Raw genomic sequence first — 57671 nt, forward strand, 5'->3', positions numbered from 1 at the left:
GCGCTGCCCCTCGCCCAGCACATAGGCCACCGGTACCTGCATGTCGCCCGAGGCCGAGATGTCGGAATAGGTCATCGCGTTGCCGTACTGGCTCGCCGGTACACGCGTCGAACCCAGCCAGGAGGGCGCCTTGCGGCCGCCGTTGGCGAGTTGTTCGCCGAGCCCCAGCACATCGGTCGCGCCCTCGCCCGACATCGTCAGCGTGAGCCCGCTCGCCTGCCAGTCGCCCACGCAAAGCCTGGTCAGCACGCGCGTTTCGGGCTGCCTGGCTGAAACGCGCCAACAGCCCTGGTCGAGTTCGACAACAAGCTCGGTCGTGGTGAGGCGCTTGGCGTCCGGATCCCAGGTATAGCTGGCCGGCCCGCTGAAACTGCGCGGCGCCACCATCGGAGACATGAAGGGCGTGCCCGGCTCAATCTGTGCGCTGTAGGCAACATGCAGCATGTCGTCACGCAGCAGCGTCAGCATCACCTGGCGGCCGTTCTGGCTCAGACGAAGCTGAGGCGTCGCCGACGGGAAGTAGCTCGCTTCCGCTGGCGCCGGCGGCGTCGGCGCAGCAGCGCTTGCCCCGCCACCACCGCAGCCTGCAAGCAATACGCAGCACGCGCTGGTGAGCGCCGCCCAGCGGCGCGCTTGAATGGTCTTACCGTGCATCAGCACTAGCCCTCACTTCGATCAGTTACAGCTTTCGGTCGCGCCGTCGCGCACCAGATCCGCCAACATCAGCATCGGCGTGACAAAACACTTCACCGTGCCGGCGCTGTCCCGCTTCGCGCGCATCATCCACTCCGCCATGAAGCGGTCGTCGCCAATCGGCAGAAAGCTCATTGGCAGACGGCCGTCGGAGAACCCAAGCATCAGTCGGTCACCGGCCATGCTCATCGTCACCGTCAGGTTGTTCGCAGCACGATAGGTGCCGACGTAGTCCGCCGCATTGATCGGCGTCGTCTCCTCGCTGGCGTCCGGGCGCGATTGCGCGATCATCCAGCCAATCGGCTCCGCTTGCAGCGCTTCCACTTGCGTATCGCCGTGCCCCTTGTTGGTCTCGTGATAGTCGGGCGTGCCGCCCGCTGCGCGCAGGATCGCGACCGGATTGCGCGCCCAGGCGATCGGCACGTTCGCGTCAGGAACGCCTGCATACACGCGCATTGGCGTTGCAACGATGCGTGCAAAGCTACCGCCCCAGTCCGCTTCGGTCGTGATCGGCAAGTGACGATCGTAGGAGTCCGTATCGTTCGACAGCCCCCCCACCACGGGCATCACTGCCGCAAAGCGCTTGGGGTAAGCGAGCACCATGCTCCATGAACCGAAACCGCCCAGACTGCCGCCGGTGATACTGACGCGGGTCTTGTCCACCGCGAAGCGCTGCTCCACGTCGCGGATCACCCTGTCGATGAAAGCCGGATCGTGCCAATCCACCTTGTGCCCGTGGGTGTTCACATCCTGCTGGGGTTGCACGACGATCGCGGGCAAACCTTTGTGGTTGTCCTTCATGTAACCCATGATGCCCTGCTGACTCAGGCTGCTGAGCACGAGGCCAGAAAACGGCTGCGAGCCGTGCAGATAGATGATCAGCGGCCATTTCGCCGGGGCGTCATCGCCATAGCCTTTGGGCAGATAGAGCAGGTAGTTCGATGCGCCGTCGACCGGGGTGGCCAGCTTCTCCTGCGTCACGGTGATCGTATCGCCCGCAATCGGCGGGGTAACGGTACCGGCGCCATCTCCGCCGCCACCACATGCAGCGAGCAACAACAGCGCCAGCAGGCTGGCCGAACGCAACACTCTCAAACGCATGGTTTCTCCTGTTCGCAAATGGCGGTGCCGGGCCGGCCGCTCACGCGGCGCGTGTGAGGCACCGCGGCGGGGCGAGATCCGGACGTAATCCGAGTCGCCTTCGGTGCTTTGATCCGGAGGCGAGGTTCATTTGCGCAGGCGTTTGAGGCCACGCCAACCGGCGGCGCGGGCGCGGCGGACGAGCCACCACGCACAGGACCTGCAGCACATCGAGGCACCGCGTAGCCTGTCTGGCCCGTAGTCTAGTCTCAGGGCGACGGCGCTGTCGGCAGCGATGACGAACGAATCGCGGACTTTTGACACGGCGCAGACCAGCGCTCGCCACTTTCACCTGCGGCCCACCCCCGCTACCCTTGCGAACTTACCCACCGCATTGCCGGGTGAACGGCAGATCTAGGGCGCCATGCGTATCGCGTTTGTGTCAGACATCCACGGCAACCTGCCCGCACTGGAGGCGGTCGTCGCCGACATCCATCGGCGCGGCGCAGACATGATCGTGAATCTTGGGGACAGCCTGTCCGGCCCCTTGCTGCCGCGCGAAACCGCGCACTATCTGATCGCCGCCGGCTGGCCCACGCTCGCCGGCAACCACGAGCGCCAATTGCTGACCGAGGCGCCGGCGCACCAAGGCGCGTCCGACGCCCACGCATACGCCCGACTCGGCGAAGCCGAGTTCGCGTGGATGCGCAGCCAGCCCGGCAGCCTGCAACTGCAGCCAGAGGTGTTCGTCTGCCACGGCACACCAGCGAGCGACCTGGAATACTTCTTCGAGACGCTCACGCCCGCTGGCGCGCGCATCGCCACCGCCGAAGAGATCCACGCACGACTTGGCGCGCAGCGCTCACCCCTGGTCGCCTGCGGGCATTCGCACATGCCGCGCATTCTCCGGATCGGCCGGCAGTGGCTGCTCAACCCCGGCAGCGTCGGGTTGCAGGCGTTTCGCGGCGAATACCCACACCCGCACAAGATCGAGACCGGCTCGCCCGATGCCCGCTATGCCATTGCCGCACTAAGGGACGGCGCATGGCATCTGTCGCTGCACGCCGTGCCCTACGACTTTGAACCGATGGCGCGGCTCGCCGAAGCCAATGGCCGGCCCGAATGGGCATACGCGCTACGCACCGGCTACGTCAGCTGACTGAATGGCCGCCGAACAGAGCCACCGCCACATGACACCAACACACATCACGCACTACCACCTCGCGGATCGCCGCCCCTTCCTGAACCTGTCGGACCTGGCGGACGATGCGCTGCAGCAGGTATTGGATGAACTCAACGCACGACGCAGCGCCGATGCGGGCTACCAGCGCTTCTTCGGACGGCGGTACATGCAGCTACGTCGGCTCACCGAGGCGCGGATGCACGAGTTGTTTGTCGCCGCCGGCGGGCGGCCTGAACGGCAGTCACCGCACTACTTCGTACTCGGATCCAGCGAGTGGTTTCGCAGACTCGCGGCAGATACCCGCGCCATCTCGCTCGCGCTCAACGCGTTGCCAGCCGATCAACTCAGCTTCACCTATCCGGACAGCTTCACCGCGATGGGCTTCGGGCCGCAATTCGGGCTACCACACGTGGCACGCCCCTACCACGGCCAGGTGTTCCGGCTCGAAGCGCTGGAGGAAGTCGTGGCGCAATATGGATTGCCGGCCGACGAGCCGGATGCGGGCCACGCTGACTACCACCTGAAACCCTTCGAGAAGTACATCGAAGTTCAACTGTGGTCGGACGCACCGATTGCGTCCCTGCTCCAACAGGTCGATACGTTAGCCCGCGTTCAAGTCTGACGTGGCCGCTGCGCGAGCAAACGATCCAGCGCCGCACCGAACGCCCGCGTATCTGCCGCCGAGAAGCCTGAAGGCCCACCGGTTTCCACGCCCGAATCGCGCAGCCCTTGCATGAAGTCGCGCATCGACAGGCGCTCGCGGATGTTCTCCTTCGTCAATCGTTCGCCGCGCGGATCCAGCACCAGGCCGCCCCGCTCGATCACCTGCGAGGCAAGCGGGATGTCTGCGGTGATCACGAGATCGCCGGGCGACACGCGCTGCGCGATCTCGTCATCCGCCACGTCGAAGCCCTTGGGCACCTGCAGTGACCGGATGTGCGGCGATGGCGGCACGCTGATCATCTGGTTGGCGATCAACGTTACCGGTATCGCAGTGCGGGTAGCGGCGCGGAACAGGATGTCGCGGATCACGCGCGGGCAGGCGTCGGCATCGACCCAGATCTGCATGGAAGAGAACTCGCGTTGTCGGGCACAGCAGAATACGCCTTCACTCTGCGCTTGGCGTTGCCGGAATCATTTGCGCCGGCACGCACCGTGCAACGGCCAACGAAGTCCGATTTGCGTGTATCAGCACTTCGCTGCGGCAAGCAATCATTCCTCGCGCCGCCATGAAAGTCGTCGACTCCTGGCACCAGGCTCGCCATCGTGTACCGCGAACGATGTCATCCGCAGCCTTCCCCCAAGTGACGATTTTTGACAGTTGCTGTGGCATGCACGTGGAAAAGTGCGCGGGGTGCCGCGGCACCGGACGACTATGCTGTGGGCCATCCCCCAAACGCATGCAGCCCCACAAGACATGGTATCCGACGCAGTCCCGTCCTTTGCCGACACCACCACCCTGCAATTCCGTATCGACGAAATCGAGCGTGCCTTCGAAGACACATGGAGCAATGCGGTGACCTTCAGCTCGCTGCGCTCAACCCCCGCCAAGCAGCGGCTCAATGGCTGGTGGCTCGACCACCTGCCGGGCCAGGAATCCACCACCGGCATCATCGGCGCGATCGTGCGCACTGCCGCCGGCCGGACCAGCACGGTTGTCGATATCGACGCCGAATCCCGCCGCATCCGCACCCGCAGCGGATCGGTCTACGAACTGGGCATCCCTGAGACCACTTTCGCCCGCAACAACACACGGCTGCTGCGCGAACTCGGACTCATTTGAGACCTGTCGCTGAACAAGGCGCCTGCCGCGTCGGGCGGCGCACCAACAACCCGGCACCTTAGGCCCAACGAGCACGCGAACTTCCGCAACCCACTGGCGGCCCGTACACTGCGGTTACACCCGCAAATTCACGAGTCCGCCACATGCCCGTCGCCATCAATCATCTCGGCCAACCCGTGGGGGACGAAGTCCCCGGCTGGGCACCCCCATCACAACCGGGCAGCGTAACCCTGCAGGGCCGTTTCTGCCGCGTCGAACCACTTGAGCCCGAACGACATGCTGCGCAGCTGTTCGCGGCCGATGCGCTGGATGCGGATGGCCGTAGCTGGACCTACCTGCCGTACGGGCCGTTCGCAACCCTCACCGAATACCGCGCCTGGCTCGAATCCGTCGCCGCCGGCACCGACCCCTGCTTCTACGCGATCATTGATCTGACGACCGAATGCGCCGTCGGCGTCTGCAGCTACCTGCGCATTGACCCCGCGGCAGGCTCGATCGAGGTGGGCCATCTGCACTTCTCGCCCCTGCTGCAAGGCAAGCCCGCAGCCACTGAGGCGATGTTCCTGATGATGCAGCATGCCTTCACGTTGGGTTACCGACGCTATGAGTGGAAGTGCAACGCGCTCAACGAACCCTCGCGCCGCGCGGCACAGCGGCTCGGTTTCTCGTACGAAGGCTGTTTCCGCCAGGCGCGCATCGATCGCGGCAGGAACCGCGACACCACCTGGTATTCGGTGATCGATGGCGAATGGCCTGCACTGAAAGCCGTGTTCGAGCAATGGCTCGCACCTGCAAACTTCGATGAACATGGGCGCCAGCACCTTGCCTTATCGTTGCTCACCAAACCATTGCTGGCAGCCGTGGGCTGAGTAGCCAACGGACTTGTGCGCATCGCCCACCTGATCGCGCCTTGCGGACCCACGCCATCCGTATCCCGCTCGTGTCGGCGCGGGTGTGCCTGGTCGCGCGTTGGCGATCCAGGCCGCGCATCCGACCGCGGTTTTGTCATCGACCGTTACGCGTGGCGGTGTGCGGTGCTGAAAGACCATCCACGCATCAGTGTCAAAGCCATCAATGAGGCCATCTCACGCCTGGTCAAGTCGAAGGAGATCCAGCAGATCATCGCTGCGAGCAACCGGCAGCCCAAGTAAAGGCGTGATTCGCACCGTCTTCCATCCGGCATTCACCTGTGTGAACCTGAATCCAAGCGTGTCTGCTAAATCGGACACCACACTCCATCGCTCAAGCGTTCTGTCACGAGCTTTCCGTCTCGAATCGCAAAGCGCCCCACGGCGATCTGGGCTCGGATCGCAGGGGCAACTGCCTTCAGTAGCGTTTGCTGCATCGCCACTTTGTCGGGCAGCGCGAGCTGCAGCGTCTGCCTGAGGTACTCGGCGACCCGGATCAGGTAGGGGTCCTGCAAGACGTTGAGATGGGCTGCGCAGGTTTCGGCAAGCGCCGTGTGATCCGGGAGCACAAGGCGCAGGAAGACCCAATGCAGGCACAGCGCGAATCCACTGCCTTTGGACGCATCGACAAGCGTCGCATAGTCCCGCGCCCAGTGCACCGGCGCTTCGGGGTGAGCCGCCATTTCCTGCGGCACCACGAACAGGTGCTCCAATGCGTTTTCGAGCAGGTAGATCGCCTGAATGTCGGTATTGCTTGCCGATGCCACCGGAAAGAATTTCGGTACCGATTCGATGACGTTTCTTTTCAGATGAATCAGTTCATGGGAAATGATTCGCGGGCTCAAATCCGCCCGCGACACACGCAGTGTGATCGATTGCTGGCGGTGGTCGATATCCAGAACAGCAGAGGCGGTCGCGAAAGAAGGGTTGCGCCGTGCAAACGCTGTGTCGATCTCCTGCACACGCACCGCGATGCCGGTTTTCGCGCGAATGTGTTCGGGGACCGCACGCAGGGCGGGTGGAATTGCGTCTAGAAATGCGGGGGCAAAGAAGTCCTGCATGGCAGAGGGCGGGCAGACCGGCGGAGAAGAGGGGCGGCATTGCACGAGCCCGATCGCGGTGCAATTCACTTACAGTGGCATCGCCACGAACGACAGCGAGTATACCCGCACCGTGTCCGGGGCCCGCGCAACCGATCAGGACCAGACGAGCGCCATGGCTGCCGCCGGATATCGGCCCAATCTGCGCAAGCGGGGCAGCCTGCATGCCGTGTTTGATGGTCGCAACATGCTCACCCGCTATTCCTCGCCGATTGAGCGCCACCGCCTCGCGATTGTCGGCGATCGTTTGGCGCGCGACGATGTCGAGCGGTTTGACCTTGAAAGCGCCCCGCAAGAGACACACAACCTGGGGTTGGACCGCGCCAAGCATGCTTCGGTGCCTGAATCGATGCGCGAAAACTCCAACAGCAGATCTTGCGCGAGATTGACATCGATGACGGGTGTGAGATGCCGGATTTCGAAGGCATCAATTGGCAGATCGATCGCCTCGACGCTTGACATCAAAGCAACGCAGCATCCACTCGGAAGCCCCGCCACATAGCGCAGTGACGGGAACACGACTGCGCCCTTCAATCAAGCAACTAGCGTCTTCACTGGATAGACACGCAGAAGTCCGCTGCCGCCAGCGCCCACGACCGTACACTTCAAACCCGATGGCCAGACTACCCTCACGCCTTTGACGCACGGAATGGCACCCGCTGACGCCCGCCTTTCTCTTGCCATCACCTGGAACGGCCCCACCGCGACAGAGAGCCTTTATCAGCACTACCCTGCGCCATTGATTCAGGGGGCGCAGGATCATTTGACACGTCCCACCTCCCTCCGTATCGCTTCTTGGCGGCAGACGAGATTTGATCCGGAGCAATTGCGGCAAAAATGCGCTGACCACTAGCGTCCTGCGGCAGGAATTAACACCGAGCCGCTCGGCACAACGGGTACATTTCCCGCATCTACGACCTAGGACGCCGCTGCGGCTTACCCTCTTCCCTGGCCGCTCCCATGCGAGAGCCCGGCCGCCCCCCCTGGAGCAAGCAAAGTGACCACCATCGACGGCACGCCCGGCGCAGACCTCCTCACAGGAGGCAGCACCGCCGACTCTCTCAACGGCGGATCTGGCAACGATACCCTGGTTGGGCTTGCCGGCAACGACACATTGCGCGGCGGCGATGACAACGACTCCCTGCTGGGCGGCGACGGCAACGACTGGTTGTTTGGCGATGCCGGCTCGGACACCCTGGACGGCGGCGCCGGAGAAGATGTGGCGTTCTTCCTGTGGGGCACCAACGGCGCGCAGGTCAATCTTGCGACCGGCATGGTCGCCGACGACGGCTTCGGCAACGCCGAAACCATCCGTAACGTGGAAGCCGTCCAAGGCACCCAGTTCGCAGACCAGATCACGCTGGGCAACCTCGGCACCTATGCCTTCGGCCGAGCCGGAGACGACACCATCATCGGGGGGGACGGCACCAACCTGCTGGTCGGCGGCAGCGGCGCAGACAGCCTCGTCGGTGGCGCGGGGGTCGATCGGGCGAGCTATGACGACGATGGCTACGACGCCCAAGGGGGGATCACCCAGGGCATCCAGGCGGATCTTGCTGCCGGCCTGGTCACCGACGGATGGGGCAACGTGGACACGCTCTCCGGTATCGAAGCGATCACCGGCTCCTCGCTGGACGACCAGATTGCGGGCGACGCGGCGAACAACATCCTCGACGGCGGCGACGGCGCGGACACGCTGACGGGCAACGCCGGTAATGACACGCTCAACGGCGGCAACGGCAGCGATGTTCTGGATGGCGGGGATGGAAACGATTCGCTGACCGGCGGCGATGGCGATTTCAACCAGCTGTCCGGCGGCAACGGCAACGACACGCTCATTGGCGGCTCCGGCGATGATGACCTGACCGGCGGCGCCGGCAACGATTACATCGACGGCGGCAGCGGCAGCAACTGGGTCGACTACTCCGGATTCTCGAAGGGCATCGTGCTGAACCTGTCGCTCACCACGGCGCAGTACCTCGGCGACGCAGGCACAGACACGATCCTGCGCGTCGATCACGCGCGAGGCACCTCCGGCAACGACCGCATCATCGGCAACGCCCATGCCAACTGGTTCTCGGGCGCCGGTGGCAATGACACGCTGGAAGGCGGCGACACCATCAAGGGCAACGATGGCGTCGGCTACGCCGAAGCGGTTGCCGCAGTGCGGATCGATCTCGCCACCGGCACTGCGACCTCCGGCAGCGAAACGGACAAGCTCATCGACATCGACGGCGCCAATGGCAGTGCTTTCGACGACCAGATACTGGGCAATGCGAACAACAACTGGCTGTCCGGAGGCGTGCGCCAGATCCAGAGACCGAATGGCTATGTGCAGATCCTTCTGGAGCACACCGGCAACGACACCATCGATGGTCGTGGCGGCGATGACCAGATCGCAGGTTTTGACGGTGATGACTCGCTGATCGGCGGCACCGGCAATGACACCCTGTGGGGTGGCGCAGGAAACGACACGCTGGTCGGTGACGCCGGGAACGACCTCATGGTCGGCGACGAAGACTGGACGGTGGACACCGATCCGGCCCACGGCTGGAACTACGCGTGGAACAGTGGCTTCGACCTTGCCGACTATTCGCGCACGACGGGCGGCGTGACGGTTCGGCTTGGTAGCGGCAGCGCATCCGGCGCCGAGATCGGCAACGACACGCTGTGGAGCATCGAAGCGGTATTGGGAGGCAGCGGCAACGACTTGCTCACGGCTGGCGTCGGGAGCGCGTCACTCGCAGGTGGCGGAGGCAACGACAGCGTCTACGGTGACGCCGGCAATGACACCCTCTCCGGAGGCGACGGCAACGACTGGCTCAACGGCGGAAGCGGGTCCAACCTCATCGATGGCGGAGCGGGGGACGACGTCGTCTTCTACCTGTACGGCAACCAGGGCGCCGACATCAACCTCGACACCGGCGTGGTCTCAAACGACGGCTTCGGCACCAGCGACACGCTGACGGGTATCGAGAATGCGCATGGCACCCAGTTCGGCGACACGGTCACGCTGGGCAGTACCGGCGGCTATGTCTTTGGCCGCGGCGGCAATGACACCCTGATCGGCAGCGCGGGCGACAACGGCTTCTTCGGCGGCAGCGGTGCAGACCTGATCACCGGCAACGGCGGCAACGACCGGGCCAGCTACGACGATGACGGCTACGACGCTGCCGGCCTGATCCGGCAGGGCATCATCGCCAATCTTTCCACCGGTCTCGTGATCGACGGCTGGGGTGACATCGACACGCTCGCCGGTATCGAGAACCTCACGGCTTCAGCGCTGGCGGACAGCATCGCCGGAGACGGCGCCGCCAACGACCTGGTGGGCGGGCGCGGTGCAGACACGATCGACGGCCAGGGTGGCGCGGACACGCTGGAAGGTGGCGATGGCGATGATCTCTACCTTGTTGGTGCTGACCCGGTCACGCTGATCGAGACTGCAGCCGGCGGCATCGATCGCGTCGAATCGAGCGGCATCCGCTTCACGCTGCAGGACAACATCGAACAGCTCCGCTACACGGGCAACGGCCTCGCCCATGCTGCAGCCGGCAGCACGCTCGCCGGCTGGGAAGGCTTTGATGCTGGCGCACCTTCGGTGCTGGCAGAGTTCGTCGGCATCGGCAATGGACTGGCCAACCTGCTCACGGGCGGTGACGGCAACGACGTGCTCGACGGAGGCGCCGGCAACGACACGCTCGCCGGGGGTCTGGGCGACGACTATTACTTTATCGACTCGCTCGCAGACGTCGTGCAGGAGGCATCCGGGGCGGCCGGCGGCAACGACACCATCTTCACCCGCCTCGGCAGCTACTCGCTGGCCGGCGCGCCGGACGTCGAGAACCTGCAACTCGCCTATGGCGCGTCGACGGCATTCCGCGGTACGGGAAACGATCGCGACAACTACGTCAGCGGCCGGTACGGCAATGACACGCTGGACGGCGGCGCCGGTAACGACACGCTGTTCGGCGGTGCGGGTGGCGCGGACTCGCTCCGTGGCGGCCTTGGAGACGACACACTGGCGCCAGGCGCCTACCGGGCCAGCGATCTCCTCGCTCACAACCAGGACGTGCTCGATGGCGGGCAAGGCAGCGACACCGCCATCCTCTACGGCCAGCAGAGCGACTACACGATCACCGGTTTCGTCGGCGCGGACCTTGTGCTGTCCTACAAGGGGCAGGCCAGCGTCAAACTCGGCGGCATCGAGTTCGTGCGCTTCGACGCCGACGGCGATCCGGCGGATGACACCAGCCCGACCGGCGATGCGCTGGCGCTGGCGTCACTGTTCCAGACGCGCCAGACCGGCACAGCTGGCAACGACCTGCTGGCCAGCGGAGCAGACGGCGACACCCTGGCCGGGCTCGGCGGCAACGACACCTACATCGTCCGCCATGGCGGAGTAAAGGTGAACGAACTGCTCGGCGCGGGGCTGGACGAGATCCGCACCACGCTCAGCGAGTACAGCCTGCCCGCCAATGTGGAGAAGCTCTCCTTCATCGGCGACGCCGCGCAGACCGTCGTGCTCGACCTGGCCGCCCTGCCCAAGAGCAACGACGCCATCTGGACCGGACCACGGGCGGTCAGTTTCTTCGCGACCGGCAACGGACTCGCAAACAGCATCAGTGGCAGTGCCGGCAATGACGTACTGGTCGGCGGGGCGGGTCTCGACACGCTGGCCGGCGGAAGCGGCAACGACTGGTACTACGTCGACAGCGCCGCTGACAGCATCGTCGAACAGGCGCGCGAAGGCACCGACCGCATCTGCGTAAACGAGAGCATGACGAGCTACAGCCTGGCCCCGCTGACGCTCGCCAACATCGAGGAACTGAGCTACGCCGGCAGCAGGAACTTCACCGGCACCGGCAACGCCCTCGCCAACCTCATCGCAAGCGACGCCGGCAACGACTCGCTGAGCGGAGGCCTCGGCAACGACACGCTGATCGGTGGCCGCGGCAATGACCGTCTCGATGGCGGCGTCGGCAACGACACCCTGATCGATGACGACGGCAATGACACGCTGATCGGTGGCTCGGGCAGCGACTGGCTCCAGGTCGGGCTGCGATCCACGATCCTCGATTCTTCGGGCAACCCCTTGCCGACGAATCGCTATGACCTGGTGACTGTCGACGGTGGCACCGACCCAGCCACGCCCGGCGGACCTGACGCCAGTACCGACACGCTGTACCTGCATGGCCGTGTTTCGGACTACGCCTTCAGCCGCCCCGACGCCAATTCGATCCGGATCATCGATCGCAGCGGCAAGGGCGAGATCATCGCCACCGGCATCGAACGCCTCTACTTCGATGGCGACGGCGTCTTCGACAACTTCAACCAGGCCGACACCGCGACCGGCGCCCTGAACGACGACCTCTGGATCAAGCCCGCCGACCTAGCCGGAATCGCGATCAACATCGGCACAGCCGCAGCAGACACGTTGTCCAGCGCGGCGCTCAACGACGTCCTGGTCGGCGCCGGGGGCAACGACACCTACCTCGTCGCCCATGAGGGCGTGCGAGTCATCGAGAGCGCTTCCGGGGGTATCGATACCGTGCAGCTGGAAGGCGGGTTGTCCGAATACACCCTTGCGTCCGGCGTCGAACGACTGATTTACCACGGCCCCGCGGTCTTGGCCTCAACTCGCATGATTACGGTTCTCGGTCAGACCGTCGCGATCAACGCCGAATCGCTGCTGGTCGGCAATGACGATACCCTGCCGGGCACGGGCAATTATCTGGAGGGCGGCATCGGAAGCGACCTGCTGGACGGCCACGCCGGCGCAGACACAATGCGGGGCGGCGCAGACTCAGACTCCTACATCGTGGATAACTCGGCAGACGTCGTCCTCGAAGATATCAAGGGCGGTGACCACGACCGGGTCTATTCGGTACTCGCCTCCACGACCCTGGCCGCCAACGTTGAAGACCTGGTGCTGCTGACCGGATGGCGCGGCGCGCAAGCCAGCGGGAACGCCCTGGACAACAGCGTTATGGGCGCGCCTGGCGACGACACACTGTACGGGTTGGCTGGCAAGGACACACTCTTAGGCATGGTCGGGTCAGACTACCTGAGCGGCGGCGATGGCAATGACTATTTGGATGGGGGAAGTGACGCCGACACCCTGGTCGGAGGCGCCGGCAACGATGCACTCTGGAGCGGCGGCGGCAACGACAGCATCAGCGGCGGCACGGGCTCCGATTTCATCCGCACCGACGCAGGCGTGATCCGTGTCGACGGCGGGAACGACTCGACGGTTTACGGCGCGGCGGACACCGCCGTCGACTTGCTGTGGGTCCTCGGTACGCAGGCGGATTACCAGTTCACCCGCCTGAACCCGACCACGACGCGCATGGTCAGCACGAGCACCGGCGAAGACATCACTTTCGGCAATATCGAAGCGGTCTCTTTCGCGGGCCGCCAGGTTGTTTTCTCCGACACCCTGCTGCGATCGATCGGTTACGCCGGCAACGACACGCTGGTGGGGTTGTCCCTCGCCGACACGATGGACGGCGCAGCTGGCAACGATTCGATCCGCGGGGGCGAGGGCGATGACCTGATCTTCGGACGGGTCGGGAACGACACACTGCTCGGCGAGAGCGGCACGGACTCGCTGCTGGGCAACGACGGCGCGGACTCACTGCTGGGCGGCGACGGCAACGACTCGCTCGATGGCGGCGACGGTAACAACACGCTGATCGGGGGCGCCGGCGACGACCAGCTGGTCAGCGGCTCCGGCAACGACGTCTATCGCTGGGCCATTGGCGACGGCTTCGACCGCATCACCGACGCAGGGGGCGCCACAGACCGGCTGGAAGTCAGCGCGCCGGGCAGCGCGATCAGCTTCTCCCACTTCAATGGAAACGGCCTGATGGTGCTGGTGGATGGCAAGGACGCCATCGCGATCAACGGACAGGATGCAGCCGGACGGATCGAGTCGATCCTATTCAACGGCGCGCTGCAAACGGTGGCGTACACAGAGCCGGCGGTCTGGTTCGGAACGGAATACACGGACTCTCTCGTCGGGTCCGCGGAGAATGACCGGATGCTCGGTTTCAACGGTTCTGACACCATCCGGGGTGGGGACGGCAACGACTGGCTCGACGGCGGTAGCGGCTGGGATGAACTATTCGGTGGCGCCGGTAACGACACACTGGTCGCAAGCGGGGGGGGCTTCACCGACAGCGACAGGATCCAGCCCGGGGACGGCGAGGACCTGATCTTTATCACCGGCGGTGGCGACCAGTCGGACGTGGGCGTCGTTCTGTCTCCGGACGGCACGAACGATGTCATCAGCCTCGACAACGCAACGCACGGGGTACAGTGGGCATACCTCGACCTCGGGCAATTCCTCCAGAATTCCTCGCTCTGGTTCAATCGCAGCAGCGATGACCTGATCGTGACCAACCTCGAAGACAAGGGCGACACGCTCACGGTTCGAAACTGGTTTGCCGGTGCCGATCATCAGCTCGACCGCTTCGAGCTTTTCTACTACAGCCTCCGCAGTGGCGATGTGCAGGCCTTGGTCGACGCCATGGCCGGCTACGCGATTCCGGCGGGCAGCAGCATCCCCACGGACGGTAGCTATGCGGACGTACTGAATTCCGTAAATACGCTTTGGCACTGAACCTCAGGATAGGCCTGTCGTCATTCTGAGCCACCAACGGCGCGATCACCTGCCGCAGTTGAATCGGGTGACGGCTGCGGAGGCAAAGGTGGCGGCAGCGCTCGCTTGAGCGCTTTTCCTCCGACCCCAGTTCCCGCCGCGCCCTGCACCTCGAGGTGCCAGACGTTGCCGTATGGGCGGGCGCTCGGGGCGCATTGAAGAACTACCGAAGGCAGCAGCGCCTCGACCTGAGGTCGCTTCATTGCACGGTCATGACGGTTCAGATCCCGCCCACCAAGCGGTAGCTTTCGCCCGGGTGCCACAGGGTGGCGACCGAGACGACTCCTGCAGCACCGCGTGTGCTCCGGCGCATCACCAAGCAAGGCATGCGGGCCTCGATACCCAGCATGATCGCGACCTCGCGCGGTGCCAGCCTTGCCTCGACCGTGAATCGCGCCCCAGCAAGCGGCGCTACACGGCTGAGGTAGGCGTTCGGGGTTTCGGCGCTGAAGTCCAGTTGCAGGTAGTCCGGCGCCATGCGGGCGTTGACCCAGCGGTCCTCGACCTGGATCGGCCGGCCGTTCTCACGATGTACCAGCACCGAATGAAACAGCGGCGCGCCCGGGGGCAACTCGAAAGCCTCGGCGAGCGCGGCATCCGCCTCTCCGCGCGCGAGGCTGAAGAGTTCCGCAGTGTGGGTGTGGCCGCGCGCGGCAATGTCCTCAGCAATGTTGCGGATTTCCAGCAGCGGCGCATCGACCCGTGGTGGCGCAACGAAGGTGCCGGCGCCGCGGGTACGGGTCAGCACGCCGGCCTCGGTCAGTTCGCGCAACGCGCGGTTCACCGTCATCCGCGCCACGCCGAAGTCGCGCGCCAGCCCTTCCTCGGGCGGGATCGCCTCGCCCACCTGCCATTCGCCGGCGCGGATGCGGGCAAGCAGCTCGTCCTTGATCTGCTGGTAGCGGGGCGGGGTACGCGGTGTCGTCATCGATCGGATTCCGGAGGGAGCGCCGCCGTCCGGGCCCGGATCGGTCCGTCGGTGGCGCGCTTTAATTGTATAGACAACTCTTGCGCAAAGCACCTTCCTGCGCTACAAATGTATAGACAACTTTTGCAGTCGCGGAGTACCTCATGCCCATCGCCCACCCCGAACAGGATCCCCGTCTGGCCCCCGGCCGCGTCGTGCGCGCACCGCGCGGCACTGAGCGCAGCTGCCGCAGCTGGCTCACCGAGGCGGCGTTCCGGATGATCCAGAACAACCTCGACCCGGAGGTCGCCGAGAATCCGGAGGCGCTGGTGGTGTACGGCGGCATCGGCCGTGCCGCGCGCGACTGGACCTGCTTCGACACGATCCTCAAGTCGCTGCAGACACTCGCCGACGACGAGACGCTGCTGGTGCAATCGGGCAAGCCGGTGGGCGTGTTCCGCACCCACGCCGATGCGCCGCGCGTGCTGCTGGCCAACTCCAATCTGGTGCCCAAGTGGGCGACCTGGGAGCACTTCCACGAGCTCGACCGCAAGGGCCTGATGATGTACGGCCAGATGACGGCCGGCAGCTGGATCTACATCGGCACGCAGGGCATCGTGCAGGGCACCTACGAGACCTTCGCCGAGGCCGGGCGACAGCATTACGGCGCTTCAGGCGAGACCAACCCCTGGCGCGGCCGCTGGATCCTCTCTGCCGGGCTGGGCGGCATGGGCGGCGCGCAACCGCTGGCGGCGAGCTTCGCCGGCGCCACTTCGCTGATGATCGAGTGTCAGCAGTCGCGCATCGACTTCCGCCTGCGCACCCGCTACCTCGATGTGCAGGCGCGCGATCTCGACCACGCGCTGGATCTGATCGCGCAGCACACCTCGCGCGGCGAGGCAGTGTCCATCGGCCTGCTGGGCAACGCCGCCGAAGTGCTGCCGGAGCTGGTGCGCCGCGGTGTGAAACCGGATCTCGTGACCGACCAGACCTCGGCGCACGACCTGATCAACGGCTACCTGCCGATCGGCTGGAGCCTCGAACAGTGGCGCGCCGCGCAGCGCGACCCCGGCATGCACGAAGCGCTGCGCCGCGCCGCCGCAAAGAGCTGCGCGGTGCACGTGCAGGCAATGCTGGACTTCCAGGCGATGGGCGTGCCAGTCGTCGACTACGGCAACAACATCCGCCAGGTCGCCAAGGACGAAGGCGTGGCGAACGCCTTCGACTTCCCCGGCTTCGTGCCGGCCTACATCCGCCCGCTGTTCTGCGAAGGCAAGGGGCCATTCCGCTGGGTGGCGCTGTCGGGCGACCCGGAAGACATCCGCAAGACCGACGCCAAGATCAAGGAGTTGTTCCCCGACAACCACCATGTGCATCGCTGGCTCGACATGGCCGGCGAGCGCATCGCCTTCCAGGGCCTGCCGGCGCGCATCTGCTGGCTGGGTCTGGGCGAACGGCACATCGCCGGGCTCGCCTTCAACGAGATGGTCGCCCGCGGTGAGCTGAAGGCGCCGATCGTGATCGGCCGCGACCACCTCGACACCGGCTCGGTCGCCAGCCCGAACCGCGAGACCGAAGCGATGCGCGACGGCAGCGACGCGGTATCCGACTGGCCGCTCCTCAACGCCCTGCTCAACACCGCCGGCGGCGCGACCTGGGTGTCGCTGCACCACGGCGGCGGCGTCGGCATGGGCTACTCGCAGCACTCGGGCGTCGTGATCGTCGCCGACGGCACCGAGGCCGCCGCGCGCCGCCTCGAACGCGTGCTGTGGAACGACCCCGCCAGCGGCGTGATGCGCCATGCCGACGCCGGCTACGACATCGCCCGCGACTGCGCCCGCGAGCGCGGCCTGAACCTGCCGATGCTGGGCTGACCTGCATCCCTCACTGGATTCCGACATGACCAAGACCATCACCCTCGTCCCCGGCCAGATCACGATGCCGCAACTGCGCGCGGTGTGGGACGGCAGCGCCCGTCTCGCGCTGGACCCCGCCGCCTGGGGCCCGGTGCGCGCCTCGGCCGCCGCGGTGCGCACCATCGTGGAAGCCGGCAAGCCCGCCTACGGCATCAACACCGGCTTCGGCAAGCTCGCCAACACGCACATCGCGGAAGATCAGCTCGAAGCGCTGCAGACCAACCTGATCCGCTCGCATTCGGTGGGCGTCGGCCCGCTGATGGACGACGGCGTTGTGCGCCTGATCCTCGCGATGAAGATCGCGAGCCTCGCACGCGGCTTCTCGGGCATCCGCCCGCTGGTGCTGGAGACGATGATCGAGGCCTACAACGCCGGCATCCTGCCCTGCATCCCGAGCAAGGGTTCGGTCGGCGCCTCGGGCGACCTCGCGCCGCTCTCGCACATGACACTGGCGCTGATGGGCGAAGGCCGCGTGCGGGTCGATGGCGTCGAGCGCAACGCGGCCGACGCGCTGGGCGAAGCCGGCATCACGCCGATCCAGCTCGCGGCGAAGGAAGGCCTCGCGCTGATCAACGGCACGCAGGCCTCGACCGCGTTGACGTTGCAGGGCCTGTTCCTCGCCGAGCGTGTATTCGCCGCGGCGATTGCAGCCGGCGCGATGTCGGTGGACGCCGCGCGCGGCTCCGACGCACCCTTCGACGCCCGCATCCACGAGGTCCGCGGCCAGCCGGGGCAGATCGCCGTCGCCGCGCGCTACCGCGAGCTGCTCGCCGGCTCCGAGATCCGCCAGTCGCATCTGACCAACGACGACCGCGTGCAGGACCCGTACTCGCTGCGCTGCCAGCCGCAGGTGATGGGCGCATGTCTGGATCTGCTGCGCGGCGCGGTGACCACACTGACGATCGAAGCCAATGCGGTCTCCGACAACCCGCTGATCTTCGAGCACGAAGGCCACTGGTCGGTGCTGTCGGGCGGCAACTTCCATGCGGAGCCGGTGGCCTTTGCGGCAGACACGCTCGCGCTGGCGATCGCCGAGATCGGCGCGCTGTCCGAACGCCGCATCGCGCTGCTGATCGACGCCTCGCTCTCCGGCCTGCCGGCCTTCCTGATCCCGAACCCCGGCCTGCACTCGGGCTTCATGATCGCGCACGTCACCGCCGCGGCATTGGCGTCGGAGAACAAGTCGCTTGCTCACCCGGCCAGCGTCGACAGCCTGCCCACCTCGGCGAACCAGGAAGACCACGTCTCGATGGCCACCTTCGCCGGCCGGCGCCTGACCGACATGGCGAAGAACACCGCGCACATCGTCGGCATCGAGTTGCTCGCCGCCGCGCAGGGCATCGACTTCCACCGCGCGATGAAGACCTCGGTGCCGCTGGAAAAGGTGCATGCGCAACTGCGCGCCGAGGTGCCCTTCCATTCGGACGACCGCTACCTCGCACCCGATCTGGAAGCCGCGCAGCGCATGGTGCTCTCCGGCATCTTCGATCACGCGGCGCACGATCTCCTGCCATCCATCGAGGGCTGAACCATGAGCACCGAGGGCGTACGGCATACCGGCTTCGACACGGCCATCTGGCAGGGCCGCGAAGACTCGCACGAAGCGCACTTCAGCCAGCGCTGGCATGAGGCGGTGCAGCCGCTGGGCGATGCCACGCAGTGCCATGGTGTCGCGCTGCTCGGTTTCGCCTGCGACGCCGGCGTGCGCCGCAACCTCGGCCGCCCGGGTGCTGCCGCCGGCCCCACCGCCCTGCGCCGTGCGCTGGCCAACGTCGCGCTCGCCGAGGCCTCGGTGCTCTACGACGCCGGCGACGTGCATTGCGATGGCGACGCGCTCGAAGCAGCGCAGGCCCACTACGCGGGCGAAATCGCGAAACTGATCGAGCGCGGCCACCTGCCGATCGGGCTCGGCGGCGGTCACGAGATCGCCTTCGGCAGCTTCATGGGGCTGGCCACCGCGCTGAAGAAGCGCAGCAGCGAAACGCCGCGCATCGGCATCCTGAACTTCGACGCGCACTTCGACCTGCGCGCCGCGGATCGCGCCAGTTCCGGCACCCCGTTCCGTCAGATCGCCGAAACCTGCGCGGCGCAAACCTGGCCCTTCCACTACACCGTCTTCGGCATCTCGCGCTTCGCCAACACCGCGGCGCTGTTCGAGCGCGCGAAGCAACTGGGCGTGCGCTGGATGCTGGATGAAGAACTGGGCGCTGCGAAGCTGCACGCCGCGCTCGCTGCGCTGCATGCCTTCCTCGCGCAAGTCGACCACCTGTACCTGACCATCTGCCTCGACGTGCTGCCGCCCGGCCTCGCCCCCGGCGTGTCGGCGCCCTCGGCGCATGGCGTCGCCATGGAAGTCATCGAACCCCTGATCGACGCGGCGCTCGCCAGCGGCAAGCTGCGCCTCGCCGACATCGCGGAGATGAACCCCGCGCAGGACATCGACACCCACACCGCGCGGGTCGCGGCGCGGCTGGTTGCCCGCATCGCCGCGGGGGCGCATCCGTGAGCGACGCGCCGGTTCGGGACGGACTGCTGCGCAACGTCCATCTCGCGAGCTTCGTCGGCGAGGGCTACGGCACTGTCCGCAACGCCGCACTTGCGTGGCGCGACGGCACCATCGCCTGGCTCGGGCCGGAATCGGATCTGCCTCGTGAATTCAACGCCCTGCCAACGCACGACGGCACCGGCGGCTGGCTGACGCCGGGGCTGATCGATTGCCACACTCACCTCGTCTACGCCGGCAACCGCGCCAACGAATTCGAGGTCCGGCTCAACGGCGCGAGCTACGAAGACATCGCCCGCGCCGGTGGCGGCATCCTCTCCACGGTGCGTGCGACACGTGCGGCCGACGAAGACGCGCTGCTCGCCGCCAGCCTGCCGCGTGTCGATGCGCTGCTCGCCGAAGGTGTCACCACGCTGGAGATCAAATCCGGCTACGGGCTGGACCTGCCCAGCGAACGCAAGATGCTGCGCGTCGCGCGTCGCATCGGCGAGTTGCGTGGCATCACCGTGCGCACCACCTTCCTCGGCGCCCACGCGCTGCCACCGGAGTTCACCGGCGAGGCCGACGCCTACGTCGACCACCTCTGCACCGGGATGCTGCCCGCGCTCGCCAGCGAAGGCCTGGTCGACGCGGTCGACGCCTTCTGCGAGCGCATCGCCTTCACGCCCGACCAGACCGCCCGCGTGTTCAACGCCGCCGCGAAGCTCGGCCTGCCGGTGAAGCTGCACGCCGAACAGCTCTCGGATCAGGGGGGCGCCACACTGGTCGCACGCTACCGCGGCCTCTCCGCGGATCATCTCGAATGGCTCTCGGACGACGGCATCGCCGCGATGAAAAGGGCCGGCACCATCGCGGTACTGCTGCCCGGCGCCTTCTACTGCCTGCGCGAAACCAGGCTGCCGCCGATCGCCGCGCTGCGCGACGCTGGCGTGCCGATGGCCGTCGCCACCGACGCCAACCCCGGCACCTCGCCACTGACCTCACTGCTGCTCGCGGCGAACATGGCCTGCACGCTGTTCCGCCTGACCCCGCAGGAAGCCCTCGCCGGCATCACGCGCGAAGCCGCGCGTGCAATGGGCCTCGCGGACCGCAGCACACTTGCGATTGGCCAGCGCGCAGATTTCGCGCTATGGCGCATCGGAGAGCCGGCGGAGTTGGCCTACGCACTGGGCGCGCAGCCCTTGGCCGCAAGCTGGGTTGCCGGTCGCTTGCGCGCTTCCGGAACGTTCAACAGCGACCATGCGACCGTTTAGGCCGGCTGGGCCGAGTGCCTGAAACGGCGGCGCGCCTTACACGCCGATCGGCGCTTGTATGACCCGAGCCCCAGGCAAGCGGTCACGCCGCCACGCGCCACAAGCCCAATCAAGCAGCGCGGCCACCGGCGCACCATCAAGATCGCGCGGCGGGGCGTGCCCGAGGAAAGCGAGCGCAGCACCCAGCGCAGCAGCAGTTGGCTGCCCGGCCACCGCGCGCGCAAGGGTCTGCTTCGAGAGCTTTTCGCCGGCCAAGTTGGTCGCAACGGGCAGATGCAGGTAGCGCGGTTGCGGGTAGCCGAGCAGGCGCTGCAGGTAGATCTGGCGTGGCGTCGAGTCGAGGAGGTCCGCTCCGCGCACGATGTCGCTGATGCCCTGCTCCGCATCATCGACCACCACCGCGAGCTGGTAGGCCCAGACGCCATCGGCGCGCAGCAGCACGAAGTCACCCACCTCGGCTTCAATGTCTTCGCTTTGCTCACCCTGCAGACCATCGTCGAACCGCACTTGACCCGGCATCGTGCGCACCCGCCACGCACGCGCGACGCGGCCCGCGGCAAGGCCGTCGCGACAGGTGCCGGGGTAGCGCAGGCCCCCATCTCGCGCCCGCGTCAGGCTGGAATCTGCAATCTCCTTGCGCGAGCAGGCACAGCCATACACCAGCCCCGCAGCGCGCAGCCGCTCCAGCGCATCGGCATAGCGATCGAAGCGCTGGCTCTGCCAGACGACCTCGCCATCCCATTCGAGTCCGAAGCGGACGAGGTCGTCCATGATCGCGCGGTCGGCGCCCGGGACGATACGTGGCGTGTCCACATCCTCGATGCGCAGTAGCCAGCGCCCGCCCGCCGAACGGGCATCAAGCCAGCTGCCAACGGCCGCCACCAGCGAACCGAAGTGCAGCGGCCCGGTCGGCGAAGGGGCGAATCTGCCAACGGTCGTGATCGCTGGCGCAGGCGGATACGAAGCAGACATGTGCGAGTGGGGCCAAGGACGGCATACTTCCGGCCCAGACTCTACCACCGCAACAATGCCCACCAGCCCCGTCCAGACCGACACCCCCCTCGCCCAGCGGCTGCTGGTCGAGCGCGTCGTGCTGCTCGGCGAGAGTTGCCGTCTGGCAAGTGTGGCCGGCGCACTCGCTGTGATCATGATGGCGGCGACGCTGTGGGGCATGGCCGATCGCACGGCGATTCTCGCCTGGGCGGGCGTGATGCTGGTGCTGGTACTGTCGAACGCGGCTTTCGCCCGCGCAATGTGCAAGCCGGGCATGGATGCGCCGGCCGCCGAACGCCTGGAGCATCTCTACCAGGCACGCAACGCACTGACCGGCATCGGCTGGGGCCTCACGGTCTTCTTTGCAACAAACCCTTCGGTGCTGGCGCATATCGGGCCAATCGTGCTGATCGTCATGACGATCGCGCTCGCCAGCACCGGTACGCAAGCCATCAGCCGGCTGAGTTTCTTCACCATTGTCTTGCCGAGCCTCGCACCGCCGGTAGCCTTGCTGCTGATCCAGCCGCCCGCGAGCCTGCCGCTGGCAGGCTGGGGGCTGCTGGGTTACCTGCTGATGCTGTTCGGCCTGCACACCGCGTTCAACCAGATGCTGACCGGGACACTGCAGCGGCGTCTCGAAAGCGAGGCCCTCGCACGCGAACAGCAGGTGATCTTCGACACGGCAGCCGAGGCGATCGTGCTGGTGAAGGGGCCGCACATCGTCAAGTGCAACAAACGCTTCCTCGACCAGATGGGCTGCCCGGAGTCAGACGTCATCGGCAGTCCGATGTGGGTCTGGCACCAGGATGCGGACGACTGGGCGCGCCACAGCGAAGCAGCCCTGCGCAGCGCGACGCCCTTGCGCGCATACACCTACGTCGCGCCCATGCGGCGACGCGACGGCACCACCTTCCCGTGCGAGATGACGGGCATGCCGGTGGACCCTGCGCATCCCGACGCCGGCATGGTCTGGATGGGTTCGGACATCAGCGAGCGGCTGGAGACTGAACGTGCGCTACGCGTCAGCGAAGAGCGCTTCCGCCGACTCATCTCGATGTCTTCCGACCTTTACTGGGAGCAGGATGCCGACCTGCGCTTCACGCAACTCTCGGGCGCGGGCATGGACCGGATCGGCGCCGCCTTGCAGGACTGCATCGGCAAGCGGCGCTGGGAAGTGACAAAGATCGAAGGCGTCACGCCGGAAGCATGGCAGGAGCACAAGGCACAACTCGCCGCGCACTTGCCCTTTCGCGATCTTGTCTTCTACGTCTCCCGCCCGGACGGCAGCCGCGTTTGGTTCTCGACCAGCGGCAACCCGGTATTCGATGAAGACGGCCAGTTCGCCGGCTACCACGGCATCGCAAGCGACATCACCGACCGCATGCGCAACGCGGAACGCTATCGTCACCTTGCCTACCACGACCCGCTCACCGGCCTGCCCAATCGCCGCCTGCTCTCGGACCGGCTTGAACAAGCCATCGCGCGGTCGAAACGACAGGGCGGTCTGGTCGGATTGATGCTGCTGGATCTGGACGACTTCAAGATCATCAACGATTCCGACGGCCACGCGGTGGGCGATGCGGTGCTGGCCACGATCGCGCATCGCCTGCGCCTTGCGGTGCGCGACACGGATACCGTCGCGCGCGTGGGCGGCGACGAATTCGTGGTGCTGCTGCCCGACATCGATAGCGCGCAATCGGCCGAAGCGATCGCCGCGAAGGTGCTCGCGACGGTGCGCGAACCCGTGACATCCGACCAGCGCGACTACCTGCTCGGCGTGTCGATCGGCATCGCCCTCTTCCCGGAACACGCCAGTGCAGGTGAAGCCCTGATGCAGCGCGCCGACGCCGCCATGTACCGCGCCAAGGCCCTCGGCGGCCGCAGCGCGGTGTTCGCCACTCGCGCGAAGACGGACTGAAGCGTCACGGCGTTACACCGCGACTGCCACGCTCGGCCTCACGCGAAGCCGCCGGCTAACGCAATTCACCGGCCGCGCGGACGGCACTCCCGCTCACGATCACTCGCTTGGCAAGCCGGCCATACGCCTCGCGTCGCAACCAAAGTATCGAATCGGGATACGCTCTCCCTTTTGCACCTCAGGAGGCACGCCGTGCCGCAACTACCGAGTGGTCGCCGTATCGGCCTTTCCGCCGACAGCGTTTTTGAACGCGTTCTGGCCGCAGACCCCGAAACCCTTGCCGAGATCCAGACAAGCGTTCATGAGCCGATGGATTTGTTGCCGCTGATCGAACTGATCGAGTTCATTCCGACCGTGGGTGCAAAAGAGCCGGGCGTCCCGAATGCGACCGGCCTGCTTGTGGCCGACCTCGGTAGCGAACGATGCACCTGGTCGGGGGAGGATCAGGATGCCCTGCGCCAGTGGCTCACGTCCGCCGCAGCGGAAGAATGGCTGGAAGACCGGTTCGACGAACTTGAAGCGGCGCTTGAAGATTACGAAACCTGAAACCGCCGGCGGCTCGCGAGAACCACCGCGTCCGTTTCCGGCCCGCGCCGCACTGGCGTGAGCGCGCCCAAGCACGGGCAATGAAAAGCCCCGCAAGCGAGACGCCATGCGGGGCTTTTTGTGCGATCCGCCTTGTTTTGGCGAATCGTGGCGGGACTAGACGTTAAACGTTGAACAGGAAGTTCAAGACGTCGCCATCCTTGACCACGTATTCCTTGCCTTCCGAGCGCATCTTGCCGGCTTCCTTGGCACCCGCTTCGCCCTTGCAGGCGATGAAGTCGTCGAAGGCAATCGTCTGCGCGCGGATGAATCCACGCTCGAAGTCGGTGTGGATGACGCCGGCCGCCTGCGGCGCGGTGTCGCCCTTGTGGATCGTCCACGCGCGCACTTCCTTCACACCCGCGGTGAAGTAGGTCTGCAGACCAAGCAGGTCGTAGCCGACGCGGATCAGGCGATTGAGGCCCGGCTCGTCGTAGCCGAGGTCGGCGAGGAAGGCCATCTTGTCCTCGTCTTCCAATTCGGCGAGTTCCTGCTCGATCTTCGCGCACAGCGCGACAACGGGTGCGCCTTCCTTGGCGGCGTGCTCGCGCAAGCGGTCGAGGTAAGCGTTGTGCTCAGCGCCGTCTTCGAGCACGTTGCCGACGTACATCGCCGGCTTGATCGTCAGCAGGCACAGCGGCTTGATCAGGGCCTTCTCGTCATCCGAGAGGTCCAGCGTGCGCGCCGGCTTGCCTTCGTTCAGGTGCGGCTGGAGCTTTTCAAGTACCGCGATCAGCTTCTGCGCATCCTTGTCGCCGGAACGGGCCTTCTTGTTCTCGCGATGGATCGCTTTCTCGACCGAAGACAGATCCGCCAGCGCAAGTTCGGTGACGATCGTCTCGATATCGGCGATCGGGTCGACCTTGCCGTTCACATGCACCACATTCTCGTCATCGAAACAACGGACGACGTTCACGATCGCATCGGTCTCGCGGATGTTGGCGAGGAACTGGTTGCCAAGCCCCTCGCCCTTCGAGGCGCCCGCAACCAGCCCCGCGATGTCGACAAACTCGACGATCGCCGGCTGGATCTTTTGCGGCTTGACGATTTCAGAGAGCTGCGCAAGACGCGGATCCGGCACTTCGACGATGCCGACGTTCGGCTCGATTGTGCAGAACGGATAGTTCTCGGCCGCGATGCCCGCCTTGGTCAGCGCGTTGAAGAGGGTGGACTTGCCGACGTTGGGCAGGCCGACGATGCCGCATTTCAGGCTCATGGTTTCGACTCTTTCATAAGCGGCCCGCAAATCCTGCGGGTCGTAACGCGAATTTCGTGGAAGCACCGGGCTGGGTGCGTCCGCGAAATGCGCGGCTAGGCTTTGGGTTTCGGTTTGGTATTCACTGCGGCGGTTGCGCGCTCCCACTCGCCGGCCAGCATCTTCGGCCAGGCATCAAGCGCGCGGCCGATCGACTCGTCGATCAGGGTTTGCTCGTCGCGCGGCGGGCGATGCAGCACGAAGTTCGCGACCTGGTTGCGATCTCCCGGGTGGCCGATGCCGATGCGCAGGCGCCAGAAGTCCGGCGTGCCCAGATGCGCCTGAATGTCCTTGAGGCCGTTGTGACCGCCATTACCGCCGCCGCATTTGAGCTTCAACTGTCCGGGAAGGATGTCGAGCTCGTCATGCACGACGAGGATTTCATTCGGCTGGATCCGGTAAAAACGCGCCAGGGCGCCTACGGATTGGCCGGAGCGGTTCATGAAGGTCTGCGGCAGCAGAATCCACACGCCCGCGGAACGCGCATTACCGGCCAGACCATGGAAGCGCGACTCGTGCGACAGGGTGACACCCAGCTCTCGCGCCAGCAGCTCACAAAACCAAAACCCGGCGTTGTGCCGGGTTTCGACATACTCCGGCCCCGGATTGCCGAGGCCGACGACCAGTTTGGGCGCGACTTGCGTCATGCGTCTCCGGTCTCCGGCCGCGTGCTCCGGGGCAGCGTCGCTCAGGCTCAGGCCTGGGCTTCGCCTTCGGCGGCTTCGGTGGCGCCCTTGCCCTTGACGATCGAGGCCACGACGGTCTCGCCAGCCAGGGTCGGCTTCACGCCAGCCGGGTAGGTGAGTTCCGAAACATGGATCGACGCGCCAGCAACCAGTGCCTTCAGGTCGACTTCGATGAAGGCCGGCAGGTCGCCCGGCAGGCACTCGACGTCCAGTTCGGTGATCGCGTGCGACACCAGGCCGCCTTCGAGCTTGACGCCCGGGGCGATGTCGGCATTCACGAAGTGCAGCGGCACCTTGGTGTGCATCTTGTGGGTGGCGTCGACGCGCTGGAAATCGATGTGCAGGATCTGCTGCTTGTAGGCGTGCCACTGGGTGTCACGCAGCACCGCGGTTTCCTTGGTGCCATCGACATCGATGGTCAGCACGGAAGCGTGGAAGGCTTCCTTGCGCATCGCGTGGAACAGGTCGTTGTGGTCCAGGGTGATTTGAACCGGGGCCTTGTCGCCACCGTAGATGATGCCGACTGCCTTGCCAGCACGACGCAGGCGGCGGCTCGCACCCGTACCTTGTTCGACGCGCTTCTCGGCTTTGATGATGAATTGCATGGTGTTACTCCACTGATCCCGTCCGCGACCAGACGGGTGGCTGGTTAAAGGCAATGGCGCGGTAACCCGCGCCATTGCCAGAGAAACTGCTTATTCGTCGGTAAACAGCGAACTGACCGACTGCTGGTTGTTGATCCGCATGATCGTATCGGCAAGCAGGGCGCCGATCGAAATCTGGCGGATGCGCTTGCAGCCGCGCGCATCTTCACGCAGCGGGATCGTATCGGTGACGACGAGTTCGTCGAGGTCCGACTCGGAAATCCGGCTCACCGCAGCGCCCGACAACACCGGGTGCGTGATGTAGGCGAGCACCTTGTTCGCGCCGTTTTCCTTGAGCGCCTGCGCCGCCTTGCACAGCGTGCCGGCGGTATCGACGATGTCGTCGACGATCACGCAGGTACGGCCCTTGACGTCGCCGATGATGTTCATCACTTCGGACACGTTGGCCTTCGGTCGACGCTTGTCGATGATCGCCAGATCGCATTCGAGCTTTTTCGCATAGGCGCGCGCGCGCACCACGCCGCCGACGTCCGGCGACACAACCATCAGGTCGTCGCCACGGTGGCGCGCGAGGTCGTCGAGCAGCACCGGGGTCGAGTAGATGTTGTCGACCGGGATATCGAAGAAGCCCTGAATCTGGTCGGCATGCAGATCGACCGTCAGCACGCGCTGCACACCCGAAGCCTGCAGCATGTTGGCGATCACCTTGGCGGTAATCGGCACACGCGCGCTGCGCGGGCGGCGATCCTGACGTGCATAGCCAAAGTAAGGAATCGCGGCGGTGATGCGACCGGCCGATGCGCGCTTGAGCGCGTCGGTCATCACCAGAAGCTCCATCAGGTTGTCGTTGGTCGGGTAGCAGGTCGACTGCAGCATGAAGACGTCCTTGCCGCGGACGTTTTCCAGCAGTTCGACGTTGACCTCGCCATCGGAAAAACGACCCACGGTCGCCGCACCGATCGACATGCCAAGCCGCTTGACCACATCAGACGCCAGCTTCGGATTGGCGTTACCCGTAAAGACCATCAGGCTGCCGAAAGCCATGATCGACCCCTATGCGTTGGAGAATTCAGTAATCGTGACGCGCCATGCGCCGCGTATCAACCGCTCTCCGCCGGTTACGAAAACCGACAGAAAAACAGCGGGCAGGCCTAGGCCTGCCCGCTGCGTTTGGCTGGGGAAGAAGGATTCGAACCTTCGAATGCCGGAATCAAAATCCGGTGCCTTGACCAACTTGGCGACTCCCCAAGAAACCTTTACCGCTTCACTTACCGCCCTGGCCCAGCCCAATCATGCAGCGGGTGCCAGTCCAACCCTCGCGCCACCCAGGCTTTCGTGCCTTCGGGCAATTTTGCGAGTACCGCCTGAGCCTCGGACTCGCTTTCACAAGCCAGAAAAACACAGGCGCCAGAACCACTCATCCGAGCTTCACCTAACGCATCGAGCATTTCAACCGCATCGGCTACCGCAGGGTAGCGACGACATACAACTGGCTGAAGATCGTTCCGCGTAGACGATCCCGGAAAGCTCGCAAGTATGATGGGTTCGGTATTTCTTGTCAAATCCCCGTCACTAAAAATCTCTGCCGTCGGCACCGAGACGCCGGGCTCGACGACCACGTACCACGCCGGTTCGAGCTCCATCGGCTGGATCCGTTCGCCGATGCCCTCGACAAAGGCGCTGCGGCCGAACACGAAGAACGGCACGTCTGCGCCTAGCTCAAGCGCCCAGTCCTGCAGTGTCGCGCGCTCGGCATTGACGCCCCAGAGTACGTTGAGCGCGAGCAGTACCGCAGCCGCATCGGAACTGCCGCCGCCCAGCCCGCCCCCCATCGGGAGCACCTTCTCGACGTCAATGTCGGCACCGACGCGCACGCCGGCCTTCTTTTGCAGCAGGCGCGCGGCACGCACGACGAGATCCTGCTCGGGCGGCACGCCTTCCAGCGTCGAGGTGCGCCGGATCTCGCCGTCTTCCCGCAGCGACAAGGTGATCCAGTCGCAACGGTCGATCAGTCGGAAGGCGCTTTGCAGCAAGTGGTAACCATCCGGGCGACGGCCCACGACGTGCAGGAACAGGTTGAGCTTGCCCGGCGCCGGCACGCGGGCGACGCGCCCTTTTACCGCAATCCCGTTCATTCGTCGCTCCCGCGCGACCAGGTTTCGATTTTCACCCGTACCACGACGTCCTCTTTTCTGGCTTCGATTAGTGACGGCCCCGGCACCGCTTCCAGCGCGCCGTAGCCCGAATAGTTGAGTTGCCACCCCGCCTCGCCCATCGCGCTCACACGCCCGGCGTCGTCGTACAGCACACCGGTCGCCCCTGCGCCCGGTTCGGCACGCAACCATCCGGCGAAGCGCCGCAAGGGCACCGGCACGCCAACGACCTCGCGCGCCAGCGAAGCATCGTCGGCCGCCTCGAATTCCCGGCCGTCCCCCAGGCGCACATGCGCACGCTGCGGGGTGAGCGAGATTTCCGCGACAGTCTGCCCAAGGGATGTTTCGAGTCTTACCGTGTCGGCTGGGCCGAGATGCGCCCAGTTGATCCGCAGCACGTCAGCACGGTCGGACTGCCGGATCAGCACCCGGCCGGTCATCGCGAAGTCGCCTGCACGAAGTGTTGGCGCCTGGGTAGGCGCTGTAGCGCAAGCAGCCAGGAACAGCGCAGAGAGCGCGCAGCAGAAACGTGACAGACGGCTCATTCAGAGAAACGCTTGATGACCTTGACCAGTTCCTCATTCTGCGGATGGCTGTTCAGTGAGTCCTGCCAGGTCTTGCGGGCTTCATCGCGGCGCCCCATCTGCCACAGCACTTCGCCGATGTGCGCGGCGATCTCGGGATCGGGCCTCAAATCGAACGCGCGCTTAAGGCTCTCGTAGGCGGCGGTGAGATCGCCCTTGCGGAACAGCACCCAGCCCATGGAATCGAGGATGAAGGCATCATCCGGCGCCAGGTCGAGCGCCTTGCGGATCAGTTCCTGCGCCTCGACCAGACGGATGTTGCGGTCGGCGAGCGAGTAACCCAGCGCGTTGTAGGACTGCGCCTCGTCGGGCTTGAGCTTGATCAGGCGGCGCAGGTCGCGCTCCATCTCGTCGAACTTGCCCAGCCGTTCGGCCAGCAGTGCGCGGTCGTAGATCAGGTCGGTCTGGTCCGGCTGCTTGCGGATGGCCGCATCCAGCAGCGCATAGGCCTCGGCAGGGCGGTTGATTTCGCGCAGGATCTGCGCCTCGCCCAACAAAAAGGTATTTGCATCCTTCGGATAGGACTGGCGCAGATGCGCCAGCTCCGCGCGTGCGCCAGCGACGTCGCCGCCGCGTGCCTGCAAAAGCGCCGCGCGAATCCACGCGGTATTGCGCTGCGCACCGCCAGTGATCGCACGATAGGAAGTGATCGCTTCGGTCGTCCGCTTCTGCTCCTCCTGCAACTGCGCAATCTGCATCCGCACCGTATCGGGGTCCGGCTTGCCCAGCACGAGCAGGCGCTGGAATTCCGCTTCGGCCGCGGCCGGTTCGCCCGCCTGCAAAAGCAGCAATGCGTAGGTGTAGCCGACCTCACCGTTATCCGGTGCGAGCTTCACAAGTTTCTCGAACTCGCTGCGGGATGCTGCGTATTGCCGGTCCGACGCCAGCAGCCTGGCATAGGCCAGGTGCGCATCGAAGGACTTGGGATTCTTTGCCCGGTAAGCATCGAGGAACGCCAGGGCGTCCTTGACCCGCCCCTGCTGCTGCTGCAGTTGCGCCTTGAGCAGGGCGGCGGGCTCCCAGTCCGCCTTGCGTTCGAGCGCCTGCTCCAGCAAGCGCAAGGCGGTTTCGCTGTCCCCTGCGTTGAAGGCGGCATGCGCACGGGCGAAATACGCCTCAGGCAATTTGAGATAGGGCTCGGACAGCCGATCGATGCTGCGCTGCACTTCGACCTTGTCCGGGTAGCGCTGTAGCGTGGCGTTCAAGGCCATCAGCAGATTCGCCGGCCCCTCCGGGCTGCGCGACAGGATGCGTGCGAGTTGCGGCTCCAGTTCGTCGAGCCGGCCCATGCCACCCGCCAGCAGGCCTGCCAGCATCTGCACCGCCTGCATGTTTTCCGGCTCCAGCGCGCTCCACAGCCGCGCGGCCTCCAGCGCGTCGGGCACCCGACGGGCGTACAGCGCCACTTCAGCGGCGCGACGGGCGATACGCGGGTCGCGCGTCTTGCGAGCCAGGTCGAGGTAGCCTTGCGAAGCCAGTTCAAGATTGCCGCGCGCACCGGCGATCTCCGACAACAGGAACTGGTAGAGGATCTGCGGCGTCAGCGCACTGGGCAGATCCGCCGCCTTGGCCTCCGGCGCCGCGCTGTCCGCTTGCATTTCATCGGCGCGCGCGGCCGACACGCTGGTCGCCAGGCACAGGCCGAGCGCAAGGCGCGAAATGGAGACCAACAACGGGCGCGACGACATGGTGAAAACTCCGGTCCAGGAAATACGATTCTGACAAGGCGCATTAACATGCGTTCGTCCGATGTTATCAGCTTGCCTGCACCGGCAAGTTTCCCACCACGATGCCAGAACTGCCCGAAGTCGAAACCACCTGCCGCGGCATCGCGCCGCTGGTGGAAGGCCGCACCGTCACCGCGGTGATCGTCCGCGATGCGCGCATGCGGCGTCCGGTGCCCGACAGTCTTGCTGAGGAACTGCCTTCACAGCGCATCGATCAGGTACAGCGACGCGGCAAGTATTTGTTATTGCAGGCGCAGACCGGCGTGCTGCTGATCCATCTGGGCATGTCGGGCAGCCTGCGGGTGGTACCGCGCGATCTTCCGCCGCGCAAGCACGATCATGTGGACATCGTCTTTGGCGATTCCGCGCTGCGCTACCACGACCCGCGGCGCTTCGGCGTCGTCGACTGGTTCGTCGGCCCGGCGGAAGAACATTCGCTGATCGCGCCGCTGGGCATCGAGCCGCTCTCGGCCGACTTCTCGGGTACGTGGCTGCACCGCGCCAGTCGCGGAAGGCGGACGCCGATCAAGCTGTTCCTGATGGACGCCCACACGCTGGTCGGCGTCGGCAACATCTACGCCTCCGAGAGCCTTTTCCGCGCCGGCATCCGGCCGACGACGCCCGCCGGGCGCCTTGCGCTCGCGCGCTGCGATTCCCTCGCACAGGCCGTCAAGGCCACCCTGCTCGACGCCATCGCGGCGGGCGGCAGCACGCTGCGAGACTTCGTCGGCAGCGATGGCGCGCCGGGCTATTTCCAGCATGAAGCCTTCGTGTACGGCCGCGCCGGATCGCCCTGCCGCCATTGCGGCACACCCATCCGCCAGCGCACGCAGGGTCAGCGCAGCACCTTCTGGTGCCCGGCCTGCCAGACCTGAGACCGCGCCCCCAGCCGACCCTGCCGTTCGTCGGAGATGCCGCGCCGCGCGAACGGGAATTTCGCTATGCTTAAGGAATTCGCCAAAATCCAAACTGGACCGCATCCGGGGCCGACGCCACGGATCTCCACCCCCGGGAGCGGGCATGAACCTGACTGACAGCTTTTCCGAGTTCTCCGAGTGGCGCGACAGCGTCGGCCAGTCGATTGCGCAGCTCAAGACCTGGCTCGTGCGCAACGAAGTCGGCGATGCACAGACCGATCTGCGTCTGAACTACCTGCTCGAACGGCTGCGCGACGAGAAGCTCACCGTCGCCTTCGTCGCCGAATTTTCGCGCGGTAAGTCAGAACTGATCAATGCCGTGTTCTTCGCCGACTATGGCGACCGTATCCTGCCCTCTTCGGCCGGCCGCACCACAATGTGCCCGACCGAATTGCAGTGGGAGAACGGACAGACGCCGTCGATCCGGTTGCTGCCGATCGAAACCCGCGGCCGCGGTGCGAGCGTGCAGGAATTCAAGCGCCACGCCGAGGAATGGATCACCGTGCCGATCGACGTCTCGTCGACCGAAAGCATGCAGCGCGCGATGTCGCGCGTCGGTGAAACCAAACGCGTGCCGCCGGACGAGGCCGAGCGTCTCGGCTTCGCGGTCGACCCCAGCGGCAAGAAAGGCGCCCGGATCGAGGACGACGGCAAGGTCGAAATCGCGGCATGGCGCCATGCGCTGATCCAGTTCCCGCATCCGCTGCTCAAACAAGGCCTGGTCGTCGTCGACACCCCGGGCCTCAACGCGATCGGCTCGGAACCCGAGCTGACGCTGTCACTGCTGCCCAATGCGCATGCCGTGCTGTTCATTCTTGCGGTGGATACCGGCGTCACGCAGAGCGACCTGACCGTGTGGCAGGAACACATCGTCGCCGGCAAGGCCCAGCAGCGCGGTCGCGTGGTGGTGCTGAACAAGATCGACAGCCTGTGGGACGGCCTGCGTTCGGAACAGCAGATCAACAACGAGATCCGCGGCCAGGTGAGCAGCGTCGCGCATACGCTATCGGTGCCGGAAAACCAGGTCTTCCCGGTGTCGGCGCAGAAGGCGCTGCTGGCCAAGGTCACCCGCGACCCGGATCTGCTCGATCGCAGCCGCATCGAAGCCCTGGAAAGCGCGCTCACCAGCGAACTGCTGCCGACCCGGCAGGAAATCGTGCGCGACAACGCACGCGGCGAGACAGGCGAGATCATCCGCCGCACCCGCGAGCTGCTGAACGCCCGCCTGCGCGGCGTGCAGGAACAGGTGCGCGAGCTGTCGGAACTGCGCGGCAAGAACCGCAGCGTCATCGAATACATGATGCGCAAGGTGCGCGCCGAGAAGTCGGAGTTCGAACAGGGGCTGCAGAAGTATCACGCCACACGCAGCGTGTTCACCAGCCTGTCGAACAACCTGTACGCGCACCTGGGCCTGGATGCCCTGCGTCACGAAACCCGCCGCACCCGCGAAGCGATGCTGGATGCGAGTTTCTCGCGCGGTCTGCGCGAGGCGATGGAAAGTTTCTTCGACCAGTTGCGCAGCAACCTGCGCAAGTCATCGGACGAGGTCACCGAAATCCAGCGCATGCTCGACACGATGTACAAGAAGTTCGCGATCGAGCACGGGCTCAAGCTCGCCGCTCCGACCAGCTTCTCGACCCTGCGCTATGAGAAGGAAATCGAGCGCCTGCGCGCCGCCTTCAACCAGCAGCTCAACAACGTCGGCGCGATGGTGCTGCATCGCAAGGGCACGGTTACCCAACGCTTCTTCGACACGATCGCGCTCGAAGCCCGGCGTACCTTCGAACTGGCCAACCGCGACGTCGACCAGTGGTTGCGCGCGGTGATGAGCCCGCTGGAAACGCAGGTGCGCGAATACCAGATCCAGCTCAAGCGTCGCCTCGAAAGCGTCAAGCGCATCCACGAGGCGACCGGCACGCTGGAAGAGCGGATCGCCGAACTCGACCAGGCCGAACGCGTTGTGCTGCATCAGCTTTCTGATCTGTCGCGCCTGGAACAGGGCATCGCCGGTGCGATCGGCATCACCGGCGCACTGAGCGAATCCGAGGCACCTGCCCGCGCAGCCTGATTCCGGCAAAACCGCTGCCAGCAATGGAAAGGGCGACCATCAGGTCGCCCTTTTTGCTTTCGAACCCCGCGAGACTCAGGATTTCTGAGCGGTCAGCTTGAGGAACTTGTCCATCAACTGATCCTTCGACTCAACGCGGTCCGGGTTGAGCGGAATGCAATCGACCGGGCACACCTGCTGGCACTGCGGCTCGTCGTAATGGCCGACGCACTCGGTGCACTTGTTCGGATCGATCTCGTAAATCTCGGCACCTTGCGAAATCGCGTTGTTCGGGCACTCGGGCTCGCACACGTCGCAGTTGATGCATTCGTCAGTAATCATCAAAGCCATGGATCTTTACCTCTTCCTCACCCTCTCAGGGCACTAATCTTGTCTCGCAACCGCGCCTGCACGGCCGGTTGCACGAACTGGCTCACATCGCCGCCGAGCAGCGCGATCTCGCGCACCATCGTCGCCGACAGGAACATGAATTCATCAGCCGGCGTCAGGAACACGTATTCGACATCCGGATACAGCCGGCGGTTCATGCCCGCCATCTGGAACTCGTATTCGAAGTCCGACACCGCCCGCAGGCCGCGCAGCACGATGCGCGCATCCTGCTTCTTCAGGAAATCCAGCAGCAGGCCAGAGAAGCCGTCCACCTCGACGTTGGAATAGCCCGCCAGCACTTCACGCGCAAGCGCCACACGTTCGTCCAGTTCGAAGATCGGACGCTTGCCGCGGCTATCGGCCACCGCGACGATCACGCGTTCGAACATGCGCGAAGCGCGACGCACCAAGTCTTCATGGCCGCGCGTGAGCGGATCGAACGTTCCCGGATAGACCGCTACGCGTTCTCTCATGCGTCGCCTCGTTGAAGTAGTTGATAGTGAACCTGTCCGGCCTTGCGGGCCTTGACGGCACGCAAGCCCCCCAGCGTTTCGACCGGGTGTTCTGCCTCGACGTACACAAACCCGTCGTCGGCCAGAATCCGCTCCAGCGACGGTGCCAGGCGCTCCAGCCACTGCTGGCGGAAAGGCGGGTCCAGGAAGATCAGGTCAAAGCGGCGCGGTGTCGTCTCGACCAGCCGCAAGGCATCGCCACGCTGACATACCAGGGCGTCGCCACCGAGCAGCCGCGCATTCTGCTGCAACACAGCATACGCAGCCGCATCACGCTCAACAAGCAGCACCTCGGCCGCGCCGCGCGAGGCGGCCTCGAAGCCCAACGCGCCACTGCCGGCGAAGAGGTCCAGACACTTCCAGCCATCCAGATCCTGCCCCAACCAGTTGAACAGGGTTTCGCGCACGCGGTCGGGCGTGGGCCGCAGGCCGGGCACGTCCGCGACTTGCAGCCGGCGCGAGCGCCATTGACCACCCACGATGCGCAACTGGCTCATCGGGCAACTCCGGGCACCGCGACATCAGGATGGAAAGGGGGCATCTGCTAGACTTCTGGGTCGAATTTTCCTGCCGGCGCAGCCTCTGCAGGCTACAGCGGGCGCAGCATATTAGCGGCACACGGGCGCGCGCGCCACTCGCGCACCCGGCCTCCACGGAAGCTCCCATGTTCGATTTCTTCAAGAAGAAACCCGCCGACAGCGCCACGCCGCAGCCAGTCCCGGCCGCGGCGGAGGTGCCGGTCGCCCCTCCCGCGCCGGTTCCAGATCAACCACCTAGCGCCGCTGCCGCGCCCGCGCCCGACGCGCCGGTCGATCAACGCTCGTGGGCGGTGCGCCTGCGTGACGGCCTCTCGAAGACCCGCGCGAAGCTCAACGCCGCCGTCGGTCCGACGCTCGGCGCCGATGTCGGCGACGTGATGTCCGACCTCTTCTCGCGCCGCAAGATCGACGACGAGCTGCTCGACGAGATCGAGACCACGCTGCTCACCGCCGATTGCGGCGTCGACGCGACGCAGTATCTGATCGACGAAATGCGCAAGCGCTGGAAGCGCGACAAGCTGGAAACCGGCGACCAGCTCAAGGGCGTGCTGATGGAACTGCTCGAAGGCCTGCTCACGCCACTGCAGCAGACGCTCGACATCAACGCGCACAAGCCGACCATCATCATGCTCGCCGGCGTCAATGGCTCCGGCAAGACCACCTCGATCGGCAAGCTCGCCAAACACTTCCAGGCCCAGGGCAAGAGCGTGCTGCTTGCCGCCGGCGACACCTTCCGCGCGGCGGCGCGCGAGCAGTTGCAGGAATGGGGCCGGCGCAACGATGTGACGGTGATTTCGCAGGACGGCGGCGACCCGGCCGCGGTGGTGTTCGACGCGATCAGCGCGGCGCGCGCCCGCGGCATCGACATCGTGCTCGCCGACACCGCCGGCCGCCTGCCGACCCAGCTGCACCTGATGGAAGAAATCGCCAAGGTGCGCCGCGTGATCCAGAAGGCCGACCCCACCGGCCCGCACGAAGTGCTGCTGGTGCTCGATTCGAACATCGGGCAGAACGCGCTGGCGCAACTCGCCGCCTTTGACAAGGCGGTCGGCGTCACCGGCCTGGTCGTCACCAAACTCGACGGTACCGCCAAGGGCGGCGTGCTGGCCGCGATTGCGCGCACCAACCCGAAGCCGATCCGCTACATCGGCGTGGGCGAACGCATCGACGACCTGCAACCCTTCGTGGCACGCGAATTCGTCGAAGCGCTGTTCGACGTCGCACCCACCCGCTAAGCCGCACCAGGAGAGCGCCGCGTGATCCAGTTCGACAACGTTTCGAAACGCTACCCCGGCGGCTACGAAGCGCTGATCGGCGTGAGCCTGCAGATCGAGCGCGGCGAGCTGGTCGTGCTGCGCGGCCACTCCGGCGCCGGCAAGAGCACTCTGCTGAAGCTGCTGCCGGTGCTCGAACGCCCGACCAGCGGGCGCGTGCTGGTGAACGGGCAGGACGTCAGCCGCCTGCCGCAGGGCGCGATCCCCTACCTGCGGCGCAGCCTCGGGCTGGTCACGCAAGACAGCCGTCTGCTCTACGACCGCAACGTGCTCGACAACGTGATGCTGCCGCTCATTCTGGCCGACATGCCCGAACGCGACGCCAAGGCGCGGGTGCGTGCGGCGCTCGACCGTGTCGGCCTCGCCCAGCACGAACGCTCGATGCCGATCTCGCTGTCGGGCGGCGAACAGCAGCGCGTGGCGATCGCCCGCGCCATCGTCAATCGCCCGACCATGCTGATCGCCGACGAGCCGACCGCCAACCTCGACGCCGCGTATGCGCTGGATATCGCATCGCTGTTCCGCGACTACAACGAAGCCGGCGTGACGATGATCATCGCCACCCACGATGAGCGCCTGTTCGCCGACCGCGCGCCGCGCCGCATCGAACTTTCCAAGGGAAGGCTGGTGAGCGCATGACACGCTGGATCGCCCTCCACGGCATCGCCTTTACCCGCGCCGCCAAGCGGCTGGCCCACACCCCGCTCGGCACGCTGCTGTCGATACTCGTCGTCGCGATCGCGCTGGTGCTGCCGGCGCTCGGCTATGTACTGGCCGACAGCGTCGCACGACTGGCGCAAGGCCTTTCCGGCCAGCCCGAGATCAGCCTGTTCATGGAAGTCGGCGCCGACAAAGCCAGGGTCACCGCAGTCGAGCAGGCCTTGCGCACGAACAAGGGTGTAACCGGGCTTCGCTTCGTGTCGCGCGACGAAGCGCTCAAACAACTCGCCAACGGCAGCGGCCTGGGCGACGTGACACAGGCGCTCGGCGACAACCCGTTGCCCGATGCCTTCGTCGTCACGCCACACAGCGACTCACCCGCCGAGTTCAAGCGGCTGGCGGACGATTTCCGCAAGCTGCCGGGCGTGGCCCATGTGCAGCTCGACACCGAGTGGGTGCAGCGCCTGGCCGCGCTCGTCAGCCTCGCCCGTACCGCGGTCGGCGCGCTCGCCGGCCTGCTCGGTGCGGCGCTGGTGATCGTCACCTTCAACACCATCCGCCTGCAGATCCTCACGCAGCGGCACGAGATCGGCGTCAGCCTGCTGCTCGGCGCCACCACGCAGTGGGTGCGCCGGCCCTTCCTGTGGTTCGGCATCTTGCAGGGCGCGCTCGGCGGGCTTGCCGCCTGGGGCCTGCTGCTCGGCATCCTCGCACTGATGCGCGGGCCGGCCACGCAACTGGCCGATTCCTACGGCATCCCGCTCGAACTCGGTGGCCCGGACGCGCTCGGCGTGGCCGCGCTGGTGGGTTTCGCGGCGCTGCTGGGCTGGCTCGGCGCGGCGCTGTCGGTGCGTCGGCACCTGCATGCCGCGGGCGAACGCGGCGACGGCTGAACCCGATACACCACGCGAGACGCGCCGCCGGCGCTGCGATACCGCCCGAAACGACAAAGGCCGGATCGGGAGATCCGGCCTTCGCTTTTCTGCGAGCCTGAGTGCGCGCGCAGCGGCCTCAGAAGGGCTTTGCGCCGTAGGCCTTCTCGAAACGCGCCGCGATTTCCTCGCGCGACGGCGCATAGTTCTGCGGCCCGCGCGCCTCGATCTTGAAGGCCCCCATCACGCTGGCGAGCTGGCACGCCTTTTCCAGCGACCAGCCATTGACCAGCCCGTACAGCAGGCCGCCACGGTAAGCGTCACCGCAACCGGTCGGGTCTGCGATCGCCGAAATCGGCACCACCGGCACCTGCGTCTCGCGGCCCTCGGCGTAGATCACCGACCCTTCGGCGCCGCGCGTGACGACCAGGCCCTGCACCTTGGCCGCGATCTGCGGCAGCGTCAGCCCGGTGCGCTCGCACAGCAGGTGGGCTTCGTAGTCATTCACCGTGCACCAGGTCGCCCAGTCGAGGAACTGCAGGAAGTCCTCGCCCGAGAACAGCGGCATCGCCTGGCCCGGATCGAACACGAAGGGGATGCCCGCGGTGTCGAAGTCGCGCGCATGCTGCAGCATGCCGTCGCGCCCGTCCGGCCCGACGATGCCCAGCTTCACACCCGCTGCATCCGCCACATGGTTCTGGTGCGAGAAACTCATCGCGCCGGGGTGGAAGGCAGTGATCTGGTTATCGTCCAGGTCGGTGGTGATGAAGGCCTGCGCGGTATAACTGCCGGGGATTTCGCGGATGTGCGTATCCGGAATCCCCAGATCGGCAAGGCGCTTGCGGTAGGGCGCCGCATCCTCACCGGCGGTCGCCATGATCAGCGGCGAACCGCCGAGCAACTTCAGTGCATAGCCGATGTTGCCGGCACAGCCGCCGAACTCGCGCCGCATGTCCGGCACCAGGAAGGACACGTTCAGGATGTGGATCTGGTCCGGCAGGATGTGCTTCTTGAAGTGATCCTGGAAAACCATGATCGTGTCGTAGGCGATCGACCCGCAGATGAGGACGGACATGGGAACTCCGAAATGGGCAAAGGCAGGATTCTACGTGGGGATGCAAGCCACCGGCGCACGCCCCCTTGAACCCACCGCGCGAAGCGTCCAGACTTCCTACTCAACCTCCCCACCCGCTTGCCGTCTGCCCGAACGCCTTTTGTGACTTCGCCTGTCCGACGCCGGATTGCACTGATCGGAGCGCTGCTCTTGGGGCTCACCCCCTCGCTCGTTGCCGCCGCCTGCGGGCAAACGTATCCGATCGGGATCGCGGCGCTGGGCTACGTCGCGTTTCTCAACGAGCGGGGCGAGCCCGCCGGCTACGCGGTCGATCAGATCCGCGAACTCGAACGCCGAACCGGCTGCACGTTCGAGGTCGAGATCCTGCCTGGCGAGCGCTTGCGCAGGCTGGGCCAACTCCATCAATTGGCTGCCACGCCGTTTACCGGCAAACCGCCAAACGACGATGCCGGCCGAACGTGGATCGGGCTCAGCACCAACAGCATGGATCTCGTTGTGCGCGCCGATCTCGCCCCGAGCGAAGCGGACCTCCAGAAGATCCTGAACGATCCAGGGCTCGTGGTTGGCACCGTGCGCGGGCTCAACTATGGCCCGGCGGTGCAGGCCATGCTCGATCAGTTGCCCGCCTCGCGGCGCGACGTCTCGGACGACGAATCCGCGCTGGCGCGCAAGTTCGTCGCTGGGCGGATCAACGCCACACCCGGATTCGCGCTCGTCTATCGCCGATGGCTCGACCGCGAAGGTCTGGCAGACGCGACCGTGGCGGTCCCGATCGCATCGGCCGGCCGCATCCCAGGCGGATGGACGCTGTGGCGCCCTCCGCTGACCGACGCCGACCAGCAGCGCATTACCAGCGCCCTGCGGGCGATGCGCGACGATGGCACCGAAGAGCGCCTGCTTGCGCGCTACATCGGCCGCACCCAAGCCACCCTCGCACGCTTCAGGGACTAGCGCTGCGCCGACACGCCAGCGTGAAGTAGCCTCGCGCGGCGCATCGGCGATGCGGGGACAATGTGCGCTTGCGGGGGCCGACACCGTTCTGCGCCCGCGCCGATCGCCATGCAGGTTGTGGTGCGATCGGCGACCGGCCTGATCCGGGCTGCATGCTTTTTGGAGAATCGCGCAATGCCTGCGCTGAATGTGAAAACCCGCTGGGTGCTGGGCCTGCTGGCCGTGACGGCGCTGCTCGCCAAACCCGCCTACGACTACCACCTCGCCCGCCAGGCACGGGCTGCGGCGCAGGCACGGTATGCCGCGGACAAGGCGGAGTTTCAGCGTTTGTGCCGGGATGTCGCTGGCTACAAGTTCTATCGCAAGGCCGAGAACGTTGAGGGGGTTTTGCTCCTCAAGGTTCGCCACACGGGCGACTGGCAGGATCTTATGGCGCCGGGCGCGGCCTTTGCGCTGGAGGGTACTGATGAGGAGTACATCACATCATTTTTGGAATACCGCTATCCCTCCTCCGGAGTCAACGACGAAAGCTACTTTTCGAGCACTAAACGGAAGGAAGGCGCAATCCCCGGATTCAGCTATGTCGACGTCATCGATGAGAAGACTGGCAAGCGCTATCGCCGCACCGGATCAGAAAAGGCTGTGGGCAAGAAGGATACCTCGGCGCATGAGGTCAAGCGCCGGCTCGCAGAAGACCCGAACTACGACCTGAATGTTTATCAGTGGACGCTGGATTCCGTCATCGCCCCGGACCCGCCCCCCCGCTATGCAGTGACCTTCGAAGACCATGTCATCCCGGAGGAACGGGCACGCGGCTTGGCCAGCAGCACCGTCAAAGTGATCGATACACAGACCAACGAAGTGATGGCCGAGATGCTTCGCTACGCCTGGGGCGCGCGGCAAGCGTCCTCCGCGAACCCGTATCCTTGGCTCACTGCCTACAAATGTCCAGGCGTTGGGCATGGCGCGAGTGCAGCGACGCGTCAGTTTGTCGACCGGGTCCTCGTCCCGCCAGGTGCGACTGCGCCACCGTTTCCTCCGCCTCGGCACGAGAACCGGCGGTGACGTAGGTTGGGTTGAGCGTAGCGAAGTCCAAGGTTTGGCTTGCGCGCACGTTTCGGCGGCTGGCGATTCGCTTTGTCGCTTTGCAGGCGTTCGTTGGCCGGGGTCCCGCCCCCGGCGGGCGTGTTACTTCTTTTGCTTCGTCAAAAGAAGTAACCAAGAAAAGACGACCCGGCGTTCGCGGTCAGGTGCGGAGCACCTGACTTCCCTCGCGTGCTCGCGAAGTCGGGCGGCTGCGGAACTCGGCCCTGCGGGCCTCAGACAGTCCTCGCCGTCGGCGCTGCTCGCCGATCCCCCGACCCCGCTGCGCCACTCGGCGCTCTCGACGGGACCCGAAATCAAAACCCGCCGTTGCGGGACGCCTGCAAGTCATTCGTGGCCTGGATGCCGCGAAGCTGAATCCAAGGCCATCGCCAGACGATCAACTACGCTCCCGGCGCCGAGAAAGCTCCCCCGGTTAATCGTCGACGCTTTTCAATCCCCCTCTGAAACGCCGAGCAGCGCAGCGTTGCCGGGTTCCGACGTGCGCAGCACGGCGGGGCCGAGGACTGTCCGAGCACCGAGCGCAGCGAGGGCGAGTTCCGCAGGCCCCCGGCGACGCGAGCAGCGCAGGGCACCGCGCGCCTAGCGCGCGGCGTTGAAGCGGGGGCCGTTTCTTTGGTTCCTTTCTTGTCGGCACAAGAAAGGAACCCGCCCGCCGGGGCGGGACCCGGCTTCAGCGGGAAGGCCGGCGCACACCGGCAGCTCAAATCGCAAGCCAAACCCGTCGGGCTTCGCAAAGCCCAGCGCCAACCTACAAATCCACGACACCACAAAACAAAAGAGCCCGCACTCAGCGGGCTCCTTCCACAACGCACACGGCCGTCGCAACGGCCGCAACCAAAGCCTTACTTCAAGGCCGCCAGCGCCGCCTCATAGTTCGGCTCGTTCTTGATCTCGCTGACAAGCTCGCTGTGCAGCACCTTGTTGTCGGCATCGAGCACGACCACGGCACGGGCGGTGACGCCGGCGAGCGGGCCGCTGGCGATGTCCACACCGTAGGCCTGCTTGAAGGCCTCGCCACCGCGCATCGTCGACAGCGTCATCACGTTCTTCAGGCCTTCGACTTCGCAGAAGCGCTTGGCGGCGAAGGGCAGGTCGGCGGAGATGACCAGCACGACGGTGTTGTCGAGCGACGACGCGCTCTCGTTGAACTTGCGGGTCGACACGGCGCAGGTCGGCGTGTCGAGCGAGGGCACGATGTTCAGCACCTTGCGCTTGCCGGCGAACTCGGCGAGGCCATGGTTGGCGAGGTCGGCGCCGACCAGCGCGAACTCGGCGGCGGTGCTGCCGGGGGCCGGGAAGGTGCCGGCGACATCGATCGGATTTCCGCCCAGGGTGACTGTGCTCATGGAATTGCTCCTGTCAGGGTTGAGGGTGGTGTTGCGGGCGCCATCTGTCGGGCGCCTCCGGGTCTCTGTTTGTACGCGTTTCGCGTGACAAGTTCGCGAGCCTACACCGAATCGGCGATGGGGTTGCCCCCAGCACGCTCACCCGTCTGCAGGCGCCACAGCGCGGCGTACTGGCCGCCGAGCGCGAGCAGCGCGTCGTGCGTGCCCTGCTCGACGATGCGGCCCTGCTCCATCACGTAGATGGTGTCGGCGTGCCGCACGGTGGAGAGCCGGTGCGCAATGATCAGGCTGGTGCGGTTGCGGGTGACGCGTTCGAGCGAGCGCTGGATCGCGGCCTCGGTTTCGTTGTCGACCGCGCTGGTGGCTTCGTCCAGCACCAGGATCGGCGGGTTCTTCAGAATCGCGCGGGCCAGCGCGATGCGCTGCCGCTGGCCGCCGGAGAGCTTCTGCCCGCGCTCGCCGACCTGCGTGTCGTAGCCCTGCGGCATCTGGGCGATGAACTCGTGCGCTTCGGCCGCCACCGCAGCGGCGACAATGTCATCCCGCCCGGCCGTTGGCAGGCCGTAGGCGATGTTGTCGGCGACGGTCGCATCGGCGAGGAAGCTGTCTTGCGCGACATAGCCGATCGCGCGGCGCAGGTCTTGCAGGTTTGCCTCGCCGATGGCGGTGTCGTCGAGCAGGATGCGGCCACGCTGCGGTTCGATGAAGCGCAGCAGCAGCTTGACCAGCGTGCTCTTGCCGCTGCCGGTGGTGCCGACAAAGGCGACGGTGTGGCCGGCCGGCACCGTGAGCGAGATGCCCTGCAGGGTCGGCTGTTCGCCGTAGGCGAAGTGCACCGCGTCGAAGGTCAGCGCGCCCTTCACCGAACCGGCCGGCAGGTGACGGCCCTCGTAGGGAATCGCAAGCGGCGTGTCGATCAGGTTCATGACCCGTTCGATCGAGGCCATCGAGCGCTGGTACAGATCGGTCATGTCCGCCAGCCGGGTCAGCGGCCACAGCAGGCGCTGCGTCAGGTACACCAGCACCGAGTAGCTGCCGACACCCAGCTCGCCGTTCAGCGTCAGGAAGCCACCGTAGAGCAGCGTGACCGTGAAGCCGGCGAGGATCGCCATGCGGATCACCGGCGTAATTGCGGCGGAGAGGCGGATTGCCTCGGCATTGCGCACCCGGTAGGCGTCGGAGCCTTGGCGCACATGCTCGGCCTCGTAGGCTTCCGCCGTGTAGGCCTTGATCGTGGCGATGCCGAGCAGGTTGTTCGACAGTCGTGACGCGAGCGTGCCGGCCGCCTCGCGCACACCGGCATAGCGCGGCGCAAGCCGGCCCTGGAACCAGAAGGCGCCATAAAGGATGACCGGCACCGGAATCAGCGACAGGAAGGCGAGCTTGGCGGTGAGCGCGAAGAACACCGCGCCCACCATCAGCGACGAGCAGAACACCTGGATCAGGTCGTTCGCGCCGCCGTTGAGGAAGCGCTCCATCTGGTTGATGTCGTCGCCGAGGATGGACATCAGGTTGCCGGTGCGCTGGCGCTCGAAGAAGCCCATCTCCAGGCGCTGCACATGCTGGTAGGCCTGTTGCCGCAGGTCGTGCTGCAGGTTCTGCGCGAGGGTGCGCCACTTCACGTCGTAGAGGTACTGGAACAGCGATTCGCCGACCCAGATCAGCGCGGTGACCGCAGCCAGCAGCACGAGCTGGTCCTTCGGCTCATGCACGCCGACGCGGGCGAGGAAAGAGTCCTTGCGATTGACGACTACATCGACCGCGACACCGATCAGCACTTCCGGCAGCACATCGAAGAACTTGTTGAGCACCGAGTAGAGCGAGGCGAGCCAGACGTCGCGGCGATAGCGACGGGCGTGGCCGAACAGGCGCTTGAGCGGGTGGGGTGCGGACATCAATGCGTCTCCGGCGCGGCGGCCATGTCGTGTTGCGCCGGATCGGTGGCGGGCAGGAGGTGATCCGCGAGGGCGCCGGCAAGGTGCGACCACGCTTCGGCGTTGCGAGCGGTGGCGGCGATCGCCTGTTCCAGCGAGGGCAGTTCGTCCGGCTGCAGGCGCGCACGCGCGGCGAGCGAGATTTCCTCGGCCAGCGCGGTGTCACGTGCGCCGCGCAGCGGGCTGGTGAAGATGCCGCGGCGGCCCCAGTCCGAACTGCGCGCGAACAGCGCATCGAGATTGTCGCGTGTGAACGCCCACGCCTCGCGCGGATGGCCACTTGCGGCCACCATGCCCGGTATATCGCCCTGCAGGTGGCGCGGCGCGTCGTCGGAAAGACTCAGCGCAAGCACCTGGCGCACCCGCACCGGCGAAGCGGCCAGCGCGACTGCGCGCAGATAAGGCCAGGCGAGGCTGCCATCCTGATTGGCGCGGAAGCGCGCCAGCAACGCGGCGAATTCCTCGTCGTTGCCGCGCGGCCCGAGCACGGCAAGCAGGCCGGCATAGCGATCCGGCGAAACGCTTGGCTCGGGCATCGCGAACTGCTTGCGCGCGAGCGCCAGAACCGAAGCATCACCGGCGAGCCCGCGCAGGGATTCGACATCGCTTTCGAGCGTCGCGAAGGCCGGCGCCGCACGTTCGGCCGGCGACATCGCCGCAAGGCGCTCGGCCACCGGCGCGAGCCAGGCGAGGATGCGCGCGTCCCATTGCGGCGTCAGCGCACTGCCCAGCGTCAGGTCGCGCAGTTCGCGCATGACGCTTGTCGCAACGCCCCAGGCTTGCGGCGTGTCAGTCACCGGCAGGGCATCGATCATCGCGCTGACCTGCGCGAGCGGCGTCTGCCCGGTCTGCGCCAGTGCCCAGGCATCGCCCAGCAGGCGCCCACGCTGCTCCGATTCGAGCTGCGGAAACTGCGCCAGCAGGCGCTGCTGGGTGGCGTCGTCCCACACCAGCCGCCACAGGTCGAAGGGCGAGGGCTCGATGCTGCGCAGGCTGCGGCAGGAATCCGCCTCGACCGTGACCGGCGCATCCAGCAGATCGACACGTTGCCGCGCGCTGTGCTCGCGCCCCACCAGTTGCAGCGGCACCGGCCAGCGCGCGGCCTGCCCCGCCGCGGCACCGAAACCGTAGCGCGCCTGACGCAAGGTGATGCGTTCCTTGCCCGCCTCGCAGCTGCGCTCGGCAAAGACCACCGGGTGGCCGGGGGTGCGCGTCCACGCCTCGGCGAAGGCCTTGACCGGCTTGCCGGAGCGCCGCGCGAGCGCGTCCCAAAGCTCGGCGCCGGTCGCGTTGCTATAGGCATGCTGGGCGAGGTAGTCGCGCAGGCCGTCGCGCAGCATGTCTTCGCCCAGGTATTGCTCGATCAGCCCGATCACCATGTGGCCCTTGTTGTAGGTGGTCGCGTCGAAGGAATCGAATGCCGCCCGATCGCTGGTCACCGGGCGGGCGATCGGTTTGGCGGTGATGAGCGCGTCCTCGTCCATCGCTTCTTCGCGTTCATGGATCAGCGTGGCGCGGGCGCGCCAGTCGGGGTTCAGTTGCAGCGCCGCCTTGACGCCCATCCATTCGGCAAACGCTTCGTTGAGCCAGAGGTCGTCCCACCAGGCCATCGTGACCAGATTGCCGAACCACTGGTGCGCAATCTCGTGCGCGATCGTGGTGGTGGCGTTCTGCTTCTGGCGGACGCCAGCCTTGAGGGCGTCGACGACCAGCAGTTCCTCGCCGTAGGTGATCAGGCCCCAGTTTTCCATCGCGCCACGCATGCCGGGCACGGCGATCTGGTCGAGCTTGGGCAAGGGGTAGCGGGTGCCGAAGTAGGCGTAGTAGTAGTCGAGGATCTGGTGCGTCGCCGCGAGCGCAAAGCCGGCATCGCGCGTGCGGCCTTCGGTGGTCCAGATCGCAATGTCCACGCCTTCGTGGCGATCGCGCAGCGCCTCGAACTCGCCCACCGCGATCGCGAGCAGGTAGGACGCCATCCGCGGCGTCGCTGCGAAGCGGACTTGCTTGCGTCCGTCGGCGAGCGTTTTTTCGGCCGCGACCGGCATGTTGCCGAGTACGGTGAAGCGCGCCGGGGTGTTCACCGTGACATCGAACTTCGCGCGGAAGGCCGGCTCATCGAACAGCGGCAACATGCGGCGTGCGCCGATCGGCTCCATCTGCGTCACCAGCATGCGCTTCGCGGTGCCGTCGGGCGTGCGGTAGCGCGAGACGTAGAGCCCTTCCCCGTTCTCATCCAGTTCGCCACGCCACTGCAGGCTCAGGCTATGGCGCCCCGGCACCAGTGCGCGCGGCAACTGGATCGTCACCGTCTGGGCATCGGGATCGGCGGTAAGCGGATAGCGGCCGGCCTGGCCGTCGACGTCGGAGACCTGGACATCGAGTCGGTTTGCATGAAGCGTGATGTCACGGACCGGCTTGCGGACGTCGAACTGGATCGTTTCACGGCCGCTGAAGCGCTCGGCGTAGGGATCGGCATCGATCTCGACACGGTAGCTCTGCGGCACGACCGAGCGCGACAGCGCGCCCGGCGTCTGCTCCAGCTTGAATGCCAGAGATGGGCTCGCGAGCAAGGCGAGGGCTGCGCCGCACAGGGCGGCGCGCAGGCAGTGCGCGTACATCGGACTCTCCGTCAGGCTGCATCGGCGGCTTCGCATGTGCCGCGCTTTGCCCGAGTCTAACGGGAGGCGGACCCTCGCTGCGAGCGAGCAGCGCTCCGGATCGTTCGAGGAAGAGACATCGGGTGTGGCAAGCAGGGCCGCCGGCCACGCGGACGATAAAATTCGCGACTTTGACAAATTCGCAATCTGAGACAAGCGTCCAGGACAGCAAGCCCTCGATAATCGCCGCCTGGCCCCACATCACCCCTTCTTGAGGTTTCGATGGCTCGCATGACGCCCCTTCCCTGTGCTGCGCAATGCCGGCATTTCGCGCCGGAGAGCTCGCACTGCCGCCTTCACGGCAAGGGAATCGAGGCGCCGTTCGAGCAGCGCTGCGAGCGTCACGAAGTCATGGACGAATACGCGGTGCGCAGCGACATGTCGCTGCAATTGCGCATCGACTTCGATTTGAGCTGACCCGCAGCGCGGGCGCTATTCAGATTGCGTCCGGGTCGAAAGACATGCCGGCGCCGGGTTCCAGCACTTCCCACACGATGTTTTCCTCGAAGGCCACATGCGCGCTGAGAGCAGCCGCGAACGCGCGAACGCCATCGACAGACGGCGTTTCGAGCGCAGCGGCCAGCTCACGCAGACGGTCGTGATCCTTGCGCGTGCGCTCTGCGAGGTCGGCGCGACCGATGGTTTCGAGGCGCGGCAGGACATGGCGCTCTTCCTCGTCGAAATGCGCCATCAGCTCACGCTCGAAGGTGTCGCGGATCCGTTTTGCCACCGCCGGCAGTGCACTCGGGTCGTCCGGCGTGAGCGCCCGCACCGCCAACGCAAGCTTCAGCGCCGAAGCGTGTTCGTGGGAAAGATGGATCAAGCGTGGGCTACGTGTCATGTGCGATTCGGGCCAGGCGGAATTGAAAACGCGTCCCAGGGGACGGGAAAACGGCAGATTCGCATTTAACGGCAAAGATCTGCGACAAGGCTTGAGGCGGATCAAAGCGCGCCGATCACCGCCAAGGCAGGCATCCGGCTTGCAGCAAGCCCCTCGAACGCCTAACCTTGCCCGCTTTGTCTGGTACGGCAATCCCGCACACCCGCCGGAGCCCATTGCCGCAGCGCCGCCCGACCCGGCAGCGCAATACCCGATCGCGCCGACTCAGGAGCCCCGAAAACGATGCGCATGACCCAACGGCTTGCCCTGGCTGCCTGCCTTGTTGCGGGATCAGCCAAAGCGTTCGCCGCCGAGGTGCCCGCCGGCACCCCACTGCATCCGGTTCAGGAGATCGTGCGCGGCAACGGCACCGAGCCGGCCACGCTGGACCCCAACAAATCGGAAGGCCGCCCGGAATCGAACATGGCGGTCGAGCTGTTCGAAGGCTTGGTCAGCCTGTCACCAGACGGCAAGGTGATTCCGGGGGTCGCCGAAAAGTGGGAGAGCCGCGAAGGCGGCAAGGTCTGGCTGTTCACCCTGCGCAAAGCCGCGAAGTGGTCAGACGGCAGCCCAGTGACCGCACACGACTTCGAGTACTCGTTCAAGCGCATGGTCGATCCGAAAACCGCGTCGCAATACGCCTGGTACCTCGGCAAGGCGAGCAATGTGAAGAACGGGCGGGCGATCGTCGAAGGCAAGGTGCCGCCCTCCGAACTGGGCGTAAAAGCGCTGGGCGAGCACACGCTGCAGATCACGCTGGAAAAGCCGGTGTCCTACCTGATTGCCACGCTCGCGCACGGCAGCCTGATGCCGGTGCCGCGCAAGGCCATCGAGAAGTACGGCGACAAGTGGACCGAGCCGGGCAACATGATCTCCAACGGGGCCTACAAGCTGGCCGAGCGGGTCGTCAACGAGCGCATCGTGATGTTGCGTAACCCGCACTACTGGAACAACGCGAAGACGGTGATCGACAAGGTCACCTTCCTGCCGATCAACAACCAGTCTGCCGAATACCAGCGCTACCGCGCCAACGGCATCGACATGACCGCCGACGGCGGCGTGCCGCCCGAGCAGCTCAAGCAGATCCGTCGCGACATTCCGAATGAACTGGTGACCTGGCCGCAGCTGGGCACCTATTGCTACGTCTTCAACTTCCGCAAGAAACCTTTCGACGATGTGCGGGTGCGCAAGGCGCTGTCACTGGCGCTGCAGCGCGAAGTCATCGCGCAGAAACTGGTCGGCACCGGCGAGACGCCCGCCTACAGCTTCACGCCGGAAACTGCGGAAGGCTACACGCCGATCGAGCACGACTGGCAACGCTGGACCCAGGCCCAGCGCGAAGAAGAAGCCCGCCGCCTGCTCGCCGAGGCGGGCTACACCAAGGCGCGCCCGCTGCGTTTCGAACTGCTCTACAACACCAACGAAGGCCACAAGAAGATCGCGCTGGCCGCGGCCTGGATGTGGCGTCGCATCGGGCCGGTGGAAGTGGTGCTGGTGAACCAGGAATGGAAGACCTTCCTTGACTCGCGCAACCGCGGGCAGTTCGAAGTCTCGCGCTATGCCTGGATCGCCGACTACAACGAGCCCTCGACCATGCTCGACCTGTTCCACTCACAGCACGGCAACAACGACGGCAAGTACAACAACCCGCAGTACGACGCGATCATGGACCGCGCCAAGAGTGCGCTGGACGCCGCCGAGCGCACCCGGCTGTATCAGGACGCGGAGCGCATCCTTGCGCAGGACTTCCCGACCGCCAACGTCTACCACTACAGCAACCGCCACCTGATCAAGCCCTGGGTCAAGGGCTACGGCCACAACCCCGAAGGCCGCATCCTCACGCGCGACCTTTACATCGTTGCGCACTGAACACCGCTCATGCTCAAGTTCATCCTCCGCCGTCTGTTGCTAGAAGCGCTGCCGACCCTGCTGGTGCTGGTCACGGTGACCTTCTTCCTGATCCGCCTCGCGCCGGGCGGGCCGTTTTCGTCCGAAGCGAACATGCCGCCCGAAGTGGTTGCTGCCGTGGCGGCGAAGTACCGCCTCGACCAACCTGCCTGGCAGCAGTACCTGGGCTACCTCACCGACCTGGCGCGCGGGGATTTCGGCCCCTCGTTCAAGTACAAGGATTTCACCGTCAATGATCTGGTGTGGGCCGCGGCGCCGGTGAGCTTCCGGCTCGGCCTGATGGCCTTCATCGTCGCGGTGATCGTGGGCATCGCAGCCGGCGTCACCGCCGCCTTGCGGCAGAACAGCTGGGTCGATTACGCGGTGATGGGCGTCGCGATGATCGGCGTGGTGCTGCCGAACTTCGTGCTCGCGCCGGTGCTGGCGCTGGTCTTCGCAATCGGCCTCAAGTGGCTACCCGCCGGCGGTTGGGAAGGTGGCACGCTGATCTACGTGGTGCTGCCGGTAGCGGTGCTGTGCCAGCACTACATCTCGGTTATCGCCCGCATCACCCGCGGCAGCATGATCGAAGTACTCGGCAGCCCCTTCATCCGCACGGCGCGCGCCAAAGGCCTGCCGGCGGGCTACATCCTGCGCCGCCATGCGCTCAAACCCGCGCTGCTACCGGTGATCTCCTACCTCGGGCCGGCCTTCGTCGGCATCATCACCGGCTCGGTCGTGGTCGAGACCTTCTTCGGCATCCCCGGCATCGGGCAGCTCTTCGTTAACGGCGCTTTGAACCGGGACTACCCGATGGTGCTCGGGCTGACGATCCTGATCGGCACGCTGACGATCTTCTTCAACGCGGTGGTCGACATCCTGTACGGCTTCATCGACCCGCGCATCCGCATCCACTGAAGGGCCGACGATGCATTCGCCTTCCCACGCGCCGTCGGCGCCCACACTGGTCGAACGCCTCGCGCGCCCGCTGCCGCCGCTGCCCGGGCTCGATGACACCCTGTCGCAGAGCATCCGCGGTCGCAGCCTGTGGGCCGATGCCCGCCGGCGCTTCCTGCGCAACCGCGCAGCGCTCGCGAGCCTGGTGATCCTCACCGTGATCGTGCTGCTGTGTGCCTTTGGCGCCCTGCCGTCGCCGCACGCCTTTGACGAGCCGGATTTCGACAACATGCACGTCGCCCCCGCCACCGACACCGCACACTGGTTCGGCACCGACAACCTGGGGCGCGACCTGTATGTCCGCACGCTGCTCGGCGGCCGCATCTCGCTGATGGTGGGTGCGCTCGGCGCGCTCGTGGCGGTGCTGATCGGCACGCTCTACGGCGCCACCGCAGGTTTCCTGGGCGGCAAGACCGACAGCGTGATGATGCGCTTCCTCGAGATCCTCGCCAGCTTCCCGGTGATGTTTCTGGTGATCCTGCTGATGACCTTCTTCGGCCGCGAGCTGTGGCTGATCTTCCTCGCGATCGGCGCGGTCAGCTGGCTGGACATGGCGCGCATCGTGCGCGGCCAGACCCTGTCGCTCAAGCGCAAGGAATTCGTCGAGGCGGCGCGGGTCTGCGGCGTGTCGCGCTGGGGCATCATCACCCGGCACATCGTGCCCAACGTGCTGGGCATCGTAGCGGTGTACGCCACGCTGCTGGTGCCCTCGATGATCCTGTTCGAGAGCTTCCTCTCGTACCTCGGGCTCGGCGTGCAGGAGCCGATGACCTCATGGGGCGCACTGCTCGAACAGGGCGCCAAGTCGATCGAGGCCGCGCCCTGGGAGCTTGGATTCCCGGCCGCCTTCCTCGTCACCACGCTGTTCTGCTTCAACTTCATTGGCGACGGCCTGCGCGACGCGCTGGATCCGAAGGACCGCTGATATGGACCACCCCCACGCTCCGTCCCGTTCGCTGCCCCCCGAGGGGGCGCTCGGCGGCTTCGGGCGGCCGCGCGCCGCCGGTGCCCTGCTCGACGTCCGCAACCTGAACGTCCGCTTCGCCACGCCAGAAGGCGAGGTCGCCGCGGTTAATGACCTCTCGTTCTCGCTGCAGGAGGGCGAGTCGCTGGGGATCGTCGGCGAGTCCGGCTCCGGCAAAAGCCAGACTGCGTTTGCGCTGATGGGCCTGCTCGCGAGAAACGGGTGCGCCACCGGTGAAGTGCTCTACGGTGGCGCCAATCTGCTCGCGCTCTCGGAAGCCGAGCTGAACACCCGCCGCGGGGCCGAGATCGCAATGATCTACCAGGACCCGATGACCGCATTGAACCCCTACCTGACAGTCGGCGACCAACTCACCGAGGTACTGCGCTTCCACAAGGGGCTGGACCGCAAGGCCGCATTGGCGGAATCGGCGCGCATGCTGGATGCGGTGAAGATTGCAGAGTCGAAGAAGCGTCTGACCATGTACCCGCACGAGTTCTCTGGCGGCATGCGCCAGCGGGTCGTGATCGCGATGGCGCTGCTGTGCCGGCCGAAACTGCTGATCGCGGATGAACCGACCACCGCGCTCGACGTCACGGTGCAGGCGCAGATCCTGCGGCTGCTTCAGGATCTGCGGCGCGACTTCCGCACTGCAGTGATCATGATCACGCACGATCTGGGCGTGGTTGCCGGGGTCTGCGACCAGGTGCTGGTGATGTACGCCGGCCGCGTGATGGAACAGGGCCCGGCGGAAGCGCTGTTCGCGCATCCCAGTCACCCCTACACGATGGGTCTGCTGCATGCGGTACCGCGCATGGATCACCCACACGGCAGTGACCGTCTCGCGACCATCCCCGGCAACCCGCCCAACCTGCTTGCGCTGCCGCCCGGTTGCCCGTTTGCGCCACGCTGTGTTGAACGCGACACCGCCTGCCTCGCCCCTGCCCCCCTCACCGCCTTTGGTGAGGGCCGTCGTCGTGCCTGTCATCGGCCACTCGAACAGCTTCGCTACACCGATGCCACCGCAGCACCCGCAGCCGATAGCGCGCAAGCCAACGATCGGAGGATCGCACCGTGAGCGCGCCCCTGCTTGAAGTTCACGACCTGCAAGTCCAATTCCAAGTCGGGCGAGAGGGCTTGCTGCCTTGGTCAGCACCGCGGCTGCTGCGGGCGGTCAACGGCGTGAGCTTTACCCTGAACGCCGGGGAGACACTGGGCATCGTCGGTGAGTCCGGCTGCGGCAAGAGTTCGCTCGCACGGGCACTGATCGGCCTTAACCCGATCGCAGGCGGCAGCGTGAAGCTGGCCGGGCGCGAGCTCGCTGGGTTGCCCGAAGCCGACTGGCAGCCGCTGCGCGCCGACCTGCAGATGATCTTTCAGGACCCGCTGTCTTCGCTGAACCCGCGCATGACCATCGGCGACATCATCGGCGAGCCCCTGCGCACGCTGCGCCCGGGCATCGGTGCGCAGGCGGTGAAGGCCGAAGTGGAGCGCGTGATGACGCGCGTCGGCCTGCAACCCAACGTGATCAATCGCTACCCGCATGAATTCTCGGGCGGTCAGTGCCAGCGCGTCGGCATCGCGCGTGCGCTGATCGTCAAGCCGAAGCTGATCATCTGCGACGAACCGGTGTCGGCGCTGGATGTGTCGATCCAAGCCCAGGTCATCAACCTGCTGATGGATCTGCAGCAGGAAGACGGCCTCGCACTGGTCTTCATCGCCCACGACCTGGCGGTGGTGCGCCACATCTCAGACCGCGTGCTGGTGATGTACCTCGGCCGCGCGATGGAGATGGCCGATGCCGACGCGCTGTTCCGCGCCCCGGCCCATCCCTATACCCGCGCTCTGCTCTCCGCCGTACCGATCCCGGACCCGGCACGCGAGCGCAGCAAGGCAGTGCAGATCCTCGAGGGCGACCTGCCAAGCCCGATTGCGCCGCCCTCTGGCTGCGTGTTCCGCACCCGATGTCGGCACGCCGAGGCGAGCTGCCATGTCACGGTGCCACCACTGGACCCGCTCATCGACCCGACCCATCGCGTCGCCTGCCTGCGCATCGAACAGGCGCAAATCGCCTGAAACGAGACACCCGACCCCAGTCGCAGCAATTCCGATCAACTTTGCGCGGCCATCATGATTGACCGGCGCGCCGGCATGGTGCGGCGCGGTCATTTCAGCGCAGACGCCCCCCAATCCTTTTGCTGTCGCGGCTGCGATTCGGTCCGATCAACGCCAGATCGATGACAGCTTTGCCTCACACCGCGGACGCCCCCGACAAACCGCATGGCAATTCCTGAAAGCTCTTTTGCTGCAGAGCAAAAACGCGAGCGTCATTTTTGTAGCGTTTTGTCATTTTGAGGGCTTAGAATCGCCAAACATCATCAAGACGCTTGAATGCTATGGGCGAACAATCCGCATCAGAGACAAAACCCGATGGCGCTCACGACGCGCAATCGGCCAACAACAAGCGAGAGCAGAGCAAAGCCATGCAAACCCAATCACTGGAAGTTGGACACCGCGTCCGCATTGGTCATCTGGAAGCCAACGCAGCACGCCAGGCTTTCTTCAACGGCCGCACCGGCACGCTGGTACGCAAGAACCGCCTCGGCGGCAACGCCCGCGAAGCGATGTGGTACGTCCGCGTCGACCCGGACGAAGCCTGTGCCACGCTGGAAGCCCTGTTCTACGCCTCGGAACTCGAGCCGGTCGCCTGATCGATCCGATTGTGGAAAATCCCCTTTTGAAGGAACACCGATCGTGGTGTTCCTTTGAGCATTTGCACGCGCATCGCCCGCCCATCGGGAACCAATCCAGCCATTAGCACTCTCAGTCGTCGAGTGCTAACATTGCATCAAAGCTATCGCTGGAGGTTTTGCAGATGACCGCTTCCCTTTCGTTTCCCGTCCCGTCCGCACTGGGCAGCATCGATCAGTACGTTCAGGCGGCGAACCGCTTTCCGATCCTGACAGAAGCCCAGGAGCTGGCGCTCGCACGCCGCCTGCGCGACGAGCAGGATGTGGAAGCCGCGCGCCAACTGGTGCTCTCGCACCTGCGGCTGGTGGTCTCGATCGCGCGCAACTATCTCGGCTACGGCTTGCCGCACAGCGACCTGATCCAGGAAGGCAACGTCGGCCTGATGAAGGCGGTGAAACGCTACGACCCGGATCGCGGCGTGCGCTTGGTGAGCTTCGCGATCCACTGGATCAAGGCGGAGATCCACGAGTACATCCTGAAGAACTGGCGCCTGGTCAAGATTGCAACCACCAAGGCGCAGCGCAAGCTGTTCTTCAACCTGCGCAGCATGAAGCCGGACAACGGCACGCTGACCACCGGCGAAGTCGCCGAAATGGCGCGCGTGCTGGGCGTCAAGCCGGAAGAAGTGCGCGAGATGGAAACCCGCTTCTCGGGTGGCGATGTCGCGCTTGAACTCGGGCCAGAAGACGAGGACGACCACCGCGTCGCGCCGATCGCCTACCTGACCGATGCGAACGCCGAGCCGACCGCCGTGATCGAAGCGCGTGGCCGCGACCGCCTGCAGAGCGAAGGTCTGGAGACTGCACTGGAAGCACTGGACGAACGCAGCCGCGCAATCATCCGCCGCCGCTGGCTGGCCGACGACGAAAGCGCAACCCTGCAGGAACTGGCCGACGAATACGGTGTTTCGGCCGAGCGCATCCGCCAGATCGAAGCCAAGGCACTGCAAAAGATGAAGGGCGCGCTCGCCGCCTACGTCTGAGCCGCCCAGGCCGTGCCTGCTGCATGAGAAAGGCCCCGCAAGGGGCCTTTTCGTTTCCGGCTACTCGGCCTGCTTGCCGTTGTGGCCGCGGAGGTGATCCTCCGAGCGATCCTTGGTGTCGCGCTCGCGATGCGGCGCGCTCTCGGCCGGCCGGGCTGCCGGCGGAGCGGGCCTTTCGACCCGCACCTCGGGTGCGCGCTGCACCGGCGGCGCGACCGGCGCCGGCATCGCGCGCTCGACCCGCACTTCCGGTTGCCGCGGCGGCATCGGGATGACCGGCGCGCTGTTCGGTCGCGGGATCGCCGACGGCGCCGAGGGCTCGGACCGAATCTGCGGCGCGTGCGGATCGCGCCCGCCATCGAAGGTGCGCGAGCCGCTTTGGCGCTCCGGCGCCACATCCACCCGGCCACGCCAGTTCGGGGACGCCGGGCCGGCGTCGCGAACCGGATCTACCGGCGCTGCCACCGGCGCACTTGGTGTCGCAGGCCTGGCCTCGATGGGCCGCGCCGTCTGCGGCCGTACCTCGCGTTCGACCGGCATTGTCGGTGCAACGGGCGGCCTTGTCGGGCCGGGCACCGGCTGCACAGGCACCATGGGCCCGGGGCGCAGAGAACCATCAGGAGCCCGACGTGACGGATCCAGCGGCACCATCGCGGGTGTTGCCGTACGTGTATCGCTGCCAGCGTCGCTGCGAGCCGGACCGGGCGGTGGTTGAACCGGCGCGCTGCCGGGTCCGCCACGGTTCGGCCACATGTCGCCGTGCGGATCGCGTGCGCCGTTGCCTTGGGCCGGCAATGCCGGCCGCCCGGCAGGCGTCGGCGGCGCCGCGACCACTGGCAACTGGCGGATCATCGGGTCGGGCAGCGAGCCCTGGCTGCCGCGGATCGGGCGTGCGCCGGTGAAATCGTCGCGCGACACAAAGGTCGCCGCGTCGCGCTGCGTTGCATAGCGGTAGTTGTTCGGATAGATCGGCCGGTCGCCATTCGGGCCGCCCGGCGTGCGCGGCGTCGGCCCGTTGATGTTGGTGATGTTCACATTGGTGACGTTCACATGCGTGATGTTCACCCGGCGGTAATAGTCGTCGCTGCAGTGATGCGGCGGACGGTAGGGTTCCCACGGGCCGAGCGGGAACCAGCCCACCACCGGCCCGACCCGCACGCCGACGCCGACACCGATGCCAACATTGCCACCGTAGAACCCGACCAGCGCGGGCGCATACACCGGGCGCGCCACGTACGTGCCGGGGGCCCAGCCCCAGCGGCCATCAACCAGGACCCAGCGACCGTAATGGAAAGGGGCGAAGCCCCAGGGTGCATCGTCCACCCAGGTCCAGCCCCAGGGCGCGATCCAGGCCCAATGGCCGTAACGGTAGGGCGCCCAGCCCGGCGCCACCGCCACCGGGTACCACAGCGGCCCGTACTGCCTGTCCTCTTCCCAGCGCCCATGGCCGTCGAGCGCCTCGATGCCGGTCATTTCG

49 protein-coding genes and 1 tRNA gene (2 of these 50 only partly in view) are annotated in these 57671 nt (G+C 65.9%); 27 read left to right on the forward strand and 23 right to left on the reverse strand.

Translation table 11 applies throughout. From position 1 onward, the window contains the following. On the reverse strand, positions 1-654 hold the beginning of the coding sequence (locus GGR36_RS11570; RefSeq protein ID WP_183634736.1) for a TIM-barrel domain-containing protein. It extends 1926 nt beyond the left edge of the window; only the first 654 of its 2580 coding nucleotides appear in the window; the start codon lies at positions 652-654; its stop codon lies beyond the left edge, outside the window. 21 nt (positions 655-675) lie between these two features. Next, on the reverse strand, positions 676-1794 hold the full coding sequence (locus GGR36_RS11575) for a carboxylesterase family protein (protein ID WP_183634737.1): 1119 nt from the start codon (positions 1792-1794) through the stop codon (positions 676-678). A gap of 403 nt (positions 1795-2197) precedes the next feature. Here GGR36_RS11575 and GGR36_RS11580 point away from each other — a divergent pair, with 403 nt between their 5' ends. Together GGR36_RS11580 and GGR36_RS11585 are read left to right on the forward strand one after the other, a co-directional pair. Next, complete coding sequence (locus tag GGR36_RS11580) at positions 2198-2932, forward strand: metallophosphoesterase family protein (protein ID WP_183634738.1); 735 nt, start codon at positions 2198-2200, stop codon at positions 2930-2932. Positions 2933-2963: 31 nt separating this feature from the next. Next, entirely contained in the window at positions 2964-3578 is a 615-nt protein-coding gene (locus GGR36_RS11585; protein WP_183634739.1) for a hypothetical protein, read from the forward strand. Here the strand turns inward: GGR36_RS11585 and GGR36_RS11590 are convergent. Further along, positions 3569-4024 (reverse strand): YaiI/YqxD family protein, encoded by a 456-nt coding sequence (locus GGR36_RS11590; protein WP_183634740.1) that lies wholly within the window; start codon positions 4022-4024, stop codon positions 3569-3571. The genes GGR36_RS11585 and GGR36_RS11590 overlap by 10 nt on opposite strands. Positions 4025-4373: 349 nt before the next feature. Between GGR36_RS11590 and GGR36_RS11595 the strand changes: the two genes are divergently transcribed. Both GGR36_RS11595 and GGR36_RS11600 read left to right on the forward strand, forming a co-directional pair. Beyond that, positions 4374-4739, forward strand: a complete 366-nt coding sequence (locus tag GGR36_RS11595; RefSeq protein WP_183634741.1) for a hypothetical protein — start codon at positions 4374-4376, stop codon at positions 4737-4739. 143 nt (positions 4740-4882) lie between these two features. Next, positions 4883-5608, forward strand: coding sequence for a GNAT family N-acetyltransferase (locus GGR36_RS11600; RefSeq protein ID WP_183634742.1), 726 nt, complete (start codon positions 4883-4885; stop codon positions 5606-5608). Between the two features lie 347 nt (positions 5609-5955). On the opposite strand, the gene GGR36_RS11605 is transcribed toward GGR36_RS11600, so the two are convergent. Beyond that, positions 5956-6609, reverse strand: coding sequence for a hypothetical protein (locus tag GGR36_RS11605; RefSeq protein ID WP_183634743.1), 654 nt, complete (start codon positions 6607-6609; stop codon positions 5956-5958). A gap of 97 nt (positions 6610-6706) precedes the next feature. On the opposite strand from GGR36_RS11605, the gene GGR36_RS11610 reads away from it, so the two are divergent. Next, complete coding sequence (locus GGR36_RS11610) at positions 6707-7249, forward strand: hypothetical protein (RefSeq protein WP_183634744.1); 543 nt, start codon at positions 6707-6709, stop codon at positions 7247-7249. Positions 7250-7744: 495 nt separating this feature from the next. Then, entirely contained in the window at positions 7745-14368 is a 6624-nt protein-coding gene (locus tag GGR36_RS11615) for a calcium-binding protein (RefSeq protein WP_183634745.1), read from the forward strand. A gap of 259 nt (positions 14369-14627) precedes the next feature. Here the strand turns inward: GGR36_RS11615 and hutC are convergent, their stop codons facing one another. Beyond that, the gene (hutC, locus tag GGR36_RS11620; protein ID WP_183634746.1) at positions 14628-15335 is read right to left on the reverse strand and encodes a histidine utilization repressor; all 708 of its coding nucleotides are present in this window, start codon (positions 15333-15335) and stop codon (positions 14628-14630) included. 143 nt (positions 15336-15478) lie between these two features. Between hutC and hutU the strand changes: the two genes are divergently transcribed. Genes hutU through hutI form a run of 4 tightly spaced genes read left to right on the forward strand, consistent with a single transcriptional unit; the run spans position 15479 to position 20986 of the window. Further along, positions 15479-17188 carry a urocanate hydratase gene (gene hutU / locus GGR36_RS11625; protein WP_183634747.1) on the forward strand — a complete coding sequence of 570 codons (1710 nt, stop codon included), beginning with the start codon at positions 15479-15481 and terminating at the stop codon, positions 17186-17188. A 25-nt stretch (positions 17189-17213) separates the two neighbouring features. Next, positions 17214-18758 carry a histidine ammonia-lyase gene (gene hutH, locus GGR36_RS11630; protein WP_183634748.1) on the forward strand — a complete coding sequence of 515 codons (1545 nt, stop codon included), beginning with the start codon at positions 17214-17216 and terminating at the stop codon, positions 18756-18758. A 3-nt stretch (positions 18759-18761) separates the two neighbouring features. Beyond that, positions 18762-19736 (forward strand): formimidoylglutamase, encoded by a 975-nt coding sequence (hutG, locus tag GGR36_RS11635; protein WP_183634749.1) that lies wholly within the window; start codon positions 18762-18764, stop codon positions 19734-19736. Next, entirely contained in the window at positions 19733-20986 is a 1254-nt protein-coding gene (gene hutI, locus GGR36_RS11640) for an imidazolonepropionase (protein WP_183634750.1), read from the forward strand. Before hutG ends, hutI begins: the two co-directional genes overlap by 4 nt. A 36-nt stretch (positions 20987-21022) precedes the next feature. On the opposite strand, the gene gluQRS is transcribed toward hutI, so the two are convergent. Continuing rightward, the gene (gene gluQRS / locus GGR36_RS11645) at positions 21023-21958 is read right to left on the reverse strand and encodes a tRNA glutamyl-Q(34) synthetase GluQRS (protein ID WP_183634751.1); all 936 of its coding nucleotides are present in this window, start codon (positions 21956-21958) and stop codon (positions 21023-21025) included. Positions 21959-22013: 55 nt separating this feature from the next. Here gluQRS and GGR36_RS11650 point away from each other — a divergent pair, with 55 nt between their 5' ends. Then, positions 22014-23897: a diguanylate cyclase domain-containing protein gene (locus GGR36_RS11650; RefSeq protein ID WP_183634752.1), complete on the forward strand. Its 1884-nt coding sequence runs from the start codon at positions 22014-22016 to the stop codon at positions 23895-23897. Between the two features lie 192 nt (positions 23898-24089). Next, positions 24090-24443 (forward strand): hypothetical protein, encoded by a 354-nt coding sequence (locus GGR36_RS11655; protein ID WP_183634753.1) that lies wholly within the window; start codon positions 24090-24092, stop codon positions 24441-24443. 163 nt (positions 24444-24606) lie between these two features. On the opposite strand, the gene ychF is transcribed toward GGR36_RS11655, so the two are convergent. The 8 genes from ychF to GGR36_RS11695 form a co-directional block, all read right to left on the reverse strand. Continuing rightward, a complete protein-coding gene (gene ychF / locus GGR36_RS11660) occupies positions 24607-25698 on the reverse strand; it encodes a redox-regulated ATPase YchF (protein ID WP_183634754.1) in 1092 nt (363 codons plus the stop codon). Between the two features lie 95 nt (positions 25699-25793). After that, positions 25794-26384 carry an aminoacyl-tRNA hydrolase gene (gene pth, locus GGR36_RS11665; protein ID WP_183634755.1) on the reverse strand — a complete coding sequence of 197 codons (591 nt, stop codon included), beginning with the start codon at positions 26382-26384 and terminating at the stop codon, positions 25794-25796. A 47-nt stretch (positions 26385-26431) separates the two neighbouring features. Next, on the reverse strand, positions 26432-27028 hold the full coding sequence (locus tag GGR36_RS11670) for a 50S ribosomal protein L25/general stress protein Ctc (protein WP_183634756.1): 597 nt from the start codon (positions 27026-27028) through the stop codon (positions 26432-26434). A gap of 90 nt (positions 27029-27118) precedes the next feature. Beyond that, positions 27119-28072 carry a ribose-phosphate pyrophosphokinase gene (locus GGR36_RS11675; protein WP_183634757.1) on the reverse strand — a complete coding sequence of 318 codons (954 nt, stop codon included), beginning with the start codon at positions 28070-28072 and terminating at the stop codon, positions 27119-27121. 127 nt (positions 28073-28199) lie between these two features. Next, positions 28200-28276: transfer RNA gene (locus GGR36_RS11680), tRNA-Gln, on the reverse strand. 20 nt (positions 28277-28296) lie between these two features. Beyond that, positions 28297-29163, reverse strand: coding sequence for a 4-(cytidine 5'-diphospho)-2-C-methyl-D-erythritol kinase (gene ispE / locus GGR36_RS11685; protein ID WP_183634758.1), 867 nt, complete (start codon positions 29161-29163; stop codon positions 28297-28299). After that, positions 29160-29726, reverse strand: coding sequence for an outer membrane lipoprotein LolB (locus tag GGR36_RS11690; RefSeq protein WP_183634759.1), 567 nt, complete (start codon positions 29724-29726; stop codon positions 29160-29162). The genes ispE and GGR36_RS11690 overlap by 4 nt, the downstream gene beginning before the upstream one ends. Then, on the reverse strand, positions 29723-31453 hold the full coding sequence (locus tag GGR36_RS11695) for a tetratricopeptide repeat protein (protein WP_183634760.1): 1731 nt from the start codon (positions 31451-31453) through the stop codon (positions 29723-29725). The genes GGR36_RS11690 and GGR36_RS11695 overlap by 4 nt, the downstream gene beginning before the upstream one ends. 101 nt (positions 31454-31554) lie before the next feature. Here GGR36_RS11695 and mutM point away from each other — a divergent pair, with 101 nt between their 5' ends. Together mutM and GGR36_RS11705 are read left to right on the forward strand one after the other, a co-directional pair. Next, positions 31555-32367 carry a bifunctional DNA-formamidopyrimidine glycosylase/DNA-(apurinic or apyrimidinic site) lyase gene (gene mutM / locus GGR36_RS11700; protein ID WP_183634761.1) on the forward strand — a complete coding sequence of 271 codons (813 nt, stop codon included), beginning with the start codon at positions 31555-31557 and terminating at the stop codon, positions 32365-32367. A 145-nt stretch (positions 32368-32512) separates the two neighbouring features. After that, the gene (locus GGR36_RS11705; protein ID WP_183634762.1) at positions 32513-34477 is read left to right on the forward strand and encodes a dynamin family protein; all 1965 of its coding nucleotides are present in this window, start codon (positions 32513-32515) and stop codon (positions 34475-34477) included. Between the two features lie 75 nt (positions 34478-34552). Here the strand turns inward: GGR36_RS11705 and GGR36_RS11710 are convergent, their stop codons facing one another. The 3 genes from GGR36_RS11710 to rsmD are packed head-to-tail and all read right to left on the reverse strand — an operon-like array spanning position 34553 to position 35855. After that, positions 34553-34807 (reverse strand): YfhL family 4Fe-4S dicluster ferredoxin, encoded by a 255-nt coding sequence (locus GGR36_RS11710; RefSeq protein WP_183634763.1) that lies wholly within the window; start codon positions 34805-34807, stop codon positions 34553-34555. Between the two features lie 17 nt (positions 34808-34824). After that, positions 34825-35319 (reverse strand): pantetheine-phosphate adenylyltransferase, encoded by a 495-nt coding sequence (gene coaD / locus GGR36_RS11715; RefSeq protein ID WP_183634764.1) that lies wholly within the window; start codon positions 35317-35319, stop codon positions 34825-34827. Next, the gene (gene rsmD, locus GGR36_RS11720) at positions 35316-35855 is read right to left on the reverse strand and encodes a 16S rRNA (guanine(966)-N(2))-methyltransferase RsmD (RefSeq protein WP_183634765.1); all 540 of its coding nucleotides are present in this window, start codon (positions 35853-35855) and stop codon (positions 35316-35318) included. The genes coaD and rsmD overlap by 4 nt, the downstream gene beginning before the upstream one ends. A 167-nt stretch (positions 35856-36022) precedes the next feature. Between rsmD and ftsY the strand changes: the two genes are divergently transcribed. The 3 genes from ftsY to ftsX are packed head-to-tail and all read left to right on the forward strand — an operon-like array spanning position 36023 to position 38724. Further along, the gene (gene ftsY, locus GGR36_RS11725; protein WP_183634766.1) at positions 36023-37132 is read left to right on the forward strand and encodes a signal recognition particle-docking protein FtsY; all 1110 of its coding nucleotides are present in this window, start codon (positions 36023-36025) and stop codon (positions 37130-37132) included. Between the two features lie 21 nt (positions 37133-37153). Next, positions 37154-37810 (forward strand): ATP-binding cassette domain-containing protein, encoded by a 657-nt coding sequence (locus tag GGR36_RS11730; RefSeq protein WP_183634767.1) that lies wholly within the window; start codon positions 37154-37156, stop codon positions 37808-37810. Continuing rightward, on the forward strand, positions 37807-38724 hold the full coding sequence (gene ftsX, locus GGR36_RS11735) for a permease-like cell division protein FtsX (RefSeq protein ID WP_183634768.1): 918 nt from the start codon (positions 37807-37809) through the stop codon (positions 38722-38724). Before GGR36_RS11730 ends, ftsX begins: the two co-directional genes overlap by 4 nt. Positions 38725-38842: 118 nt before the next feature. Here the strand turns inward: ftsX and GGR36_RS11740 are convergent, their stop codons facing one another. Continuing rightward, positions 38843-39778: a carbohydrate kinase family protein gene (locus tag GGR36_RS11740; protein WP_183634769.1), complete on the reverse strand. Its 936-nt coding sequence runs from the start codon at positions 39776-39778 to the stop codon at positions 38843-38845. A gap of 189 nt (positions 39779-39967) precedes the next feature. Here GGR36_RS11740 and GGR36_RS11745 point away from each other — a divergent pair, with 189 nt between their 5' ends. Both GGR36_RS11745 and GGR36_RS11750 read left to right on the forward strand, forming a co-directional pair. Then, positions 39968-40729 carry a substrate-binding periplasmic protein gene (locus tag GGR36_RS11745; protein WP_183634770.1) on the forward strand — a complete coding sequence of 254 codons (762 nt, stop codon included), beginning with the start codon at positions 39968-39970 and terminating at the stop codon, positions 40727-40729. 174 nt (positions 40730-40903) lie between these two features. Further along, entirely contained in the window at positions 40904-41794 is an 891-nt protein-coding gene (locus GGR36_RS11750; RefSeq protein WP_207064233.1) for a hypothetical protein, read from the forward strand. Positions 41795-42678: 884 nt separating this feature from the next. Here the strand turns inward: GGR36_RS11750 and tpx are convergent. The 3 genes from tpx to GGR36_RS11765 all read right to left on the reverse strand — a co-directional run bounded on the left by tpx (position 42679) and on the right by GGR36_RS11765 (position 47734). After that, positions 42679-43182, reverse strand: coding sequence for a thiol peroxidase (gene tpx, locus GGR36_RS11755; protein ID WP_183634772.1), 504 nt, complete (start codon positions 43180-43182; stop codon positions 42679-42681). Positions 43183-43283: 101 nt separating this feature from the next. Beyond that, on the reverse strand, positions 43284-45077 hold the full coding sequence (locus GGR36_RS11760; protein ID WP_183634773.1) for an ABC transporter ATP-binding protein: 1794 nt from the start codon (positions 45075-45077) through the stop codon (positions 43284-43286). Next, positions 45077-47734: a M1 family metallopeptidase gene (locus tag GGR36_RS11765; RefSeq protein WP_183634774.1), complete on the reverse strand. Its 2658-nt coding sequence runs from the start codon at positions 47732-47734 to the stop codon at positions 45077-45079. The genes GGR36_RS11760 and GGR36_RS11765 overlap by 1 nt, the downstream gene beginning before the upstream one ends. A gap of 270 nt (positions 47735-48004) precedes the next feature. On the opposite strand from GGR36_RS11765, the gene GGR36_RS11770 reads away from it, so the two are divergent. Beyond that, positions 48005-48190 (forward strand): hypothetical protein, encoded by a 186-nt coding sequence (locus GGR36_RS11770; protein WP_183634775.1) that lies wholly within the window; start codon positions 48005-48007, stop codon positions 48188-48190. A 19-nt stretch (positions 48191-48209) separates the two neighbouring features. Here the strand turns inward: GGR36_RS11770 and GGR36_RS11775 are convergent, their stop codons facing one another. After that, on the reverse strand, positions 48210-48614 hold the full coding sequence (locus GGR36_RS11775) for a hemerythrin domain-containing protein (RefSeq protein WP_183634776.1): 405 nt from the start codon (positions 48612-48614) through the stop codon (positions 48210-48212). 282 nt (positions 48615-48896) lie between these two features. On the opposite strand from GGR36_RS11775, the gene GGR36_RS11780 reads away from it, so the two are divergent. The 7 genes from GGR36_RS11780 (at position 48897) to rpoH (ending at position 56194) form a co-directional block, all read left to right on the forward strand. Then, entirely contained in the window at positions 48897-50522 is a 1626-nt protein-coding gene (locus GGR36_RS11780) for a peptide ABC transporter substrate-binding protein (RefSeq protein ID WP_183634777.1), read from the forward strand. A 9-nt stretch (positions 50523-50531) separates the two neighbouring features. After that, positions 50532-51458, forward strand: coding sequence for an oligopeptide ABC transporter permease OppB (oppB, locus tag GGR36_RS11785; protein ID WP_183634778.1), 927 nt, complete (start codon positions 50532-50534; stop codon positions 51456-51458). Between the two features lie 10 nt (positions 51459-51468). Further along, a complete protein-coding gene (gene oppC / locus GGR36_RS11790; protein WP_183634779.1) occupies positions 51469-52422 on the forward strand; it encodes an oligopeptide ABC transporter permease OppC in 954 nt (317 codons plus the stop codon). Position 52423: 1 nt separating this feature from the next. Further along, entirely contained in the window at positions 52424-53539 is a 1116-nt protein-coding gene (locus GGR36_RS11795) for an oligopeptide/dipeptide ABC transporter ATP-binding protein (RefSeq protein ID WP_183634780.1), read from the forward strand. Then, complete coding sequence (locus tag GGR36_RS11800) at positions 53536-54537, forward strand: oligopeptide/dipeptide ABC transporter ATP-binding protein (RefSeq protein ID WP_183634781.1); 1002 nt, start codon at positions 53536-53538, stop codon at positions 54535-54537. The genes GGR36_RS11795 and GGR36_RS11800 overlap by 4 nt, the downstream gene beginning before the upstream one ends. 407 nt (positions 54538-54944) lie before the next feature. Beyond that, the gene (locus GGR36_RS11805; RefSeq protein ID WP_183634782.1) at positions 54945-55172 is read left to right on the forward strand and encodes a hypothetical protein; all 228 of its coding nucleotides are present in this window, start codon (positions 54945-54947) and stop codon (positions 55170-55172) included. A 164-nt stretch (positions 55173-55336) separates the two neighbouring features. Further along, positions 55337-56194, forward strand: coding sequence for an RNA polymerase sigma factor RpoH (gene rpoH, locus GGR36_RS11810; protein ID WP_183634783.1), 858 nt, complete (start codon positions 55337-55339; stop codon positions 56192-56194). A gap of 60 nt (positions 56195-56254) precedes the next feature. Here the strand turns inward: rpoH and GGR36_RS11815 are convergent, their stop codons facing one another. Next, positions 56255-57671, reverse strand: partial view of a DUF6600 domain-containing protein gene (locus GGR36_RS11815; RefSeq protein ID WP_221229525.1) — the 3' portion only. It continues 653 nt past the right edge of the window; only the last 1417 of its 2070 coding nucleotides appear in the window; its start codon lies beyond the right edge, outside the window — the gene reads right to left on this strand; it ends in the stop codon at positions 56255-56257.

The sequence above is a fragment of the Niveibacterium umoris genome, from assembly GCF_014197015.1.
In the GTDB taxonomy this organism is placed as follows: Bacteria; Pseudomonadota; Gammaproteobacteria; order Burkholderiales; family Rhodocyclaceae; genus Niveibacterium; species Niveibacterium umoris.

Coding starts and splice junctions, on each gene's coding strand:
- GGR36_RS11575 (WP_183634737.1), bottom strand. CDS start 1,794: ATGCGTTTGAGAGTGTTGCGTTCGGCCAGCCTGCTGGCGCTGTTGTTG.
- GGR36_RS11580 (WP_183634738.1), top strand. CDS start 2,198: ATGCGTATCGCGTTTGTGTCAGACATCCACGGCAACCTGCCCGCACTG.
- GGR36_RS11585 (WP_183634739.1), top strand. CDS start 2,964: ATGACACCAACACACATCACGCACTACCACCTCGCGGATCGCCGCCCC.
- GGR36_RS11590 (WP_183634740.1), bottom strand. CDS start 4,024: ATGCAGATCTGGGTCGATGCCGACGCCTGCCCGCGCGTGATCCGCGAC.
- GGR36_RS11595 (WP_183634741.1), top strand. CDS start 4,374: ATGGTATCCGACGCAGTCCCGTCCTTTGCCGACACCACCACCCTGCAA.
- GGR36_RS11600 (WP_183634742.1), top strand. CDS start 4,883: ATGCCCGTCGCCATCAATCATCTCGGCCAACCCGTGGGGGACGAAGTC.
- GGR36_RS11610 (WP_183634744.1), top strand. CDS start 6,707: ATGGCAGAGGGCGGGCAGACCGGCGGAGAAGAGGGGCGGCATTGCACG.
- hutC (WP_183634746.1), bottom strand. CDS start 15,335: ATGACGACACCGCGTACCCCGCCCCGCTACCAGCAGATCAAGGACGAG.
- hutU (WP_183634747.1), top strand. CDS start 15,479: ATGCCCATCGCCCACCCCGAACAGGATCCCCGTCTGGCCCCCGGCCGC.
- hutH (WP_183634748.1), top strand. CDS start 17,214: ATGACCAAGACCATCACCCTCGTCCCCGGCCAGATCACGATGCCGCAA.
- hutG (WP_183634749.1), top strand. CDS start 18,762: ATGAGCACCGAGGGCGTACGGCATACCGGCTTCGACACGGCCATCTGG.
- gluQRS (WP_183634751.1), bottom strand. CDS start 21,958: ATGTCTGCTTCGTATCCGCCTGCGCCAGCGATCACGACCGTTGGCAGA.
- GGR36_RS11650 (WP_183634752.1), top strand. CDS start 22,014: ATGCCCACCAGCCCCGTCCAGACCGACACCCCCCTCGCCCAGCGGCTG.
- ychF (WP_183634754.1), bottom strand. CDS start 25,698: ATGAGCCTGAAATGCGGCATCGTCGGCCTGCCCAACGTCGGCAAGTCC.
- pth (WP_183634755.1), bottom strand. CDS start 26,384: ATGACGCAAGTCGCGCCCAAACTGGTCGTCGGCCTCGGCAATCCGGGG.
- GGR36_RS11670 (WP_183634756.1), bottom strand. CDS start 27,028: ATGCAATTCATCATCAAAGCCGAGAAGCGCGTCGAACAAGGTACGGGT.
- GGR36_RS11675 (WP_183634757.1), bottom strand. CDS start 28,072: ATGGCTTTCGGCAGCCTGATGGTCTTTACGGGTAACGCCAATCCGAAG.
- ispE (WP_183634758.1), bottom strand. CDS start 29,163: ATGAACGGGATTGCGGTAAAAGGGCGCGTCGCCCGCGTGCCGGCGCCG.
- GGR36_RS11690 (WP_183634759.1), bottom strand. CDS start 29,726: ATGAGCCGTCTGTCACGTTTCTGCTGCGCGCTCTCTGCGCTGTTCCTG.
- GGR36_RS11695 (WP_183634760.1), bottom strand. CDS start 31,453: ATGTCGTCGCGCCCGTTGTTGGTCTCCATTTCGCGCCTTGCGCTCGGC.
- mutM (WP_183634761.1), top strand. CDS start 31,555: ATGCCAGAACTGCCCGAAGTCGAAACCACCTGCCGCGGCATCGCGCCG.
- GGR36_RS11705 (WP_183634762.1), top strand. CDS start 32,513: ATGAACCTGACTGACAGCTTTTCCGAGTTCTCCGAGTGGCGCGACAGC.
- GGR36_RS11710 (WP_183634763.1), bottom strand. CDS start 34,807: ATGGCTTTGATGATTACTGACGAATGCATCAACTGCGACGTGTGCGAG.
- coaD (WP_183634764.1), bottom strand. CDS start 35,319: ATGAGAGAACGCGTAGCGGTCTATCCGGGAACGTTCGATCCGCTCACG.
- rsmD (WP_183634765.1), bottom strand. CDS start 35,855: ATGAGCCAGTTGCGCATCGTGGGTGGTCAATGGCGCTCGCGCCGGCTG.
- ftsY (WP_183634766.1), top strand. CDS start 36,023: ATGTTCGATTTCTTCAAGAAGAAACCCGCCGACAGCGCCACGCCGCAG.
- ftsX (WP_183634768.1), top strand. CDS start 37,807: ATGACACGCTGGATCGCCCTCCACGGCATCGCCTTTACCCGCGCCGCC.
- GGR36_RS11740 (WP_183634769.1), bottom strand. CDS start 39,778: ATGTCCGTCCTCATCTGCGGGTCGATCGCCTACGACACGATCATGGTT.
- GGR36_RS11750 (WP_207064233.1), top strand. CDS start 40,904: ATGCCTGCGCTGAATGTGAAAACCCGCTGGGTGCTGGGCCTGCTGGCC.
- tpx (WP_183634772.1), bottom strand. CDS start 43,182: ATGAGCACAGTCACCCTGGGCGGAAATCCGATCGATGTCGCCGGCACC.
- GGR36_RS11760 (WP_183634773.1), bottom strand. CDS start 45,077: ATGTCCGCACCCCACCCGCTCAAGCGCCTGTTCGGCCACGCCCGTCGC.
- GGR36_RS11765 (WP_183634774.1), bottom strand. CDS start 47,734: ATGTACGCGCACTGCCTGCGCGCCGCCCTGTGCGGCGCAGCCCTCGCC.
- GGR36_RS11770 (WP_183634775.1), top strand. CDS start 48,005: ATGACGCCCCTTCCCTGTGCTGCGCAATGCCGGCATTTCGCGCCGGAG.
- GGR36_RS11775 (WP_183634776.1), bottom strand. CDS start 48,614: ATGACACGTAGCCCACGCTTGATCCATCTTTCCCACGAACACGCTTCG.
- GGR36_RS11780 (WP_183634777.1), top strand. CDS start 48,897: ATGCGCATGACCCAACGGCTTGCCCTGGCTGCCTGCCTTGTTGCGGGA.
- oppB (WP_183634778.1), top strand. CDS start 50,532: ATGCTCAAGTTCATCCTCCGCCGTCTGTTGCTAGAAGCGCTGCCGACC.
- oppC (WP_183634779.1), top strand. CDS start 51,469: ATGCATTCGCCTTCCCACGCGCCGTCGGCGCCCACACTGGTCGAACGC.
- GGR36_RS11795 (WP_183634780.1), top strand. CDS start 52,424: ATGGACCACCCCCACGCTCCGTCCCGTTCGCTGCCCCCCGAGGGGGCG.
- GGR36_RS11805 (WP_183634782.1), top strand. CDS start 54,945: ATGCAAACCCAATCACTGGAAGTTGGACACCGCGTCCGCATTGGTCAT.
- rpoH (WP_183634783.1), top strand. CDS start 55,337: ATGACCGCTTCCCTTTCGTTTCCCGTCCCGTCCGCACTGGGCAGCATC.